This window comes from Luteibacter aegosomatissinici, from assembly GCF_023078495.1.
GTDB classification, from domain to species: Bacteria; Pseudomonadota; Gammaproteobacteria; order Xanthomonadales; family Rhodanobacteraceae; genus Luteibacter; species Luteibacter aegosomatissinici.
Genome location: NZ_CP095742.1, coordinates 4,007,017 through 4,064,687, shown reverse-complemented (window position 1 = coordinate 4,064,687; position 57,671 = coordinate 4,007,017). Strand labels below are relative to the sequence as shown.

48 protein-coding genes (2 of these 48 only partly in view) are annotated in these 57,671 nt (G+C 64.8%); 30 read left to right on the top strand and 18 right to left on the bottom strand.

The window, feature by feature from the left end; genetic code table 11:
- Both L2Y97_RS18330 and ku read left to right on the top strand, forming a co-directional pair.
- Positions 1–683 carry the 3' portion of a CocE/NonD family hydrolase gene (locus L2Y97_RS18330; protein WP_247429491.1) on the top strand. It extends 1,222 nt beyond the left edge of the window, so the window shows 683 of its 1,905 coding nt (coding positions 1,223–1,905); the start codon falls outside the window, past its left edge; it ends in the stop codon at positions 681–683.
- Positions 684–884: 201 nt separating this feature from the next.
- A complete protein-coding gene (gene ku, locus L2Y97_RS18325; protein WP_247429490.1) occupies positions 885–1,838 on the top strand; it encodes a non-homologous end joining protein Ku in 954 nt (317 codons plus the stop codon).
- 100 nt (positions 1,839–1,938) lie between these two features.
- On the opposite strand, the gene L2Y97_RS18320 is transcribed toward ku, so the two are convergent.
- The 4 genes from L2Y97_RS18320 to L2Y97_RS18305 all read right to left on the bottom strand — a co-directional run bounded on the left by L2Y97_RS18320 (position 1,939) and on the right by L2Y97_RS18305 (position 6,613).
- Complete coding sequence (locus L2Y97_RS18320) at positions 1,939–3,159, bottom strand: AGE family epimerase/isomerase (RefSeq protein ID WP_247429488.1); 1,221 nt, start codon at positions 3,157–3,159, stop codon at positions 1,939–1,941.
- Complete coding sequence (locus L2Y97_RS18315) at positions 3,156–4,145, bottom strand: carbohydrate kinase family protein (protein WP_247429486.1); 990 nt, start codon at positions 4,143–4,145, stop codon at positions 3,156–3,158. The genes L2Y97_RS18320 and L2Y97_RS18315 overlap by 4 nt, the downstream gene beginning before the upstream one ends.
- Before the next feature lie 72 nt (positions 4,146–4,217).
- Positions 4,218–5,543, bottom strand: a complete 1,326-nt coding sequence (gene fucP / locus L2Y97_RS18310) for an L-fucose:H+ symporter permease (protein WP_425492782.1) — start codon at positions 5,541–5,543, stop codon at positions 4,218–4,220.
- Positions 5,544–5,563: 20 nt separating this feature from the next.
- Positions 5,564–6,613 (bottom strand): LacI family DNA-binding transcriptional regulator, encoded by a 1,050-nt coding sequence (locus L2Y97_RS18305; protein ID WP_247429484.1) that lies wholly within the window; start codon positions 6,611–6,613, stop codon positions 5,564–5,566.
- A gap of 166 nt (positions 6,614–6,779) precedes the next feature.
- Here L2Y97_RS18305 and L2Y97_RS18300 point away from each other — a divergent pair, with 166 nt between their 5' ends.
- The 4 genes from L2Y97_RS18300 to L2Y97_RS18285 all read left to right on the top strand — a co-directional run bounded on the left by L2Y97_RS18300 (position 6,780) and on the right by L2Y97_RS18285 (position 13,081).
- Positions 6,780–9,125, top strand: a complete 2,346-nt coding sequence (locus L2Y97_RS18300; protein WP_283248291.1) for a GH92 family glycosyl hydrolase — start codon at positions 6,780–6,782, stop codon at positions 9,123–9,125.
- A gap of 134 nt (positions 9,126–9,259) precedes the next feature.
- Positions 9,260–11,059: a sensor histidine kinase gene (locus L2Y97_RS18295; RefSeq protein ID WP_247429482.1), complete on the top strand. Its 1,800-nt coding sequence runs from the start codon at positions 9,260–9,262 to the stop codon at positions 11,057–11,059.
- A complete protein-coding gene (locus L2Y97_RS18290; protein WP_247429480.1) occupies positions 11,056–11,502 on the top strand; it encodes a response regulator in 447 nt (148 codons plus the stop codon). The genes L2Y97_RS18295 and L2Y97_RS18290 overlap by 4 nt, the downstream gene beginning before the upstream one ends.
- 16 nt (positions 11,503–11,518) lie before the next feature.
- Positions 11,519–13,081, top strand: a complete 1,563-nt coding sequence (locus tag L2Y97_RS18285; protein WP_247429478.1) for a response regulator — start codon at positions 11,519–11,521, stop codon at positions 13,079–13,081.
- Positions 13,082–13,150: 69 nt separating this feature from the next.
- Here the strand turns inward: L2Y97_RS18285 and L2Y97_RS18280 are convergent, their stop codons facing one another.
- Positions 13,151–13,618, bottom strand: a complete 468-nt coding sequence (locus L2Y97_RS18280; protein WP_247429476.1) for a hypothetical protein — start codon at positions 13,616–13,618, stop codon at positions 13,151–13,153.
- Between the two features lie 197 nt (positions 13,619–13,815).
- Here L2Y97_RS18280 and L2Y97_RS18275 point away from each other — a divergent pair, with 197 nt between their 5' ends.
- On the top strand, positions 13,816–14,124 hold the full coding sequence (locus L2Y97_RS18275; protein WP_247429474.1) for a hypothetical protein: 309 nt from the start codon (positions 13,816–13,818) through the stop codon (positions 14,122–14,124).
- 15 nt (positions 14,125–14,139) lie between these two features.
- On the opposite strand, the gene L2Y97_RS18270 is transcribed toward L2Y97_RS18275, so the two are convergent.
- Complete coding sequence (locus L2Y97_RS18270; RefSeq protein ID WP_247429473.1) at positions 14,140–14,469, bottom strand: hypothetical protein; 330 nt, start codon at positions 14,467–14,469, stop codon at positions 14,140–14,142.
- Between the two features lie 385 nt (positions 14,470–14,854).
- Here L2Y97_RS18270 and L2Y97_RS18265 point away from each other — a divergent pair, with 385 nt between their 5' ends.
- On the top strand, positions 14,855–15,328 hold the full coding sequence (locus L2Y97_RS18265) for a hypothetical protein (protein ID WP_247429471.1): 474 nt from the start codon (positions 14,855–14,857) through the stop codon (positions 15,326–15,328).
- A gap of 159 nt (positions 15,329–15,487) precedes the next feature.
- Complete coding sequence (locus tag L2Y97_RS18260) at positions 15,488–15,862, top strand: hypothetical protein (protein WP_247429469.1); 375 nt, start codon at positions 15,488–15,490, stop codon at positions 15,860–15,862.
- A gap of 67 nt (positions 15,863–15,929) precedes the next feature.
- Here the strand turns inward: L2Y97_RS18260 and L2Y97_RS18255 are convergent, their stop codons facing one another.
- Together L2Y97_RS18255 and L2Y97_RS18250 are read right to left on the bottom strand one after the other, a co-directional pair.
- Positions 15,930–17,342 (bottom strand): sigma-54-dependent transcriptional regulator, encoded by a 1,413-nt coding sequence (locus tag L2Y97_RS18255; RefSeq protein ID WP_247429467.1) that lies wholly within the window; start codon positions 17,340–17,342, stop codon positions 15,930–15,932.
- Between the two features lie 67 nt (positions 17,343–17,409).
- Positions 17,410–19,032, bottom strand: coding sequence for a sensor histidine kinase (locus tag L2Y97_RS18250; RefSeq protein ID WP_247436885.1), 1,623 nt, complete (start codon positions 19,030–19,032; stop codon positions 17,410–17,412).
- A gap of 275 nt (positions 19,033–19,307) precedes the next feature.
- On the opposite strand from L2Y97_RS18250, the gene sucC reads away from it, so the two are divergent.
- Both sucC and sucD read left to right on the top strand, forming a co-directional pair.
- Entirely contained in the window at positions 19,308–20,468 is a 1,161-nt protein-coding gene (sucC, locus tag L2Y97_RS18245; RefSeq protein ID WP_247429465.1) for an ADP-forming succinate--CoA ligase subunit beta, read from the top strand.
- Positions 20,469–20,481: 13 nt separating this feature from the next.
- On the top strand, positions 20,482–21,354 hold the full coding sequence (sucD, locus tag L2Y97_RS18240) for a succinate--CoA ligase subunit alpha (protein WP_045830691.1): 873 nt from the start codon (positions 20,482–20,484) through the stop codon (positions 21,352–21,354).
- A 722-nt stretch (positions 21,355–22,076) separates the two neighbouring features.
- On the opposite strand, the gene L2Y97_RS18235 is transcribed toward sucD, so the two are convergent.
- The 6 genes from L2Y97_RS18235 to L2Y97_RS18210 are packed head-to-tail and all read right to left on the bottom strand — an operon-like array spanning position 22,077 to position 28,475.
- Positions 22,077–23,183: an NAD(P)/FAD-dependent oxidoreductase gene (locus tag L2Y97_RS18235; RefSeq protein ID WP_247429464.1), complete on the bottom strand. Its 1,107-nt coding sequence runs from the start codon at positions 23,181–23,183 to the stop codon at positions 22,077–22,079.
- A complete protein-coding gene (locus L2Y97_RS18230) occupies positions 23,180–23,932 on the bottom strand; it encodes a L,D-transpeptidase family protein (protein WP_247429462.1) in 753 nt (250 codons plus the stop codon). Before L2Y97_RS18230 ends, L2Y97_RS18235 begins: the two co-directional genes overlap by 4 nt.
- 16 nt (positions 23,933–23,948) lie before the next feature.
- On the bottom strand, positions 23,949–24,782 hold the full coding sequence (locus L2Y97_RS18225) for a MurR/RpiR family transcriptional regulator (protein WP_247429460.1): 834 nt from the start codon (positions 24,780–24,782) through the stop codon (positions 23,949–23,951).
- Between the two features lie 15 nt (positions 24,783–24,797).
- On the bottom strand, positions 24,798–25,889 hold the full coding sequence (locus L2Y97_RS18220; protein WP_247429458.1) for a dipeptide epimerase: 1,092 nt from the start codon (positions 25,887–25,889) through the stop codon (positions 24,798–24,800).
- Between the two features lie 20 nt (positions 25,890–25,909).
- Complete coding sequence (locus tag L2Y97_RS18215) at positions 25,910–27,313, bottom strand: SH3 domain-containing protein (protein WP_247429456.1); 1,404 nt, start codon at positions 27,311–27,313, stop codon at positions 25,910–25,912.
- Between the two features lie 13 nt (positions 27,314–27,326).
- On the bottom strand, positions 27,327–28,475 hold the full coding sequence (locus L2Y97_RS18210; RefSeq protein ID WP_247429454.1) for a DUF819 family protein: 1,149 nt from the start codon (positions 28,473–28,475) through the stop codon (positions 27,327–27,329).
- Positions 28,476–28,788: 313 nt separating this feature from the next.
- Here L2Y97_RS18210 and L2Y97_RS18205 point away from each other — a divergent pair, with 313 nt between their 5' ends.
- From L2Y97_RS18205 to L2Y97_RS18165, 8 genes are all read left to right on the top strand, one after another.
- Entirely contained in the window at positions 28,789–30,201 is a 1,413-nt protein-coding gene (locus tag L2Y97_RS18205; protein ID WP_247429452.1) for a transglutaminase-like domain-containing protein, read from the top strand.
- Between the two features lie 42 nt (positions 30,202–30,243).
- Positions 30,244–33,237: a TonB-dependent receptor gene (locus tag L2Y97_RS18200; protein WP_247429450.1), complete on the top strand. Its 2,994-nt coding sequence runs from the start codon at positions 30,244–30,246 to the stop codon at positions 33,235–33,237.
- 5 nt (positions 33,238–33,242) lie between these two features.
- Entirely contained in the window at positions 33,243–35,804 is a 2,562-nt protein-coding gene (locus tag L2Y97_RS22455; protein WP_343218378.1) for a membrane dipeptidase, read from the top strand.
- A complete protein-coding gene (locus L2Y97_RS18185) occupies positions 35,758–36,462 on the top strand; it encodes a M15 family metallopeptidase (protein ID WP_247429448.1) in 705 nt (234 codons plus the stop codon). Before L2Y97_RS22455 ends, L2Y97_RS18185 begins: the two co-directional genes overlap by 47 nt.
- Positions 36,463–36,464: 2 nt before the next feature.
- Positions 36,465–37,499 (top strand): serine hydrolase domain-containing protein, encoded by a 1,035-nt coding sequence (locus L2Y97_RS18180; protein ID WP_247429446.1) that lies wholly within the window; start codon positions 36,465–36,467, stop codon positions 37,497–37,499.
- A 127-nt stretch (positions 37,500–37,626) separates the two neighbouring features.
- Positions 37,627–39,243 (top strand): NAD+ synthase, encoded by a 1,617-nt coding sequence (locus L2Y97_RS18175; RefSeq protein WP_247429445.1) that lies wholly within the window; start codon positions 37,627–37,629, stop codon positions 39,241–39,243.
- A 473-nt stretch (positions 39,244–39,716) separates the two neighbouring features.
- A complete protein-coding gene (locus L2Y97_RS18170) occupies positions 39,717–39,974 on the top strand; it encodes a DUF6968 family protein (protein ID WP_247429443.1) in 258 nt (85 codons plus the stop codon).
- Positions 39,958–40,407 carry a DUF4279 domain-containing protein gene (locus L2Y97_RS18165; RefSeq protein ID WP_247429441.1) on the top strand — a complete coding sequence of 150 codons (450 nt, stop codon included), beginning with the start codon at positions 39,958–39,960 and terminating at the stop codon, positions 40,405–40,407. Before L2Y97_RS18170 ends, L2Y97_RS18165 begins: the two co-directional genes overlap by 17 nt.
- A 350-nt stretch (positions 40,408–40,757) precedes the next feature.
- Here the strand turns inward: L2Y97_RS18165 and L2Y97_RS18160 are convergent, their stop codons facing one another.
- Entirely contained in the window at positions 40,758–41,588 is an 831-nt protein-coding gene (locus L2Y97_RS18160; RefSeq protein WP_247429439.1) for an outer membrane protein assembly factor BamD, read from the bottom strand.
- A 69-nt stretch (positions 41,589–41,657) separates the two neighbouring features.
- On the opposite strand from L2Y97_RS18160, the gene rluD reads away from it, so the two are divergent.
- Positions 41,658–42,635, top strand: a complete 978-nt coding sequence (rluD, locus tag L2Y97_RS18155) for a 23S rRNA pseudouridine(1911/1915/1917) synthase RluD (protein ID WP_247429437.1) — start codon at positions 41,658–41,660, stop codon at positions 42,633–42,635.
- A gap of 3 nt (positions 42,636–42,638) precedes the next feature.
- Complete coding sequence (gene pgeF, locus L2Y97_RS18150; RefSeq protein ID WP_247429434.1) at positions 42,639–43,376, top strand: peptidoglycan editing factor PgeF; 738 nt, start codon at positions 42,639–42,641, stop codon at positions 43,374–43,376.
- A 103-nt stretch (positions 43,377–43,479) separates the two neighbouring features.
- On the opposite strand, the gene otsA is transcribed toward pgeF, so the two are convergent.
- Positions 43,480–44,895, bottom strand: coding sequence for an alpha,alpha-trehalose-phosphate synthase (UDP-forming) (gene otsA, locus L2Y97_RS18145; protein ID WP_247429432.1), 1,416 nt, complete (start codon positions 44,893–44,895; stop codon positions 43,480–43,482).
- Positions 44,892–45,677, bottom strand: coding sequence for a trehalose-phosphatase (gene otsB / locus L2Y97_RS18140; RefSeq protein WP_247429430.1), 786 nt, complete (start codon positions 45,675–45,677; stop codon positions 44,892–44,894). The genes otsA and otsB overlap by 4 nt, the downstream gene beginning before the upstream one ends.
- Before the next feature lie 174 nt (positions 45,678–45,851).
- Between otsB and clpB the strand changes: the two genes are divergently transcribed.
- Entirely contained in the window at positions 45,852–48,434 is a 2,583-nt protein-coding gene (gene clpB / locus L2Y97_RS18135; protein ID WP_247429428.1) for an ATP-dependent chaperone ClpB, read from the top strand.
- A 124-nt stretch (positions 48,435–48,558) separates the two neighbouring features.
- Here clpB and L2Y97_RS18130 read toward each other — a convergent pair whose 3' ends face one another.
- The gene (locus tag L2Y97_RS18130) at positions 48,559–51,048 is read right to left on the bottom strand and encodes a TonB-dependent receptor plug domain-containing protein (RefSeq protein WP_425492781.1); all 2,490 of its coding nucleotides are present in this window, start codon (positions 51,046–51,048) and stop codon (positions 48,559–48,561) included.
- A 330-nt stretch (positions 51,049–51,378) separates the two neighbouring features.
- Between L2Y97_RS18130 and L2Y97_RS18125 the strand changes: the two genes are divergently transcribed.
- The 8 genes from L2Y97_RS18125 to L2Y97_RS18090 all read left to right on the top strand — a co-directional run.
- Positions 51,379–51,684, top strand: a complete 306-nt coding sequence (locus L2Y97_RS18125; protein ID WP_247429426.1) for an FmdB family zinc ribbon protein — start codon at positions 51,379–51,381, stop codon at positions 51,682–51,684.
- A gap of 98 nt (positions 51,685–51,782) precedes the next feature.
- A complete protein-coding gene (locus tag L2Y97_RS18120; protein ID WP_247429424.1) occupies positions 51,783–52,322 on the top strand; it encodes a DUF3011 domain-containing protein in 540 nt (179 codons plus the stop codon).
- 85 nt (positions 52,323–52,407) lie between these two features.
- Complete coding sequence (aspS, locus tag L2Y97_RS18115) at positions 52,408–54,180, top strand: aspartate--tRNA ligase (protein WP_247429422.1); 1,773 nt, start codon at positions 52,408–52,410, stop codon at positions 54,178–54,180.
- Positions 54,181–54,197: 17 nt separating this feature from the next.
- A complete protein-coding gene (locus tag L2Y97_RS18110; protein WP_247429420.1) occupies positions 54,198–54,833 on the top strand; it encodes an esterase/lipase family protein in 636 nt (211 codons plus the stop codon).
- A gap of 178 nt (positions 54,834–55,011) precedes the next feature.
- Positions 55,012–55,758, top strand: coding sequence for a YebC/PmpR family DNA-binding transcriptional regulator (locus tag L2Y97_RS18105; RefSeq protein WP_247429418.1), 747 nt, complete (start codon positions 55,012–55,014; stop codon positions 55,756–55,758).
- A 45-nt stretch (positions 55,759–55,803) separates the two neighbouring features.
- Entirely contained in the window at positions 55,804–56,325 is a 522-nt protein-coding gene (ruvC, locus tag L2Y97_RS18100) for a crossover junction endodeoxyribonuclease RuvC (protein ID WP_247429417.1), read from the top strand.
- Positions 56,322–56,918, top strand: a complete 597-nt coding sequence (gene ruvA, locus L2Y97_RS18095; RefSeq protein ID WP_247429415.1) for a Holliday junction branch migration protein RuvA — start codon at positions 56,322–56,324, stop codon at positions 56,916–56,918. The genes ruvC and ruvA overlap by 4 nt, the downstream gene beginning before the upstream one ends.
- A gap of 8 nt (positions 56,919–56,926) precedes the next feature.
- Positions 56,927–57,671, top strand: partial view of a potassium transporter Kup gene (locus L2Y97_RS18090; protein WP_247429412.1) — the 5' end (the start) only. The gene runs 1,148 nt beyond the window's last position; the window shows 745 of its 1,893 coding nt (coding positions 1–745); it begins with the start codon at positions 56,927–56,929; its stop codon lies beyond the right edge, outside the window.

Genomic DNA, 57,671 nt, shown 5'->3' with positions numbered 1-57,671 from the left:
CCAAGGGCACGAAGCCGCTGTACCTGGAGGCGAACGGCGCGCTGTCGTTCACCGCCCCGGCCGCCGATGCGGCGAAGTTCGATGAGTACGTCTCCGATCCCGCCAAGCCGGTACCGTATGTGCCGCGCCCGGTGCACTTCGCCGATCGCCAGTCGTGGACCACCTGGCTGGTGCACGACCAGCGCTTCGTCGATGGCCGCCCGGACGTGCTTACCTACGTCACCGAACCGTTGACCGTACCGCTGCGCGTGGCGGGTGCCCCGCAGGTGAACCTGTACGCCTCCACCAGCGGCACGGACAGCGACTGGGTGGTGAAGCTGATCGACGTGTACCCGGATACGGACGCATCGAACCCGACCATGGGTGGCTATGAGTTGTCGGTCTCGATGGACATCTTCCGCGGCCGCTACCGCGAAAGCTTCAGCGAGCCGAAGGCGCTCACCCCGAACACGCCGCTGCAGTACAAGTTCGGCCTGCCGACGGTGAACCACACGTTCCTGCCGGGCCACCGGGTCATGGTGCAGGTGCAGTCCAGCTGGTTCCCGCTGTACGACCGCAACCCGCAAACCTTCGTGCCGAACATCTTCTTCGCCAAGCCCACCGATTACGTGAAGGCCACCCAGCAGGTATGGCATACGCCCGGCCAGGCCAGCGCGATCGAGCTGCCGGTGGTCAGCCCGTAAGCAGGCCTCCTTTCGAAGGCCGTAGGAGCCCACCCTGTGGGCGACATCTTTTCGCCAAAACGCGACAGGCCCTCTGGCTCCCTCGCGAAAAGATATCGCCCACAGGGTGGGCTCCTACACGGTGATGGAATGCCTGGCGCCACATTTCCTCCACACGCCCGGCGCGATGCTCAAGGGCCCCTCTGCTAGAGGATCGCCCCCATGGCCCGCCCCATCTGGACCGGCACCTTGTCCTTCGGCCTGCTCAACGTCCCCATCCGCCTGATGACGGGCGAGCGCCGCACTGATATCCACTTCCGCATGCTCGACCAGCGTGACAACACGCCGGTGCGCTACGAGCGGGTGAACGCCGAGACCGGTGAAGAAGTGCCGTGGAAGGACATCGTCAAGGCCTTCGAGTACCAGAAGGGCAACTACGTGGTGCTGGAGGAGGAAGACATCCGCAGCGCCGCCAGCGATGTCCACGAGACGGTGGAGATCGATAGCTTCGTGGATGCCGGTTCGATCGCGCCGGCCTATTTCGAGAAGCCGTACGTACTGGCCCCGGCCAAGAAAGCGGAGAAGGGCTACGTGCTGCTGCGCGAGACCCTGAAGAAGACCGGCAAGGTCGGCATCGGCCGGGTGGTGATCCGCACCCGTGAATACCTCGCGGCGGTGATCCCCGATGGCGATGCGCTGCTGTTGAACATCCTGCGTTACCAGGCCGAGCTGGTGGATCCCGAGGAATATGGACTGCCGACAAAAGAGGCCGCGTCGTACCGGATCACAGCGAAAGAAATCGAGATGGCCTCCGACCTGGTGAAGTCCATGGCCGGCAAGTGGAAACCCGATGACTACCGCGATGATTTCCGCGACAAGCTGCGCAAGGCGATCGAAAAGCGCCTGAAGAGCAAGGGCGTGACCACGGCCGTGGATGACGATGATGAGCACGTGCCCGAACACGCCACGACCAACGTGGTCGATTTCATGGAACTGCTGAAGAAGAGCATCGGCGCGAAGAAGCGCACGCCGGCGGCGAAGAGCTCGACGAAAGCCGCGCCCGCGAAGAAAGCCGCTGCGAAAAAGGCCCCCGCAAAGAAAACGGCGGCCAAAAAGGCCGCCGCTAAAAACACCCCCGCGCGCAAAGCGCCCACAAAAAAGAGGCGCTCCGCGTAGGAGCCCACCCTGTGGGCGACATCTTTCGCTACATCGCCGCAGGTTCTATGGCGCTATCGTGAAAGATGTCGCGCACAGGGTGCGCTCTTACCAGGGCGCGTTATGCGCCCTGCATGCGACGCAGCGAGGCCATCACTTCGTAGCAAGCGCCCATCGTGTGATAGTCGGTCTTGCCGGCCGGGCTCTTCTCGTCGTCGTACTTCTTGTTGTCGCGAGTGAGGATGCGGTACCACGCGCCGTATGTGTGATCGACGAAGTGCTCCCAGCTATACGCCCAGATCTTCTCGTACCACTCGTCGTACTTCGTATCGCCGGTGGTTTCGAACAGCAGCTGCGCGGCGGCCAGGGATTCGGCCTGCACCCAGAAGTACTTGTCGTCATCGCACACATCGCCTTCGGGCGAGAAGCCGTAGGCGATGCCGCCGTATTCCTTGTCCCAGGCCTTGTCCAGCGCCTCGTCGAACAGGTGGCGGGCGGTGGGCACCAGCCACGCCTTATGGCGCGCCGTCCCCTTGGTGTAACGCTCCAGCATCATGAGCAGCTTGGCCCATTCGGTCTGGTGGCCGGGCTGGAAACCCCACGGGCGGAACAGGTGCTTGGGATTGTCCAGGTTGTATTCCCAGTCAATCGTCCAGTTCTCGTGGTAGTGCTCCCAGATCAGCTTCTGCGGGGTAAGGCCCGCCTGGCGCTGGGTCATGTGCTCGGCCAGCAGCAGGGCGCGATCGAGGTAACGATCTTCCTTCGTGGCTTCCCACGCGGCGATCATGGCCTCGCACATGTGCATGTTGGCGTTCTGGCCGCGGTAACCGGTGAAGTTCCAGTCCTTGTCCGCCTCGTCGCGGTACAGGCCCGGGCCGGCTTCCCAGTAGCGCTTCTCGAGCAGGTCCCAGATCTCGCCCTGCCAGGCGCGGGCTTCATCGAAGCCCACCTTCACGCCGCACGAGTAGGCCAGCAGCATGAAGGCCAGGCCGTAGCAGTGGTTCATCTGGTCGTCGCGCTGGCCATCCTTGATGGTCCACGCGTAACCGCCCGTTGCCGGGTTCAGGTGGACCTCGCGCAGGTACTTCAGGCCGTGCATGGTGAGTGCCTTGTCTTCGGGCTTGCCGAATTCAAGGAAGGCCATGGCGTGGTTGAACACGAAGCGCGTGCTCGAGACGAGGTGGCGGTCCACCCGGTCGTACACCGAACCATCGTCCTTGTAGTACTGGAAGAAGCCGCCGGCCGTGTCGACTTCGTTCGGCGCGTAGAACTTCATCGTGGTGGCGACGTGCTCGCGCAGCACATCCACGTTGTGGAAATCGGGGAGGGGGACGTTCGTCATGCGTGCTTCTCCATAAAGGCCGCAACTTCGGCCTGGTCGGGAATGGCGGTGAACGAGCCTTTGCGGGTGGCCGTGATGGCACCGCAGGCCGCGGCGAAGCGGACAAGGCTGGTAAGGCGGGCCTCGTCGGCCACCAGGGCATCCAGGTCGGCGTGCGTGGTGCCTTCGGCGGCCAGGCGCGCGAGCATGCCACCCACGAACGCGTCGCCCGCGGCGGTCGTATCCACGGCATCGACCGTGTAGCCGTTGATGGTGCCGTTGCCCGTGCGGGTGAACCAGCGCATCGGCGCAGGGCCATCGGTGATCAGCAGCAGGCGGGCCTTGCCCTCCCACAGGCGCTTCATCACGGCCTCGTCGGAGCCGGCGCCAGCGTGGATCACCGCGAACTCTTCGGCGCTCAGCTTGATCACGTCGGCTTCGGAAAGCGTCTGCCACAGGCGCGACAGCTGCTCATCCTGTTCCTTGCCCTTGGGCCACAGGGCCGGGCGCAGGTTCATGTCGAAGCTGACCAGCGCACCGGCGGCGCGGGCGCGGCGCATGCCTTCCACCGTGGTTTCCGCGATGGCGCCCTCGGTGAGCGAATTGGAACAGACGTGGAAAATGGCGACATCGTCGAACGCTTCCTTGCGGAAGTGCTCGGGACGGAACAGCAAGTCCGCCGCCGGAGGGCGGTAGAAGCTGAAGCTGCGATCACCCTTGTCATCGTGCGCCACGAACGCCAGCGCGGTACGCGCTTCGTCGGTGCGGGCGATGTCCTCGGTGCCGACACCGAGATCGGTGAGGCTCTTGAGCAGGAAATCACCAAACATGTCGCGGGCGAGCATGCCGGCAAAGCGGGCGCGAGCGCCGAGCAGTGCGGCAGCGACCGCGACATTGGCGGGAGCGCCGCCGGCAAACGGAACGAAGGCGGGAGGCTGACCGGCGCCGCCCTGGGGCTGTGCGTGGAAATCGATCAGCGCCTCGCCGAAGCAGAGGATTGAAGACATGCGTACGGCCTGTCCTTGGTGCGGTTGAAAACGCGACGGCCGGCGGGCGCCGGCCGTCGCCATGGAAGGTCCTTAACGGGCGGCGACAGGCGTGCCGCGAACCTTGGAGCCGGAAAGGCCGAAGAACACGATGTAGGCGTAGCAGATCAGCGGGATGAAGAACGCATGCTGCAGGCCGATCTGGTCGGCGATCACGCCCTGGATCCAGGGGATCAGCGCGCCGCCGACGATGGCCATGATCAGCAGGGCCGAGGCCTTGCCGGTCAGCGGGCCCATGCGCTCGATGCCCAGCGAGAAGATCGTCGGGAACATGATCGAGTTGAACAGGCCGATGGCCACGATGCTGTACGTGGCGATGAAGCCCGTGGTCACCATGGTGGTGATCACCAGCAGCACGTTGATCACGGCGAACACCGCCAGCAGCTTGCGCGGCGAGAACTTGGCCAGCAGGGCCGAGCCGATGAAGCGGCCAACCATCGCGCCGCCCCAGTAGAACGCCACGTGGTTGGCGGCGACCGGGCCGGTCATGTTGCCGATCTCCGGCAGCTGCAGGTAGTTGATCATGAAGCTGCCGATCGACACTTCGCCGCCGACGTAGAAGAAGATGCCGAGCACGCCGAAGAACACGTGCGGGGTCTTCAGGGCATCCATCAGCGAGTGCTGGCCTTCATCGGCCTTCTCGGTGGTTTCTTCCAGCTTCGGCAGGTTGAACAGGTACACGCCGATGGCGAGCAGCACCAGCACCACGGCCAGGCCGATGTACGGGCCCTGCACAGAGGCGGCTTCGTGCGCGCGGTAGGTGACCTGCTCGGCGGCCGAAAGCTTGGCCACGTCGGCGCTGGACTTCACTTCGTTCGACAGGATCAGCACGCCGCCGAAGAACGGGGCGAGGAAGGTACCGAACGAATTGAGCGCCTGGGCGAGGGTAAGACGGCTGGAGGCGGTCTTCTCGGGGCCCAGCAGGGCGACGTACGGGTTGGCGGCGACCTGCAGCACGGTGATACCCGTGGCCAGGATGAACAGCGCGCCGAGGAAGAACTCATACACGCGCAGGCCAGCGGCCGGCCAGAACAGCGCAGCGCCGATACCGGTGATGATCAGGCCGGCGACGATGCCCTTCTTGTAGCCCAGGGCGTTCACCAGCTTGCCGGCGGGCAGCGACATGATGAAGTACGCGCCGAAGAAGGTGAACTGGATGAGCAGCGCCTGCGCATAGTTCAGCTCGAACACCGCCTTGAGGTGCGGGATCAGGATGTCGTTAAGGCAGGTGATGAAGCCCCACATGAAAAAGATCGTGGTCATCACGCCCAGGGCGAGCGGGAAATACGTGTAACGGGTGTCGCCCGGGGTCGACGCGGCGGACGACGAATTGGGCAATGGCGTGGAACCGGTGGCCATGGGGCGCTCCATTGGTTTGGTTAGGGGGAGGACGGGGCGCAGCTGCTTTCGCGTACGACGAGCCGCACGGGCGCGATCGTATAGGCTGTGTCCGTCTCGGGATTGCGAAGTCTTTCCAGAATGAGTTCGGCACTGCGCCGGCCCAGGCCGCGCGGATCCACCGCGACGGTGGTGAGGGGCGGGACGCACACCGAGGCTTCGGCGACGTCATCGAAGCCGGTGAGGGCGAAATCTTCGCCCGGCCGCCGGCCCCGTTTGGTCAGGCCAAGCATAAGCCCAAGCGCCACGGCATCGTTGTAGCAAACCGCCGCCGTCGGCGCGGGGTCGCGCGCGAACAGCGCACCGGTCTGCCGTGCGGCCTCAAGGCGGGTGGGGGCGCTTTCGATGAGCCATGCCGGGTCGACCTTCAGGCCGGCTTCCTTCATGGCGTTGGCGTAGCCGCGGCGGCGCTGTTCCACCGAGCTGGAATCGCGGTGGCCGCCGAAGAAGGCGATGCGCTGGTGGCCCAGCTCGATCAGGTGCTGCGTGGCGAGGCGCGCACCGTGCTCGTTATCCATCTCCAGGGTGTCCCAGCGATGGGTGCCTTCGTCATCGGGCAGCTCGCGGTTGAACACCAGCAGCGGGGTATGCATGCCCACCGCGCTGAGCACCCGTTCGCCATCGCTGCCTTCGGCCGGGGAAAGGATGATGCCGGCGGGGCCGTGCTCGATCATGGAGTTGAGCACCGCCTGCTGGCGCTCGGGCGATTCGCCGGTGTTGCCCAGCAGGGTGACGTACCCGGCGCTGGCCAGGGTTTCGTCGGCCCCGGCGGCGAATTCGGCGAAGAAGGGGTTGCCCAGGTCGTTGATGACCAGGCCGATGCTCGAGGAGGTACGCCGGCGCAGGTTGGCGGCCGCCCGGTTATAGACGTAGCCTTGGCGCTTGAGTTCGGCCTCCACCCGGGCCCGGGTGGCCGAGTTCACCAGGGGGCTGCCGCGCAGCACCAGTGAAACGGTGGCCCGCGAGACATCGCAACCCTGGGCGATGTCGGCCAGCGTTACCTTGCGGCGCTGCGGGGTTGTCCTCGCCATCGTGACTCCTTCAAACGATCTAAACCGCGCGATCATCGCGCGATAAGCCAAGGGATACATCACGCACTGCAACATGCGTGGCTGCGCTATCTTTGCTACGTTCGACGTGTTTGTCACGATCCAAATGATCGGGACGTGCTTTCAGTCCATCCCCGGGGAGATTCCGATGTCGAGTTCCACGCGCCTGCGCCGCGGCCTGCTGGCCGCCGCCCTGTCTCTTGCCCTGCCTGCCCTGGCCATGGCGGCCACGGCTGACAAGGGCTCCAGCGCCTGGTCGGCGGTGGATCCGATGATCGGTACGGGCGGCGATGGCCATACCTTCCCCGGCGCCACGGTGCCGTTCGGCATGGTGCAGCTCTCCCCCGATACGGCCATGCCGGACTTCAAGCACGCCTATAAGTGGGCTGCCGGCTACCAGTACGGCGACTCGAGCATCCTGGGTTTCTCGCATACGCACTTCTCCGGCAGCGGCCACTCCGACCTGGGCGATGTACTGGTCATGCCCATCGCCGGCGATGTGAAGCTGGACCCTGGCTCCCCCGACCAGCCCGGCAGCGGCTATCGCTCGCGGTTCTCCCATGCGAGCGAAAAGGCCGAGGCAGGTTACTACGCGGTTACCCTCAGCGACTACGACGTTCGCGCCGAACTGACGGCAAATGCGCGCGTGGGCTTCCACCGCTACACCTTCCCCAAGGGCAAGCCGGCCCACGTGCTGCTCGACCTGCGCCCCAGCATTTACGACTACGAAGGCAAGGTGTTGTGGTCCAGCCTGCGCGTGCGCCCCGATGGCACGGTGACCGGCGGCCGCGAAACCCGCGGCTGGGCGCCGGGCCGCCAGCTGTTCTTCGCCATGCGCTTCAACCAGCCCATGACCTCGCGCGAGCTGAAGAACCGCGAGGAAAAGATCGTCTATCGCGGCTTTGGCGGCCCGGGTAACCGCAACGATGACGTGGATGGCATCAGCGGCCGCGCGCTCGAGGGCGTGTTCGACTTCGGCAACCTCGATAAGCCGCTGATTGCCAAGGTGGCCATCTCGACGGTGAGCGAAGACAACGCCATCGCCAACCTGGACAAGGATGGCGCCGGCTTCGACTTTGACGCCCGCCGCGCCGATGCCCGCCAGCTGTGGGAAAAGACCCTCTCGGTGGTCGACCTGCAGGCCCCGGCCGAAACCCGCAAGACCTTCTACACCGCGCTGTACCACGCCATGCTCTCGCCCACGCTCAGCATGGACGTGAACGGCCAGTACCGTGGCCCGGATAACCAGGTGCACGACGCCAAGGGCTTCGACTTCTATTCCACCTGGTCGCTGTGGGACGTGTACCGCGCCCAGCAGCCGCTCATGACCCTGCTGGAGCCGAACAAGAGCAACGATTTCGTCAGCTCGCTGATCGCGGCCCGCGAGGCCAGCCCGTTCGGCATCCTGCCGGTGTGGGCGTATGGCGGCATGGAGACGTGGTGCATGATCGGCTACCACGCCGTGCCGGTCATCGCCGATGCCTACGTCAAGGGCATCCGCGGCTACGACGGCGGCAAGGCCCTGGAAGCCATGGTGGCCAGTGCCACCTACGGCCCGTACGGCGGCCTGGATGACTACATGAAGATCGGCTATGTGCCGATCGATCACCAGCCGGAAGCGGCCTCGAAGACCGTGGAATACGCGTTCGACGACTGGTCGCTGGCCCAGGCGGCCAAAGCCATGGGCAAGGACGATGTGGCCGCGACCTTCATGAAGCGCGCCGGCAACTGGAAGAACAGCTTCGATGCGAAGACCGGCTTCCTGCGTGCCCGCAAGGCCGATGGCAGCTACCGCGAGCCGTTCGATCCGTCCTCGGCCGCTTATGGCAGCGATTACACCGAAGGCAACGCGTGGCAGTACTCGTGGTACGTGCCGCAGGACGTGGCCGCGCTGATCCAGACCCTGGGCGGCAACGACGCCTTCGTGAAGAAGCTGGACTCGGTGTTCGATGCCAAGGTGGATCCCAAGTCGTTCGCGCACGTGGAAGACATCACCGGCCTGATCGGCTGGTACGCCCACGGCAATGAGCCGAGCCACCACGTGGCCTACCTGTACGATTACGCCGGCCAGCCCTGGAAGACCCAGGAGCGCCTGACCCAGATCATGAAGACCCAGTACACGCCGACCCCCACGGGCCTGGTGGGTAACGACGACCTCGGCCAGATGTCCGCCTGGTACGTGTTCAGCTCGCTCGGCTTCTACCCGGTGGCCCCGGGCAGTAGCCAGTACGTGATCGGCCGCCCGTTCGTGGAGAAGGCCACGCTGAACCTGCAGAACGGCAAGCGCTTCACCGTGTCGACCGACCACCTGGATGCCAAGCACCCGTATGTAGGCAAGGTCACGCTCAATGGCAAGGAGCTGGCCCGCACGTGGGTCACGCACGAGGAGCTGACCGCTGGTGGTGAGCTGCACTTCAGCATGCAGGCGGAGCCGTCGAAGTGGGGTACCGGGGCGGACGCTGCGCCGTACTCGATGAGCACGTCCGGTCACTAAGCGTCAAGCCATCCCCCCGTCACGGGGCCTTCACGGCCCCGTGGCGCCAATACCGCCTTTGACCTCAGGTATTGGCGCAGCGATTACAATGCCTTTTCACACCAGGCAGGAGTCGTCGTGGGGATGACGAAGGCATGATCAAACGCGTTGGAGTGCGCTGGCGCATCGTCGGCTTGTTAGCCGCGGTGCTGGTCAGCGTCGCTTTGCCTTACTTCATCACGCGCTCCAGTTCCGAGCAGGCACTGAGCTCGCGCGATTGGGTGACCCATACCGCCGATATCAAGGCCAGCATCTACCGGGCCGATGCGATCCTGCGTAGCAGCGAAGCCGCCGTGTATACGCTGGCCGCCGGCGGTACGCTGGACAAGGACCTGGAAGAACGCGCGCTCATGCCGGAGACCCGGCTGCCCGCCATCCTGGCGAGCCTGCGCGAAACCGTCGCCGATAACCCCGACCAGGTGGCCCGTATTGGCGGCCTGGAATCCGTCGCTAACGGCCGGTTGAAGCTGACCAAGGAAGCCCTTGAGCGGATCCGCGCGGGCGATCGCGCAGGGGCCTTCGCCATCATGGAAGACGCCCGGCAGATGTTCCCGTTCCGCGAGCGGGTGGTCGATATCCTGGCCGAAGAATCGAAGCTGCAGGAAGAGCGCCGCGCGAACGCGCGCGGCACCGCTACCGATAACCGCGTGGTGCTTGGCGTGGCCGCGCTGGCGCAGATCGCGCTGCTGGTTATCGTGGTCGTGGTCTCCGAACGGCAGATTTCGATCCGCCTGGCCGCCGAAACGCGCGAAGCGGAAGCGGTGAAGCGGTCGCAGCTCATCGTCCAGGCCGTACGCGAGCCCATCGTCATGCTCGATGGCGAGCTGCGCACGCTGTTGGTCAATGCGGCGTTCGCCGAGCTCTATGGCTACGACACCGATGACGAGCAGGCACACATGCCGCTGCGCTCGATCGGCAACGGCGCCTGGGATGACATGGCGCTGTTGCAACGGCTGAATGATGTGGTGGCACGCGATCGCGAGCTATGGGATTACGAACTCACCCAGCGCACTGTCGATGGCATCGACCGCTTCGTGGTGATCAATGCGCGGCGCATCGCGCTGCCCGATACCGATAGCCCAGCCGTCCTCATCACGGTGAGCGATATCACGGCGCGCGCCCTGGTCGAGCAGAAAGTGACCGAACTGAACCGCCAGCTCGAGGGCAAGGTGGAGCAGGTCTCGGATGTGAATCGCGAGCTGGAGGCTTTCAGCTATTCGGTCTCGCACGACTTGCGCGCCCCGCTGCGGCACATCTCAGGCTTTGCCGGCAAGCTCGAGGCGCATCTGGGTGACCAGGCGGACGACCGCGTGCGTCACTACATCGATGTGATCAGCAGCTCGTCGAAGCGCATGGCCCAGCTCATCGATGACCTGCTGGTGTTCTCACGCCTGGGCCGCGGCGCGCTGCGCCTGCAGCCGGTGGATATGCAATCGCTGGTGGATGAGGCACGTGCGCTGGTGGAAACCGATGCCCGCGATCGCCGCATCGAGTGGACCATCGCACCGCTGCCCATCGTCATTGGCGATGAAAACATGCTGCGCACGGTGTGGCAGAACCTGTTGGGCAACGCGGTGAAGTACACGGCCAATCGTGAGGTCGGCCGGGTTTCCATCGACGTCGAGCGAACCAGTACCGGTGACTACGAGTTTGCCGTGCGCGACAACGGCGCCGGTTTCGACATGCAATACGCAAGCAAACTGTTCGGCGTGTTCCAGCGCCTGCACCGCGCTTCGGAATTCCCCGGCAACGGCATTGGCCTTGCCAACGTGCGGCGCATCATCGCCCGCCATGGCGGCCGCACGTGGGCCGAGGGCGAGACCGACCGCGGTGCCACCTTCCACTTTTCACTGCCAGCGTCCGATATGCCGGGCGCACGCCTGGGTGACTCATGAACGATACCGATCTTCGCACCATCCTCCTTGTCGAGGATTCCCCGTTCGATGCCGAAATGGCGACCGAGGCGCTGATCAAGGCGAACCTCGCCAACCCCGTCGTGCACGTGGAGGACGGCGTGGATTGCATGGATTGGCTGAACCGCCGCGGCCGCTATGCCGATCGGCAGGAACAGGATCCGGCCGTGATCCTTCTCGACATCAAGATGCCGCGTAAGGATGGCCTGGAAGTGTTGAAGGAACTGCGCAGCGACGAGCGCTGGAAGCGCACGCCGGTGGTGATCCTTTCCTCCTCACGCGAGGAAAGCGACCTGGCCCGCAGCTGGGACCTGGGCGTGAACGCCTACGTGCTCAAGCCGGTGGACGCGCAGCAATTCTTCACGGCCGTGCAGACGCTCGGCCACTTCTGGGCAGTGCTCAATCAACGCCCAGGCGGCGAGTAAGGGGCGGTACGCACGCATGAACGCGCAGAGCGAGAAGGTCCGGATCCTGCAGGTCGAGGATAGTGAACTCGATGCGGAGCTGGTGTTGTCGGAGCTGGACGACGACGGCCTCGAGTACGAGGTGCGGCTGGTCGACGACGAGCCCGCGTATGTCGCGGCGCTGGACGAGTTCCGCCCCGATATCGTCCTCTCTGACCTGAGCATGCCGCACTTCAGTGGCGAGCGTGCGCTGCAGATCCTGCGTGCCCGGTCCATCGATCTGCCCTTTATTTTCATCTCGGCGACGCTGGGTGAAGAAGCAGCGATCGAAGCGCTGCGCAGTGGTGCGACCGATTACATCCTGAAACAGAACACCGCGCGCCTGGCATCGGCCGTGCGCCGTGCGCTGCGCGAAGCCGAAGAGTTGAAGGCGCGTGCGCGCGCAGAGCAGGAACTGATCCGTGCGCAGCGCTTCGAGAGCCTGGCGTTGCTGGCGGGTGGGTTGTCGCACGACCTGCGCAACCTGCTGCAGCCGTTGCTGCTGGCCGGCGATACGCTGGAAGACTACGCGGACGACCCGCGCCTGGCCCGCCTTGGCGCCCTGGTGCGCGATTGCGGTCGCCGCGGCCTGGAGATGGTCTCGTCGATGCTTTCGTTCGCGCGTGGCGCGCGCCGTGCCGAGCAAGTGAAGCTGGGGGCGCTGACTGATGCGTTGAAGCTTTTGCTACAGGGCAGCGTGCCGCGCACGATCCAGATGCAGGTGGATGTTTACGACCCTGATGTGGCGTTCGAGGGTAACCACACCGAACTGCAACAGTGCCTGTTGAACCTGACCCTCAACGCGATCCAGGCCATGCCCGAAGGTGGCAGCCTGCGCATCGAGACGTCGCAGGTCACCCTGGCCGATGATTTCTTCAGTGAGGATGAAAGCCGCACGCCCGGCCGTTACCTCAAGCTTTCGGTGATCGATTCCGGCGCGGGCATGTCGCCGGAAGTGCTGCAACGACTGTTCGAGCCGTTCTTCACCACCAAGGAATCCGGCACGGGCCTGGGCCTGCTTTCGTGCAAGCGCATCGTCGCGAGCCACGGTGGCTTGATGCGCGTGCGGAGCAAGCTGGGGGAGGGCACCGAGTTCCACCTGTACCTGCCCTTGGGCGTGGAAGAGAGTGACCTGGGCGAGATGCCGGTACTCGAGCCCTACCTGCAGGGCGAGGCCGAGCGCGTGCTGGTAGTGGTCGAAGAGGCGGTACAGCTATCGCTGTTGACCGACACCCTGGACACTTACGGCTACCAGGCCGGCGCGAGCCAAAGCGGCACGGCCGCGCTGCAGTGGATCGAAGCCCACGGCGTGCCCGACCTCGTGGTGATGGACGCGGACATGAACCTGTTCACCGGCGTGCGCACGCTCGCCGCACTGCTCGAACACGGTTACAAGGGCGCGGTGCTGCTCCTCGCTCGCCCCAGTTCACCGCCCAACCTCGATGAGCTGCCCGACATCAAGCACCTCTACCTCATCGACAAGCCCATCCAGTCACGGGCGTTGCTGAAGAAGGTGCGCGAGGCGCTGGAAGCCAGCCAGGCAAGCATCAACGCCTCGTAACCTGCATCGCGCGCAAGCGCGCGATCGGTCCCGCGTCAGTCCATCCAATGGCGAACCCTGAATTCACCTTTAGGGCACGGTCCTTATCTCAGTGGGCGCATAAGCAAAATAAAAATCGCCCTCAAACGTCAGGCTCGCACACCAGCTCGGATTGGGGAACGGGCAGAGATACGTGTGCTGCGGAAAAGCGGCGATCATGGGCATGGCCTCAAGCACGTCCTCGATGTTCCCACGTATCGCGACGTTGACGAAGTTATCGCCTATCGCAACGATCTCGCCGCCGAGTCCATCGCGCTGGACGATGCCACGGACAAAGGCGGCAAACGCCTGTTGAACGTCAGGCCCGCGATCGCCGCCGCCCTTCATGTGGCCAGGGATGTCCCAGAAAGCGATACGGTTGATCGGGACGGGGAAAGCCGCGCCAAGCGCTTCGAACACGGGATCGGCTTTTCCCATAACCGCCAGCCGGCCTGATTCCAGGTAATCCTGCAGCGATGCGAGGACTTCGTCCTCAATGCTTTGAAATGGCACGACCATCCCTCATTGCGCTTGGTACGGGGCCTACGCGAAGTCGATCCAGCCCTCCATCGCCAACGATGCGCACCACGCCACCCTGGGGTAAGGGTAGATGTAAGTTTGCTGTGGGAACTCGAGGATTTGGAAGCCGACAGTATTGCAGCGATCGACGGTGTGCGCTATGTAGCTACGAATGACGGCAACGATTGAGGTGAAGGGTGCTCTTGCTCCTGGCTTTCCTTGTCGTCGTAGCGTCAAATGGCGCCTATCTCGCGAGCACCGCGGCATTCGTCAGAAGGCTTGGCAGGAATGCCGGAACGATCAATGGAAAGCGCGTCGAAGGGACTATCTTTTCACGCTCTGACCGATCACTTCTGCTGAAGGTCTATCTGACGGGGGGAGCGGTCATCCCTGACACGGACGAGACTCGCAGTGCGATCCTGCGGGCGCGTTGCCTGATGATCGTTTCGCTGATCGCCTTCGCGGCGTTTATCTATTTGCTCCAGGCGACGCCACTGGCAAGGTAGGTTTGGTAGCGTTATTCAGAGTGAACCGCGATAGCCGCAGACGTGGTCAACGACTACAAGGACTCCCCAGGCCATGCCGATGAGGAGGAGGCAGGCTCCTTCCTGGCCCATATGCGTGGTGACACTGCGCCGCCTGTTGCGTATGAAGCGCACGAACCAAATGATGTTGGTCACTAGTGCTACGGCAGTTAGCGGTAACGCAACAAGCACCCAAAGCATGACGTCAAACCCGGCCGGCGTCATGCTCTCAGCCCCTTCGGGTGCCCAGGTGTTGGATGACAGCCAGGCAACCAGCCCAAAGCAAGCGGTGTTGATAGCGATAGAGAACTTTCCGGCTCGCGTCATGCTTCCTCTCCTTGGTTAGGCATTTGTGGGCCGGGCGATGCTTGCGATGCCCTGCGCCGACAACCATCACGAGGGCCTTTGCAGGTCACTGGCATTCGACGCGGGGTGATCCCCAGCATATCGTAACTTTTGCCATGGCGCGTTCGGTCTTGTATTTATGGGCCATTGACACGGAATCCGTCAGCACCTTAAGTTCTCGCAGCCGGCATTCGCCGGTACATGCGATCGATATCTTTGCCAGGGGGAAGGGGGCGGCGATTGAGATATTGGATGCTGGCGGGCATTGCGATCCGGCTGATCGACGTTCTGCATTCCGCGCCAGAAGCGGCGGGGCGACTTCAAGGTCACTGACACCTTCGAATGGGTCGCCACCGAGGACGTATGAATGAATTGTCAGTGCGGCCAGGGCAAAAGCTGGCGTGAGATTGCATGGCTATTTGGTAGGGCAGTAGCGTACGCACTCACGACGTTTCCGGTTCTGATCAAATTCGACGGTCTGCGCGAGAACGGCAAGATCTATACGGTTGGCATTGATGCCTTTCCCGATTATGAGGCGACGCGGCGATTTGACGGGGCGGACTTGTCGCTGATATTGCGCGAGGTGTTCCCCACTGATCCTGCTTCGGCCCCTGGCCAAGACGAGCCAAGCATAGTTCGCCTCGCAGACCTTTTAGCGATGATCGACCGTGTGGCCAGATCCGGGTGCTACATCGCGATCCGGATTGATGCGGCGGCAAGCGGCGGTCCTTTTGAGATTGTGATGGGCGACGGGATCTTTCAGAAGCAAGGCGTTCGTTATCAGGGAGCCGACCTTGTCGCTTTACTCGAAGCCTCGGTATCTCACTACAACGCGCTCTGATTCCTTTGGCCGGGTGCAGCGTTGGCGAGTGCCGCCTGCGCCAGGTGGGCTTAAATCCGACCGATTTTTCAGAATCCTTCCATATCTTTCCGCCGAACCCGCTGATTAACCTTTCCGTTCCTGCAGGCGCAGGTTCAACGGGCAAAGGGTGGGCGTGGGATGACGTGGAATCCGGAATCGATACGGGTGGCGATGGCGTGGAAGACGCGCGGCGCCATCTTCGTGGGTGCATGGCTTGGCCACTGCCTGGGTGCCGTGGCGATCCTTGGGGTGCAGACCAGCTGCTATGACCTGCCTTGCGTCGACGCGTGGTTCTTCGATGCGTTGCGAGCGGTGTGGATGTTCCCGTTGTTCTACACATCCCTAGGGAGTTTTCCTGCGCAGGATGTTGAGATGGTCAGGAGCTGGGGCCTGCATTGGCAGCTGTGGGCAAATGCGGCAGCGGCTTGTGCGCTCTACTGGGGCGCGTGGGTGGCTGGCAGGCGTGCGCACGGGTGGTGGGTGGCGCGGCGGGTGTTGAAGAAGATGGCGTAGGTTGTCGCGAAAGATGTCGCGCACAGGGTGCGCTCCTACATTGGAGTCGCACCCGTGATGATTGGCATCAGTCGATGCCGAGCTTCTTCAGCTTGTAGCGCAGCGCGCGGAAGGTGATGCCGAGCTTCTTGGCGGTGGCGGTCTTGTTGTAGCGGGACTCTTCCAGGGCCTTGATGATCGTGTCGCGCTCGATGTTGGTGATGTAGTCCTCGAGCGAACCATCCGCCGCAGGGTTGCGCGGTGCGGGCGAGCCCGCCGGCACGCCGGCAACGGGCACCGGTGCGCCGATGGCGGCAGGTGCCACATCGCCCGGCATGGCCGTACGCTGCGGCAGCATCAGGTCATCGGCCTCGATCGTGTCGCCTTCGCACATGGCCATGGCGCGTTCGAGGATGTTCTCCAGCTCGCGTACGTTGCCCGGGAATTGGTAGGCCTCCAGGGCGGCCAGCGCATCAGGCTTGAGCTTGCCCGGTGCGCCGCCGGATTCCACGGCGAGCTGGCGCAGGATGAAATCGGCCAGGCGCGGCACGTCACCGCGGCGTTCCCGCAGCGGCGGCACGCGCAGCTCGATCACGTTGATGCGGTAGAACAGATCCTGGCGGAACTGGCCCTGCTCGACCAGCGCGGCGAGGTTCTTGTGCGTGGCGGACAGGATGCGCACGTCCACGGGAATTTCGTCGCGGCCGCCGATGGGGCGCACGGCCTTTTCCTGGATGGCGCGCAGCAGCTTCACCTGCATGTGCAGGGGCAGCTCGGCGACTTCATCGAGGAACAGCGTGCCGCCATGAGCGGCCTGGAACAGGCCTTCCTTGTCGGCATGGGCACCGGTGAAGCTGCCCTTGCGGTGGCCGAAGAACTCGCTTTCCATCAGTTCCGAGGGAATGGCACCGCAGTTCACCGGCACGAAGGTGCCCGTGGCGCGTGGGCCCAGTTCGTGGATGAGCCGGGCCACCAGTTCCTTGCCCACGCCGGATTCGCCGGCGATATAGACCGGGGCCTGGTTGCGGGCCAGTTTGGCGATCTTGCCGCGCACCTCGACCATGACCGGCGAATCGCCGATCAGGCGGTCGGCGCCCGGGGCGGCCTTGGCCCCGGCTTCGCTGCGGCGTTCCTCGGAAAGGCGCAGGGCCGTCTTCACCAGGCGGCGCAGCAGGTGGATATCCACCGGCTTGGAGACGAAATCGAACGCGCCCGCTTTCAGGGCGTTCACGGCCGCATCCACGTTGCCATAGGCGGTGATCATGGCCACCGGCATGTCGGGGTACGTGGCCGAGATCAGCTCAATGATCTCCTGGCCACTGCCATCGGGCAGCCGCATGTCGGTGAAACACAGGTCGTAACGGCGGTTGGCCAGGGCGTTCCGCGCCTCGCTGACGCTCCCCACGGCGTCGACGTCGAGTTCCATTCGACCGAGAGTGATGGTCAACAACTCGCGGATGTCCCGCTCGTCGTCGATGACCAGGACAGTCTGCTTGCTCATCGGGTCCGAAAGTTTCGGTGAATGTTCCAAATGTAACCGGCCGGGGCCCGCAGGCAAAGCGCAATGATCATGCGCGGGCCGCGATCGGCGCTACGGCGGGGTTTCGGGCGGGCGGGGTCAGGCTGATCCGGAAGCAACTGCCGCCGCCGGCCACGCGCACGTATTCCAGTGCGGCCTGGTTGGCTTCGGTCATCTGCCGGGCCAGGTACAGGCCCAACCCGGTGCCGTACTCGTGGGTGGTGAAGAACGGCTCGAAGATCTGTGCGGCCACCTTGGGCGGGATGCCGGGGCCGCGGTCGATCACCTCGAGGATGGGGATGCCGGCCTCGGAATGGCGTGCGACGACCATGACCCGGGCGGGCTCGCTGGGCATGCGCCCATAGCGAAGGGCGTTCTGCACCAGGTTCCACACCACCTGCTGCAGGTGCTGCGGATCGGCCACGGCGGCCACGGGCTCCGACCCGGAGACGGCGCGCAGCACATCGGCGCCCAGGTCGTTGCCCTGGCGGTACTCGGTGACGAAATCATGCACCCAGCGGCTCAGGTCCAGCGTCTCCGGGCGCGAGCGCTCGCGGCGGGACAGCTGCAGGATGTTCTCGATGATCTCGTTGAGGCGCGAGCAGTGGTTATTGATGATCTCGACCATGCGCAGGTCGGTATCGGCCAGGTCGGTGGATTCGGCCAGTAGCTGGGCGGAATAGTGGATAGCTGCGAGCGGGTTGCGGATCTCATGGGCGATGGAGGCCGAGAGCCGGCCCAGCGAGCTCAGCGTGAGTTCTTCCGCGCGGCGCGATACCAGCGAGGTGTCGTCCAGGAAGATCAGCACGTGGGAGTCGTCGTTGGGCGCCAGGCGGGAAAAGCGCGGGACGACCTCGGGCGTGCCATCGGCCAGCATGGTGGCGCTCTCATCCAGCTTGCCCGAGGCACGCCAGTGGTACAGGCGCCGCGACAGCTCCGGGGCCAGCGAGCCCAGGTCGCGCTGCTCGGCCGAGGGGTTGCCCATCAGCATCCACGCCGATTCGTTCAACTGGTGGATGCGGTTGCCCTCGTCCACCAGCAGCACGCCGGTTTTCATGCGGCGGATGATCAGCTCGTTCACCTGGGAGAGGTTGGCCAGGTCGATGCCGCGCTGTTCGGCCAGGGCCTCCGAGGCGCGGATATTCCGGCCCAGCACGTAGCAGAGCGAGGCGCAGGCGAAATAAGCCACGCCGAACAGGCCGTATTCCACCACCTCCCTGTCCGAAGCACCGGGCTGGTCCACGTCGAACAGGGAGTGGCCCAGCATGCACAGGGTGGCCAGCGCCGCGAAGAACATGGAGAGCCGCAGGGGCAGCAGGAGGGCGCCCGTGGCGATGTTCACCGCCAGCATCATGGCCACGCCCATGCGCACGTCGTGCATCAGGATCAGGGCCAGCAGCGCGGCGGCAATGTCCAGGGTCAGCCCGACGGAGACGACCAGGACCGGCCGGTGGAGCAGGGGCCGGGTGCGGGCGACCATGACCAGGGCGGCCAGCATGTAGGCCAGGGCCATGACCCGGGCCAGCAGGGGGTCGGGCAGGGTGGGCCACGCCATGTGCTCCGGACGGAACGCCACGGCGGCATAGACCGCCGCCTGGCCCAGCCGGAAGTAGTTGAAAAAGAACAGTTCGTGGCGAGCCGTGGCCTGGTTTGCCCGGGCGGTGGTGGTCATCGTCGGCACGGGCGTGGACACGGTTTTGGCTCTCCGCCAGGCGGCCCCGGGGGCCTGGGATGACAGCCAGTATAGGGCGCCCCTGATACACGGCAACACGCGGCAGCGGCAGGGGCTGCCGTGGCGGCCCCTTTCCTTTGGGGGCGCCATCCGCGAAAATACTTGGCCGTATTGCGCCGGTTTTGCGTAGTTCGCGTGTTATCCCCCATCCCCGTAGGGGCCGCCAGCGGCCTTTGCGTGTTCACTCGCTTTTCTCCGTTCGCTCGAGGTATCGAATGAATTTCCACGAGTACCAGGCCAAAGAACTGTTCGCGAAGTACGGCATCGCCGTGCCCCCGGGCAAGGTTGCCAACTCTCCCGATGCCGCTGTCGACGCCGCCAAGCACCTTGGTGGTTCGCAGTGGATGGTCAAGGCCCAGATCCATGCCGGTGGTCGCGGCAAGGCCGGTGGCGTCAAGTTCTGCCGCAGCCTGGACGATGTCCGCGCCGCCGCCAAGGGCATGCTCGGCACCAACATGGAAACGTACCAGTCGGCTGGCCGCGCGCTGCCGGTGAACCTGGTGCTGGTGACCGACGCGACCGACATCGCGAAGGAACTCTACCTGTCGATCCTCACCGATCGTGACACCAAGGCCATCTCGTTCATCGCCTCCAAGCACGGCGGCGTCGATATCGAGCAGGTCGCCCACGACACGCCGGAAGACATCCACACCCTCGTGGTGGATTACGTCGAAGGCCTCCAGCCGTACCAGGCGCGTGAACTCGCGTTCAAGATGGACCTGGAAGGCAAGCAGGTGAACCAGCTCGTCAAGATCATGCTTGGCCTGTACAAGCTGTTCAACGAGAAGGACCTGGCCCTGGTCGAGCTGAACCCGCTCGCCATCCTCGCCGACGGCAACCTCGCCGCGCTCGATGGCAAGGTCAACTCCGACGACAACGCCGAGTTCCGTCACCCGGACCTGGCCGCCATGCGCGACCTGACCCAGGAAGACGCGGCTGAGGCAGCTGCCGTGCAGCACAACCTCAACTACGTCACGATGGACGGCACCATCGGTTGCATGGTGAACGGCGCAGGCCTGGCCATGGCCACCATGGACGTGATCAAGCTGGCAGGCGGCGAGCCGGCCAACTTCCTCGACGTGGGCGGCGGTGCGACCAAGGAGCGCGTCACCGAGGCGTTCAAGCTCATCCTCTCGTCGGACAAGGTGAAGGCCATCCTGGTCAACATCTTCGGCGGCATCGTGCGTTGCGACCTCATCGCCGAAGGCATCATCGCCGCGGTGAAGGAAGTGGGCCTGAAGATCCCCGTGATCGTCCGCCTGCAGGGCACCAACGTCGACCAGGGCCGTGAGCTCCTGGCCAACTCGGGCCTGGCGATCACGCCGGCCGACGATCTCAACGATGCGGCCCAGAAGGCCGTGGCCGCAGCGGCCTGAGGAGCGAAGTAACATGAGCGTCCTGATCAACAAGAACACCAAGGTCCTCGTCCAGGGCTTTACCGGCCAGCAGGGCACGTTCCACGCCCAGCAGGCTCTCGATTACGGTACCCAGGTCGTGGGTGGCGTGACCCCGGGCAAGGGTGGTTCCGAGCACATTGGCCTGCCGGTGTTCAACACCGTGCGCCAGGCTGTCGACCAGACCAAGGCCGATGCCTCGGTCATCTTCGTGCCGCCTCCGTTCGCTGCCGATTCGATCCTCGAAGCCATCGATAGCGGCATCAAGGTCATCGTGGCCATCACCGAAGGCATCCCCGTCCTCGACATGATGCGCGTGAAGAACGTGCTGAAGTCGAACCCGGATGTCGTGCTCGTCGGTCCGAACTGCCCGGGTGTCATCACCCCGGGTGAGTGCAAGATCGGCATCATGCCGGGCCACATCCACAAGCCGGGCAAGGTCGGTATCGTTTCGCGTTCGGGCACCCTGACGTACGAAGCGGTCTTCCAGACCACGAACGAAGGCCTCGGCCAGTCCACCTGCATCGGTATCGGTGGCGACCCGATCAACGGCCTGAACTTCATCGACTGCCTGAAGCTGTTCCAGGACGATCCGCAGACCGAAGGCATCATCATGGTCGGCGAAATCGGCGGCAGCGCGGAAGAAGACGCGGCTGAGTTCATCAGCCAGTACGTCAAGAAGCCGGTCGTGTCGTTCATCGCGGGCGCCTCGGCTCCCCCGGGCAAGCGCATGGGCCACGCCGGTGCGATCATCTCGGGCGGCAAGGGCACGGCGGAAGCCAAGTTCGCGGCTCTCGAGAAGGCAGGCGTCACCACGGTGAAGTCGCCGGCCGACCTCGGCAAGACCCTCGCCGGTCTGATGAAGTAATACCCCGTTCGCTTCGGCGAAACGATGAAAGGGCCCCGCTTCGGCGGGGCCTTTTTTTTGGCTTCGATCGCGTACCGGCGCATGCGCCGTTCGTTTTCCGCTGAGTAGCGGTAGCAGTTCGAACGAAATGCCGAAGCGATGCATCCACAGCTTGTGTGGATACCGGCTGCATAACCGTGTGGATAAGTCGCGTTGCGCGGTACAGAACAACCACTTGCATCATCGTGGTCAGTACATGACCACCGCGCGGGTAGCCGCACGCGAAGACCACCTGTAGGAGCGAGCTTGCCCGTGATGCCGCGATATCCACAGCGAATGTGGATACGCCCTGCATAAGCATGTGCATAACTCGCATTCGGCATTAGCCGACAACGACTTGCATTGCACTGCTTATTTCATGACCAGCATGCGGTGGGCAAGCCGGCCGATATCCACAGGGTGTGTGGGTATCGCCTGCATAACCGTGTGGATAAGTCGCGTCTCATGAACTGAGACAGCGACTTGCGTCATCGTGGTCAGTTCGTGACCACATCGCGGATGGCTATCGCGCGCAGGCTCGCTCCTACAAAAGACCACTGCCAGGTGAGACGAACCTGCAGGAGCGAGCGTGCGCGCGATCGCTGATATCCACAGCCCATGTGGGTATCAACTGCATAACAGTGTGGATAACCCGCGTCTCATAAGTTGCGACAAGCACTTGCGTTGCGCTGGTCAAAACATGCTCATCGTGGTGCAAGCATCCCCGCGCTGATGCCCGCGTCGGCGAGATGCGCTGGCATGGCGTGGCCGAGGATGATCGACGCGCAGGCCTCGGCCATGGCCGCGCTGGTCTGGATGCCATAGCCACCTTGCGCCGCCAGCCAGAAGAAGCCGGGTGCATCCGCCGCGAAGCCGCCGACCAGGTCGCCATCGGGCACGAAGCTGCGCAGGCCGGCCCATGTGCGGGTCGGGCGGCGGATGCTCATGGTGGTGGCTTCTTCGATCTGGTGGATGCCCAGCGCGATGTCGTATTCCTCCGGCTGCACATCATGCGGGTGGGTGGGATCCGCGTTGGCGGCGGAGCCGAGCAGCAGGCCGGCATCGGGTTTGAAGTAGTACGACTCGTCGAGATCGACGACGAAGGGCCAATCTTGCGTGGCGATACCCTCGGGCGGTTCGAACAGGAAGGCTGAGCGGCGACGTGGTTCAAGTCCGATGGGGGCGACGCCAGCAAGGCTGGCGATCACATCCGCCCACGCCCCCGCGGCGTTGACGACGATCGGCGCCTGGAGGCTGCCGTTGATGCACCAGCCGCCGGCTTCCCGGGTGAGGCTGCGCACGTCGGTATCCAGTTGCACGGTGGCGCCGCGTGTTTTCGCCCCGCGCAGGAACGCCTGGTGCAATTCGTTCACGTCGATATCCGCCGCCTCGGGCTCCCAGATGGCCGCGTGGGCTGCCTTGCGTCGAAGCACGGGCACGGCATCGTGGACCGCATCGCCATCGAACCACGCCAGGCTGGGCGTGCTGGCACGCATGAGCTCGAAGTCCGCACGCAGCTGCGCTTCCTGCTCTGCGCGCGCGACGACCATCGAGCCACGGGTGTGCAGGATCGGGTGGTGTGAGAAGCCCGCAGGCGGGTTGTCGAGGAAGGGACGCGTGGCGCGCGATAGCGCACGCACCTGCGCCGAGCCGTAGGTCTCGCTGAAGTGCGCCGCCGAACGGCCGGTGGTGTGCATGCCGGCGAACACCTCGCGCTCGAGCACGAGCACCCGCGCGTGCGGGGCGAGGAACCAGGCGACCGATGCGCCCGCGATCCCCGCGCCGATCACGATGACATCGTACGAGCTCATAGGGCGGGCAGGTTCCATGCATCACGCAGTCGGGCGTATTCGGCCTTGGGCAGCAGCACGACGACGGGCTTCTTCGACGGATCCAGCCACGCCAGCAGCCGCTCCATCGTGGTGTCGGCCATGGCGGTACAGCCGGCCGTGCCCGAGGTCGGGGTCTTCCACAGGTGCGCGAAGATGCAGCTACCGGCCCCCTTCTTTCCATCGGGGTTGTGCTCGATGACGAAGCCGATGCGGTAGGCGTGGTCGCCCTGGAAATGGATATCGCGGCGCATCGCCTCGGTAGCGCCCGCCACCGCCTTCTCGCCGACTTTCTTTTCGTCGACGAGCTGGTTGTAGTAAGGCGAACCGTCCACGTCCACGCAGTAGTCAGAGGCCGTCAGGCCCTTGTAGGGCAGGGCGGTCGGGTTGGATTCGGCGTAGCCGAAGGCGGTGCCGACGCGGAAGATGCCGGCGGGGCTGCGGCCATCGCCCTCGCGCTTCTGCGGCCCGTTGGATTGCGGTGGCGAAAGCCCAACGCCCCACGCGCTACCGGTCTTGCCGATCACGACGGGTGCGGGCTCGCTCACCTGCTTCCATGTGCCACCCTCACGCGTATAGGTGCGCAGCGTGCCCTGGATATCGTTCCAGCCGCCGGTGGTGACCACGATCATCTGCCGCGACACGGACCACGACGCCGGTGCCTCGAAGGCGCTGGCGGATACGGTAAGCGAGAGGGCGAGCAGGCCGGCGAGCCGGGGCAGGAAGGCCATGGGTGGCTCCGTGGGGCTAGGGTTCCAGCAATTGCTGGGTACGGTCGAGGTTTTCCACCAGGCGCAGGTGGCGGTCGTCGTCGCCTTCGCACAGGTGGATAAAGACGGTGTCTACCAGGTGTTGCACCGTGGATTGGTAGATGAGTGCCTGCACGTACGAGGCATCGTCGTGGGCGGCCACGACCAGCGGGAGATCCGCCATGGCGCGCAGCGGGTTCGCGGTATGGCGGGTAAGCGTGATGACCTTTCCACGCCGCTCGCGAACGAACCGGGCCAGCTTGGCCAGTGCCGGGTGGCGCCCATGTTCGGAGAACACCACCAGCACGTCGCCAGGCATGGTCATGCCCACCTGCGCCGCCATGCGGCCGACATCGGCATGGCGGATGGCGGTGATCCCCAGCAGCGAAAGGCGCATGGCGAACGCGCGTACCTGCAGATCATCCTCGCCTAGGCCGATCAGGAACACCTTGCCCGCCCCGGCGATCGCCGTGACCACCGCGGCCATCGTTTCCGGTGTGTTGATCGCCTGGGTGGCTTCCTCGGCCTGCGTCTTGCGGGCCCATAGCTCGGCGCCGACGGCATCGCCGGTGCGCTCCGCGATGGGTGCGTCATCGTCATCACTGCGGCCGATGGATTCGCCGACCGAGTATTTCAGGTCCGGATAGCCGCGGAAGCCCAGCTTCTGGGTGAACTTCACCACGCTGGACTGGCTGATGCCCAGCGCGTTCGCAAGCTGTTGCGACGAGTAATCGCGCAATAGCTGCGCGTTCTCGAGGATGAAATCGGCGATGCGCCGCTCCACCGCGCTCATGCGGTCGCGTTCGGAGCGGATTTTCACCAGGGGCGACATGCCAGCGGATTCCCTTTAGAGCGCTTCCAGGCCGCGGATTTCGCGGATGCCAAGGCCGGGGGCGTCCGTGATCGAAATTTCCGATTCGTTGAACGTGACCCCGCCATCGACCGGATCGTAGGCGCACAGCGACGGGCCGTCGAGATCCACCTTGGTGATCACATCGGATTTCGCCACGGCCACATGGACGGCGGCGGCAACGCTGATGCTCGATTCGAGCATGCAACCGATCATGCACTCGATGCCGTAGAGGCCGGCGATGTCCGCGATCTTGATGGCATTGGAAATGCCGCCGGTCTTCATCAGCTTGATGTTGATGATGTCTGCGGCGCGCATGCGGATCAGCTCCATGACCTCCATGGGGCCGAACACGCTTTCATCGGCCATGACCGGCGTGTGCACGCGCTCGGTCACGTAGCGCATGCCTTCGAGGTCGCGCGCCTTTACCGGCTGCTCGACCAGTTCCAGGCGCACGCCGGCATCTTCCAGGGCATGCAGCGCATACACCGCTTCCTTCGCCGTCCAGCCCTGGTTCGCATCCAGGCGCAGCAGGGCACGGTTTTCCACGGCCGCATGGATGGCGCGCACGCGCTCGATATCCACGCCGATATCCTTGCCGACCTTGATCTTCAGCGATTCGAAACCGCGCTCCACGGCGGACACCGAATCGGCCACCATCTTGTCGATGTAGTCGACGCTGATGGTGATATCGGTGGTGATGACCGGGTCGCCGCCACCGAGCAGCTTGTACAGCGGCGCGTTGTAGAGCTGGCCCCACAGGTCGTGCACCGCGATCTCCACGGCCGCCTTCGCGCTGCTGTTGCGTTCCATCGAGGTCTGGATCAGCCGGGTGATGCGGTTGAGGTCGGCGATCTCCTCGCCGATCAGGCGCGGGGCAATGTAATGGCGGATGGCATCGATGATGGAGCCGTGCGTATCGCCGGTGATCACCGCGGTGGCGGGTGCTTCGCCGTAACCGATGCGGCCATCGTCGGTATGCACCATCACCACGATGTCTTCCACGGCCTCCACCGTGCGCAGCGCGGTCTTGAAGGCTGTTTTCAGCGGCACGCGCAGCATGCCGAAGCGGATATCCGTGATCTTCATAAAATCCTGTCGTTCGGCGTTTAGCGGATGCGCACGATACTGGTCATGCGATCGACAAAGGTCTGCGTGTCGTTGAACATCATGGGGAGCAGCGGCGTCACGGACACGGCATTGAGCTTCACCCGGCGCATGCTGCCATCGGCCTGGCGGTAGCTCATGCCACCCACATCGTGGATCACGTACGGCTGGCCCTCGATGGTGCCGATCACCATCATCACGTGGCCGGGAATGTAGACGAGGTCGCCAGGTTGCAGCGCCATCGCCGCCTTCACGCGGGCGTCGTGGCTATCCTTGTCCGTGTAGAGGGTATGGTCGAGGCCAGGGCTCTTCGCCTGGTCACCCGTGTTCCGCGGCATCTGCAGGCCCATGCTGCGGTACACATCGGAAACGAAGCCGCTGCAATCCCTGCCGTTGTACGCATGGCCCCATCCGTAGCGCTCGCCAAGGAACTTGAACGCCTGGCGGATGATGTTGGCCCGGGTAAGCGGCAGGTAACCGGCGGCGGAATCCTGGTTGCGCTGGAGCAGGGCGGGGTGGAACGACAGCGATCCGTCGTTGCCACGCAGTGGCAGGCTGAGCGTCCACGCGGTATACGCGGTCTGGCCGTTCACGGGTTGATCGGGCGGCAGGGTCGTATCCAGCGGTACGCGCGTACCCATGTCCAGCTGCAGCTCGGATAGCGCCGGAACCTCGGGCGTATATACCGTCTGTGGCTTTGCGCCCGTGATCACGCGGTAAGGCGTGGCATCGACATGGGCGAAGATCGCCTGCGCATCGCCGTGCGCGATATCTGCCGCATGCATCCACGCCGCATAGCGCGGGCTCGCCACGAACGCCCATTGACCATCGCGGCTCATCTGCACCACCACCAGCGGATCGCCGGGAAACAGTGTGCTTTCCTGGAAGCGGTCGATATCGGTATCGCCCGCGTGGCTGAACACGCGCAGGTCGCTTGGGAAGCCGCGCAGGGCGCTGCGACGCACGGCCATGCCGTAACGTGGGGTGACGTTGGCGGGAATCGCATCGATCGCCGCATTGGCGATGATCGCGTCGATCGTGGCGGAAGGTACGTCCTTGCCCTCCATGTCATACAAGGCCTTCGAGGGCTTGCTGGTGAGCTTCGTGATCCAGCCCTTCACCTGGTCACGCGGCAGTGTCGCCCCCAGGTGGCGGATATCGTGCATGGACGGATCCAGCCGCATGACCTTGTCGTTGAGGGCGGCGATCGCCTGCGCATCCAGGACGACCTTGTCCGCATCCGGCAGGCGCGACACCCAGAACGAAGGATCCAGCTGGGCATCCGTGACACCCAGCACACCCGATGGGGGCGGGGTGGCCGGTACATCGGCGGCGCGTGCCAGCGGGCTGCCGGCCACCGCCAGGGCGAGCGCCGCCGCGAGCAGGGTATGGCGAAGGGTAGTCATGCCAAGGTCCATGTCAGGTAGCCAGCGCGGAAAGAACGGAAGCGACGACCAGGCCGAAGCCCGTACCGAGGATATAACCCAGCAGCGCAAGCAGGATGCCCACCGGTACCAGCGAGCGCGAATACGTAGCGGCCAGCACCGGGGTGGCCGCCACGCCGCCGATATGGGCCAGCGAGGAGATGCCGCACAGGTACAGGTCGAAGTGGAATATGCGGGCGAAGCCGCACAGGAAGATGGCGTGCAAGGCAATGACCGTGACGCCACACAGCAGGTATAGCGGGGCAGCGGCAATGCCGGCGAAGCTGCTCTGCGAGGCGAGCACGGCCACGACGGAAATGAGCATGGCGCTGGAAACCGCCTGTGCGCCGGGTAGCCGTGCCAGCGGCGTGTGCGCGGCGAACAGGCCAGCGAATGTCGCGATGAGGATGGTCCAGGTGGTGGCGGAGACCATGCTGCCGACCGGCAGCCTGTTCCCCAGCGAGGTGGCGATGGCCGCGACGGCCAGCGCCAGGCCGAGCCACAGCAGCACGCTATCGACGGTGGCGGGAGCGCGCACCGCCGTATCGGCGACGGCCATGTCGGCGCTGGAACGCGCCTTCGTCCAGCGGTTAAAGGCCGGCGCCAGCCGGGCAACGGCGAACAGCACCACCACCCACATGGAGTAGCACAACGCGTCGGTCAGCAGGGTGGTGGCCAGTGACGTATCGGACATGCCGATGGCCTGCTTCACCGCGATCATGTTGGCGGTGCCGCCGACCCAGCTGCCTGACAGCGAAGCCAGCGGCATCCAGCCATTGCCCGGCATCCAGTGACGGTAAAGCAGGAAGGCCAGCACGAACGCAGCGAACAGGCTGATGGAGGTGCAGGCGAACACACCCAGCACGCGCGGTCCCAGCGCCAGGATGGCACGCAGGTCGCAGTTGATCATGAGCAGGAAGAGCAGGGCCGGCACCATGCGCTTCACCAGCATCTCCTGCGCCTCGTGGATCTCGGGCGACGCCGTCCACAGCCCCGCCACGGAGAGCGCGGTGACGGTGAGGTAGGTGAGCACGATGGGCGGAAGGATCTCGAACACCTTCCAGCCGAAACGCCTTTCGATGGCCGGCCAGAAGCCGGCGGCAAGGAGCATCACGGCCAGGTAAGGCCAAACCGACTGGATCACGCGTCCCCTCCCAGGGTGGTGCCGCACGGCGTCTCGGAATTATCTATTCCTGACGAACTAGTCGGCAGCATAAATTATTGACCGGCGTTTGCAAGCATGTTACACAGCCCTGACGCACGACCCACCCACCACGGTGCAACGGGGATACCGAACGGTGCAAGCGGCTCTTCGCAAATCCATTGCCTGCCACGCCCTGGCCGCCTGCCTCGTGCTGGCGCCAGGGGCATCGCGCGCAAGCGCGCTCCTGCAAGCGCCGTGCGAGACCAATGCCGCCTCGGCCCCCTGTAGGAGCGCGCTTGCGCGCGATGGGAGCTTGCCCCCGTCCCCAACACGCGGCACGCCGGCTGCACGCGCCAGCCAACAGATCGACACCGGCCACTTCAAGGACGCCGAAGCGACGATCACCACGGCCCTGGCCCAACCCGGTCTCGAACCGGCACAACAGCAAACCCTGCTCTTCCAGCGCGAACGCATGCGCCGCATCCTGCTCGATTTCAAACTCGACACCGCCGCCGCCAAGGCACGCCTGCAAAAGCAGATCCCCGACCTTACCGACGCCGAATTCGCGAGGTGGGACGCGGCGGGTTTGCTGGAAAAGCAGGTGATCGATGGCCGGACGCTCTACTTCAACCGCGCACCGGCCAACCTGTTCCGCCTGAGTGCCGAGGCTCGCGCGCGGCGCAAGGAACAAACGCCGTTCAACGACGGCCCCAACGAAGTATTGAACGATCACCACCGCGCCATTCGCGCTGCGGCCGCACGAACGGGCAGCAGCAGCGTGCTGCCCATGCGCGAGGAAGTGACGCAGACCCTTACCGTTCGCGCCGATGCCGTACCCGCTGGCGAAACGCTGCGTGCGTGGCTGCCGTTCCCGCGCGAGATCAGTGGGCAGCAGGAAAACGTGCAGCTCGTCGCGCACGTCCCCGAGGCCTTCGCGACGAAACCCAGCGACACGCTCCAGCGCACGGTGTACCTCGAGCAGACAGCCGTGGCCGGCAAGCCCACTGTGTTTTCAGTGACCTGGCAGGCCACGCTGTATGGCCGCGATTTCAATATCGATCCATCGAAGGTGGTTCGTACGTCGATCACACCGGAGCTGAAGCCGTTCGTCGAAGAACGCGCGCCGCATATCCTCTTCACGGAAGCGATGCGGGCGTATTCGAAGAAAGTGGTCGGTAACGAGACGAACCCCTATCGCATCGCACAGAAGCTTTTCGCGGCCGTCGATACGATTCCATGGGCTGGCGCACGCGAATACTCCACGATCCCGAACATCAGCGATTACACGCTGCACGCGGGCCATGGCGATTGCGGTGAGCAGACGCTGTTGCTCATGACGCTGCTGCGCTTGAATGGCATTCCCGCGCGCTGGCAATCGGGCTGGATGTTCTCCGATGGCACGTACAACAACATCCACGACTGGGGCCAGGTGTATCTCGCGCCGTATGGCTGGGTGCCGGTCGACGTGACCTTTGGCCGATTGAACGGCGACAAGCAGCTCGAGTACTTCTATCTCGGTGGGCTCGACGCGTACCGCGTCGCCTTCAACGATGACTTCTCGCAAGCCTTCGTTCCGGCGAAGACGTTCCCCCGTTCCGAAACGGTGGATTCGCAGCGCGGCGAGGTGGAGTGGAAGGGCGGCAACCTGTACTTCGATCAGTGGGACTACGACTTCAGCTGGCATCGCGTCGAACCGTCGCGAGGGGACGCTACGGCGCACCGATAGCCAGCCCGACAACCCGAAACATCATCTTATGGGAGTGGGGAGATGGGGGATACCAAGACGAACCGGCGCGTGTTGCGCCACGGCGCCTTGTGCCTTGCGATAGGCCTTGGCCTGCTCGCAACGCCCGGCGCACACGCCGCGAACACCGATGGTTCGATCATCGGCCGCACGAAACCGGGCGCCAGCGTCACGGTGCGCGATCCCTCGACGGGGCTCACCCGAACCGTCACGGCCGATCGTGACGGCAGCTACCGCTTCCCGTTCCTGCCCGTAGGCCATTACCGGCTGGACAGCTCGCTTGACGGCGCACCCGTGGGACAGACCGCCGAAGTGAACGTGAGCCTGGGTAATGCCACCACGGTGAACCTCGTGGAGCGGCAGCAGTCCACCACCAACCTCGAAGGCGTGCAGGTCAGTGCCCCCGTGGTGATTTCCGCGGTGGACGTGAGCTCCACCGAAACCGCGACGAACCTGAGTCGCGAAGAAATCCGCCGCCTGCCGGTGGACCAGAACGTGCAGGCCGTGGCCCTGCTGGCGCCCGGCGTGAACAAGGGCAACGCCGGTTTCGGTGGCATTTCGTTCGGTGGCTCATCGGTGGCGGAGAACTCGTTCTACGTGAACGGCCTGAACGTCACCGATTTCTATAACCGCAACGGCTTCTCCGAAGCGCCGTTCGCGTTCTACCAGGAGTTCCAGGTCAAGACTGGCGGTTACTCGGTGGAGTTCGGCCGCACGACCGGCGGCGTGGTGAATGCCGTGACCCGGTCGGGTACGAACGAGTTCAAGGCCGGTGGGGAAATGACCTTCGAGCCCAGCGACCTGCAGGCCACCACAAAGAACCGCTACTGGGATGGCGAGCGCTACATCACCTCGTCCGAGGACCACTACACCCGCACCAAGATGAACGTGTATGCGTCGGGCCCCATCGTGAAGGACAAGCTGTTCTTCTTCGCCATGTACGAGGCGCGTGGCTACACCCCGCAGAACACCGATAACGCCGGCACGGTGCTCACCCAGAACGATACCGATTCGGGGTTCTGGGGCGGCAAGGTCGACTGGCATATCAACGACAAGAACCTGCTCGAGTTCATGGCCTTCTCGGACAAGGACAAGAACGTGGGTTCGGTTTATACCTACGACTACGACAGCCACACCAAGGGCATCAAGCAGGACGAGATCTACAGCGATACCGGCGGCAAGAACTGGAACACCACGTTCACCAGCTACCTGGTCGATAACCTCTCGATGAAGCTGATGTACGGCAAGAACAACCGCGAGGATTACACGCGCGGCCTGTCGGATGCCGAATGCAACCCCGTCGCGCGTGCCAGCGCGGTGCCGGCACCCGGTGTGCCGCTGGGCTGTAGCACGAGCACCGCGGTGGAGAAGCGCAACGACACGCGTAAGCAGGGCCGCGCCGATTTCGAATGGACGCTGGGTGACCACGTGGTCCGCTTCGGTTACGACCACGAAGTGGATACCTCGGACTACTCGCGCCATTACCCGGGGCCGGGGGCGTACTACTACAACATCTACACGACCACCCCCGGTGCCACCATTGAAAACGGCGGCGTCGTTCCGGATGGTTACACCGCCTATGTGCGTGCGCGCCGCTACGAGATCGAAGGCACCTTCGAGACGGACAATAACGCCTACTACATCGAGGATAACTGGAACATCACGCCCGATTTCCTGCTCAATGCCGGCCTGCGCCGGGACGCCTTCGACAACAAGACCGGCGAGGGCAAGAGCTACATCAAGATGGACAACATGCTCGCGCCGCGCCTGGGCTTCTCCTGGGATATCAAGGGCGACGGTACGACCAAGATCTTCGGCAATCTGGGGCGCTACTACCTGCCCGTGGCCAACGTGATCAACATCAAGCAGGCAGGCGGCCTGCTCGACCAGCGTACGTACTACGGCTTCGACGGCTACCAGATCCTGGATCGCAATGGCGGCCAGTACGCCGTGCCCATTCTGGGGCCGCAGATCGGTCCGGTGGATGATTCACAGGGCAATGGCACCGTCGGCGACCTGCGCGCCGAGGTCGACAAGCACATGGATTCGGTCTATCAGGACGAAGCCATCCTGGGCTTCCAGCAGGCGTTGGACGACAAATGGTCGTGGGGCGTGAGCGGTACCTACCGCAAGCTGCACAACGCGATCGACGACATGGAGATCAGCGCCACGCCGCAGTGCGGCGGCGATGGCTACATCGGCTACGTGATGGGTAACCCCGGCCGCAAGACCACCGTGTATGGGGACACCAACTGCGATGGCGTGCCCGATGGCTACATCACCATCGATACCTCCAGGGAAGGCTGGGCCATGTATGACGCCCAGGGCAATTACCTGGGCCAGCGTGGCTGGAAGAAGCCACGCCGTACGTTCGGCTCGCTGGAGTTCCAGCTGGATCGCGCGTGGGACGAAAAGTGGATGTTCAACGCGTCGTACGTGCTTTCCTGGAGCCGGGGCAACGCCGAGGGTCCCGTGAACTCGGATACGAACTTCGACGATACCGGCCGCACCGAGAACTTCGACGATCCGTGGGTGAACCTCAATGGTGGCTACCTGCCGAACGATCATCGCCATCAGTTCAAGCTGCGCGGCACCTACGCGATCAACAAGCAGTGGCAGGTCGGCGCGGACCTGACGGCCCTCTCGGGCAGCCCGATCACCGGCTATGGCGTGGGTAACCCTTACGACGGCACCGTGTACCACAGCTACTTCATCTGCGTGGAAAACTGCGCCGATCCGGTCTCGGAAAACCGCGTGTACCAGCGTTCGCCGCGCGGTGCCGATCGCACGCCCTGGACCTTCAACCTCAACGCCAGCATCACCTACCTGCTGCCGATCGACGAGAAGAACAACCTCCGCGTGAAGTTCGCCGTGTACAACGTGCTCAACCAGCAGCGCACGCTGGGCGTGGACCAGGATCTGCAGACCAGCGTGGGCGGCCTGAACCCGACCTACCTGCAGCCCCAGCGCTTCCAGTCGCCGCGCTTCGGCCAGCTCACCGTCTCCATCGACTTCTGACGACGATGAAACGCCTGCTTCTTCTGGCTCTGGCCGCCTCGGCGGCCCACGCCCAGGACCACCCCCTCACGATCGACACCCACGTGGACATCCCCCTGTCCTACATGGCTGATCCTAAGTTCGACGCCGGCAGGGATGGCCCGCTCAAGGTCGACCTGCCGAAGATGCGCCGGGGCGGACTGGATGCCGCCTTCTTTGTCATCTACGTGGCGCAGGGGCCGCTTACCGACGCGGGATATGCGAAGGCGGTGGCCGAAGCGACGCGCAAGTACGACGCGATCGACCGGATGCTGAAACAGTATCCCGGGCAGATCCGTGCTGCGCGAACGCCGGCGGATGTGCGTGCGAACAAGGCGGCCGGCGTGCTATCGGCGATGATTGGTATCGAGAACAGCTATTCGCTGGGCCACGACCTTCGCCGGCTGGATACGGCCTATGCGCGTGGCGCCCGTTACGTGGGGCTCGCCCACGTGGGCAATAACGACCTTTGCGGAAGCTCGCTGCCGGACAAGACCCTCGGTGACAAACCGGACAGCAACCTGGGTATCAGCGCGTTCGGCCGCCAGGTGGTGGCCCGCGCCAATGCGCTGGGCATGATGGTGGATGTCTCGCACGCCTCGGATGCGTGCGTACGTGATGTGCTGGCGCTGTCGAAGGCGCCGATCATCGCCTCGCATTCCTCCGCACGCGCGCTCACCAATCACCCGCGCAACCTCTCGGATGACCTGCTGCGCGCCATCGCTGCGAAGGGCGGTGTCGTCCAGGCCGTGGCCTATAAGGAGTTCCTGAAGATCGATCCCGCGCGCGAGGCGGCGGAGAAGATCTTGCAGCAACGTGTGGCGAAGGAGGCGGGCGACAAGGCGTACGACAGCGAGAAACACGATTACCTGCCCGCCTACGTCGAGGGCATGGCGCAGATCCAGCACGAGCACCCGCTGGCGACACTGGATGATTTCCTCAACCACATCCAGCATATGGTCCAGGTCGCGGGGATAGACCACGTCGGTATCGCCTCGGACTTCGACGGCGGTGGGGAGATCACCGGGTGGATGGACGCCTCGGAGACGCGCAACGTGACGGCGGGCCTGAAGGCACGCGGCTTCTCCGACACCGACATCGCCAAGCTGTGGGGTGGCAACCTGCTACGCGTATGGGCGGATGACGAGAAGGCGGCGACGGCGAAACCTGCGGTCGCCTCGTACGACCAGCTGGTGGACGAGGCCATGGCCCGCTACAAGGTGACCGGCATGGCGGTCGGTGTCATCGACGAGGGTAGGGTGGTCTACAGGCGCACCGCAGGCGACGTGCTCGATGCTAAAGGGCACAAGGTCGACGCGAACACGCGCTTCAAGATCGCCTCGAACAGCAAGGCGATGACGACCGCGCTGCTGGCCAGGCTCGTCGCACAGGGCAAGCTGCGCTGGGATGACCCGGTCACGAAGTACCTGCCGGACTTCAGGATGCACGATCCCTGGGTGACCGCGCAGATGCAGGTACGCGACCTGCTGATCCACAACACGGGCCTGCGCGAGGGCGCCGGTGACCTGATGCTCTGGCCCGAGCCCAATGCCTTCACGCGGAAGGATATCCTGCACGGGCTGGCTTACCTGCAGCCCGCGCACAGCTTTCGCTCGACGTATGCCTACGACAACCTGATGTACGTGGTGGCGGGTGAGGTCGCGGCCGCCGCTGGCGGCGCGCCCTACGACGTGCTCATGCACCGCGAGGTGTTCGAGCCGCTGGGGCTGCCTAGCTGCGAGGTGCTCGATATCACGTCGGCGGCGGCCGGTGGCATCCGATGCGATCTCGATGACATGCTGCGCTGGGCGGGTAACTGGCTCACGCCGGACGAGGCGCAGTACGCGTGGCTCGATGCGACGCAGCGCGCGCCCTTGTGGACCATCCAGAATCCCATGCCTGTCGGCGAGCGCCGCAGCGCCTGGAACGATACACACCTCTATGGATACGGTTACGGCTGGCGCCTGGCCGACGTGGATGGGCAGTGGAGTGTGTCGCATACCGGCACGCTATCCGGCTACTACTCCACCGTGAGCCTCCTGCCCGAGCGGCGTAGTGGCTTCGTCATCCTGATCAACGGCGGCAGCGAGGACGCGCGCGATACGCTCGCCGAAGCGCTCCTGAAGCGCTTTACCGCACCGTCGGAAGCGCACACGGTGGGCGAGTACGCGGACCGGATCGCGGCCGCCGCCTCGGCATCACCTGCCGCGGCGCGTGCGCCGGATACGTCCGCCCGCGTGGCCACGTCGGCGAAGGAAGCGAAGGCCTTTCTCGGCATCTGGAATGACCCATGGTTCGGTGACGTGATCGTCTGCCCCGGCAAGGGAGGCGTTCGCTTCGAGGCCACGCGCTCGCCGGCGATGAAAGGCACGCTGAAGCGCGTCGGCACCCGATACCTCGTACAGTGGGATGGTACCCGGATGGATGCCGAGCCCTGGCTCGATGTCGTCGCACCGGACCAGCTACGCCTTTCCAAGGTCGATCCCGATGCCGACTTCAGCAATGATTTTGAAGACCTCGCTTTTACTCGTGTCCGCGCTTGCCCTTGAGGTCGCGGCGGCGGAACCGCCACCCGCGCTGTCGCCTGCGCGCACGATGACCGAAGCGGGGATGGTGGACGTGCGCACGCTGTCCCCCAAGCTGGCCGAGGACATGAAGTACGCAGGCACGGACAACTTCACCGGCGCGGTTGTCGAGGGTTACCTCGCGCCGAAGTGCTTCCTGCGCACCCGGGCGGCCGAGGCTCTCGCGCGTGTCGAGGCCACGTTGCACAACCAGGATTTAGCTTTGCGCGTGTGGGACTGCTACCGCCCGGCGCGGGCTGTCACGGCTTTCGTTCGCTGGGCGGGCGACCTGTCGGATACCTCCACCAAGCCCACGCACTACCCGAACCTGGGCAAGGACAAACTGCTGGGCGAATACATCGCACCCGTATCCGGGCATAGCCGTGGCGCTACGGTGGACCTCACGCTGATGCACTGCGCGGCAGGCAAGTGCGAGCCACTCGCCATGGGGACGGACTTCGATTTCTTCGATCCGCTCGCGCATACGGCCGACCCGCGGATCACTGCCACGCAGAAGGCGAACCGCGAGCGCCTGTTGAAAGCCATGGCCGCCGAAGGCTTCGTCAACTACCCACAGGAGTGGTGGCATTTCACCCTCCCAGCCGCCGCTCCGCCCGTTATCTTCGACGTTCCCGTGGAGTAAGCATGCGCCGCATCGCCGTGATCCTGTCGTGCCTGGCCTTCACCGTCACGGCCTTTGCCAACGATGATTCGCGGCTGGACGCGCTGATGCAGCGCTACCAGGGCGATGTCCCCGGTGCTTCGCTGCTGGTGCTGAAGGATGGCAAGCCGCTCGTATCGAAGGGTTACGGCTTCTCCGATCTTGAGGCGCATGTCGCTGCCGCGCCGTCGACCGATTATCGCCTTGCGTCGGTGAGCAAGCAGTTCACCGCGGCGGCGATCCTCTTGCTGGCCCAGGACGGCAAGCTGAGCCTCGATGACCACGTACGCCAGTGGCTGCCCGCGCTGCCGGCCGTGACGGAGCCCATAACGATCAAGCAGCTGCTGAGTCACCAGGGCGGCCTGATCGATTACGAGGACATCATGCCGGCGGATACCTCGGTCCCGCTGCGAGACAAGGACGTGCTCGATCTGTTGTCGAAGACCGATCATCTCTACTTCCCGCCCGGCCGTTCGTACCGCTACAGCAATGGCGGCTACGCGATGCTCGCGCTCATCGTGGAGAAGGCCTCCGGCGTGTCGTTCCAGGCGTTCCTGAAGGCGCGCATCTTCGACCCGCTGGGCATGAAGCACACACTGGCCTTCGTGAAGGAAGGCCCCGCCGTGCCCCATCGTGCTTTCGGATACAGCGAGGAGGGTGGCCGCTGGGTCCGGACCGACCAGAGCATGACCAGCTCCGTACTGGGCGACGGCGGCATCTACTCGAACATCGAGGACCTGGCGCGCTGGGACGCCGCGCTCTACGACAGCCGCCTGCTCAGCGACGCCTCGCGCAAGGCCGCTTTCACCGGCTGGACGGCTACCGACGATCCGACCATCCGCTACGGCTACGGCTGGCGCCTAACCGGCGACACGCTGTGGCATTCCGGCGAGACCATCGGCTTCCGCAACGTGATCGTGCGCTACCCGAAGCAGCACCTCACGGTCGTGCTCCTGACCAACCGCAACGATCCCGAGCCCTACAAAATCGCCCTGGAAGTGGCCGCCCTCTATTTGTAGGGCGCCCATGCGCGCGATTCGCGCCGCGGCTACGCCCAGCCCCCGTCGCCACCCCCATGGCGCGCAAGCGCGCGCCGACAGGGAGGTGGATTATCATGTGCGATCCCCGCGATTCCACGGATCCCCCATGTCCACCTTTCGCTTCGCCCTGGCCCAGCACGATTTCCCCGTCGGCGCGACCGCCGACAACGCGCGCCGGGTACGGGCCCTTGCCGCTGAAGCGCGTGACCGCCTCGGCGCCAGTCTGGTCGCTTTCCCGGAGCTGACCCTCTCCGGCTACCCGCCGGAAGACCTGCTCCAGCGGCCGAGCTTCCTCCAGGCCTGCAGCCGCGAACTCGAGGCGCTGGCGCCGGACCTGAAGGGCATCGCCGCGATCGTGGGCTACCCGGACAGCCAGGGCGAGGTCTATAACGCCGCCTCGCTGATTCGCGATGGCAAGGTCGAGTGGACCTACCATAAGCAGGCGCTACCGAATTACACGGTGTTCGACGAGAAGCGCTACTTCCGTGCCGGCGAGCAGACCCACGTCTTCAGCATCGAAGGCGTCCGCGTCGGCATGCTGGTGTGCGAGGACATCTGGGAAGCGGAACCGGCGGCGCATGCCGCGGATGCCGGTGCGGAGCTGATCCTGGTGATCAATGCCTCGCCCTATGACCAGCGCCAGGCCGCCACGCGCGAAGCGCTGCTGCAGCAGCGCGCAACGGAGAACGGTGTCGCCATCGCCTATGTGAATCTCGTCGGTGGCCAGGATGACCTGCTGTTCGACGGCCACTCGCTGCTGGTCCAGCCGGATGGCAGCATCGCCGCCCGTGCGCCGTTCTTCGAAGACCTTTTGCTGGGCGTGGAATACGACAGCGCCACGAAGCAGCTGAAGGCGTTGGACTGGCCCGCACCGGATACCCGTAGCGCCGAGGCCGTGATGTACGACGGCATCGTCCGTGGCATCCGCGATTACGTCGGCAAGAACCACTTCGATGGCGTGCTGCTGGGTCTTTCCGGCGGTATCGACTCGGCGCTCACACTGGTGATGGCGGTGGACGCGCTGGGCAAGGACAAGGTCACCGCGGTGATGATGCCGACGAAGTACACGTCGGATCTTTCGCTGCGTGAGGCCAAGGCGCAGGCCGAGCATCTCGGCGTCGAATACCACGTGCTGCCGATCGAAGGGATCTACGAGGCGTTTACCGGCACGCTCGCCCCTGTGTTTGAAGGCCGCAAGCCGGATATCACCGAGGAGAACCTGCAGTCGCGCTCACGCGGCGTGCTGCTGATGGCCATGTCGAACAAGACCGGCCGCCTGCTGCTTTCCACCGGCAACAAGAGCGAGATGGCGGTGGGCTATGCCACGTTGTACGGCGATATGTGTGGCGCCTACGCGCCGCTGAAGGATGTCTACAAGACGGTGGTGTACAACCTGTCGCGCTACCGCGCGGCGATCGATGGCGGTATTCCCGAAGCGGTGATCGAGCGCCCGCCCTCGGCGGAGCTGCGCCACGACCAGACCGACCAGGATTCGCTGCCTCCGTACGATGAACTCGATGCGATCCTCCAGCATTTCATTGAGGGTGAGGCCTCCGCGGAAGACATCATCGCGGCCGGCTACGACGACGCCACGGTCCGCCGGGTGATCCGCCTCGTCTACATCAACGAGTTCAAACGCCGCCAGGCGGCGCCGGGGCCGCGCGTCACAACAAAGGCCTTTGGTCGCGAACGCCGCTACCCGATCACCTCCGGCTGGCGCTAAATCGGTTCATTCGCTGGCGCGAATGCATGTGTTGAGCGGCTCGCGCCGCCTTAGGCTGGGGGCCCGTTGGGGTCGGGGACGGTGAGGCCCTTGCGGCCGCCAGACGCGGACCTTCGGACCGGGCCGTAGCTCCGTTGTCGCGACAATCGTTGTGCAGAGCGGCCCTCCGCTAATGTCGGCCGCAAGGGCCTCACCGCCCGCGAGTCGGTACGCCTCGCAGCGTGTAGCACACGCCTCAAGCCGCAATGACCGGCCCCGCTCCCAGGGCTGATGTGCTCGAAGAGCGACGCCGGTGCGCGGCAGCGCACGCGTAGCTGGTTCATCGGGTCAGGCATTGCCTACAGACGGCCGCGACATTCAGCTCTACCATCCGGCGGTGTTCGTATCTGTCCACGAGAATGCGGGAGGGGGTGCCTGTGGGTAGCGAAGAGCCTATTGAGCTCGGTCGGATCATTGCGTCAAGGACCTTGGAGTTGGACGGTCGCGAGATCAGCCTTTTGATCGGCATACCCCGGCCCTTCTCTGATGGCGTCAATTATTACTGTCCCTTCCAGTTGAAGGGCTACGGCGATGAGCGAGTTCGTTACGCCAGCGGTGTCGACGCCATTCAAGCCTTGATCCTGTGTATCGACATCGCATCCGTCTATCTGGAGACCCGCCCCGAAACGCAAGCCGGTCGGTTGACGTGGCTTGGAAAAATCGGCGTTGGTTCTGATGCTTCGCTTCGTTGAGATTGGGTGGCAGATGGGGTGTATCGGACATTCACGTGTTTCATTGCGCATCTTTGGCGACGCGCTCCGCCCTGTCGAAATCACTCTGCTGCTTGGATGCGAGGCCACGCAAGCTGCGTACAAAGGCGAGGAAATCCACGGCCGCTCAACGGGCCAGGTGCGAATCGCCCGAACGGGCTCATGGCACTTGCAGGCAGAACGTCGTGAACCCGAAGACCTGAATGGGCAAATTGAGGAAATCCTCGGCAAACTCACTGCTGACCTTGATGTCTGGGCAGACATCGGGCAGCGGTATCGGGTAGATCTGTTCTGCGGACTGTTCATGGCGACCAGCAACGATGGGATGTCGCTCACGCCCGCTTCTTTGCTGGCGCTGGGGCAGCGTGGCATTGAGCTGGCGCTGGACATCTATGACGCGGGCGACAATCGCTAGATCAACTCAACGGCCGACAACTGGACCACTGAGCCGCACATCCCGAGCTCTTCCACCACGAACCTCATCGCTGGGGGCGCGGGTGGGCAGGCCCTTGGGGCCGACATTAGTGGAGGGCCGCCGAGCGCGACGACTCTGGCGACACGGGAGCTACGGCCCGGTCCGAAGGTCCGCGTCTGGCGGCCCCAAGGGCCTGCCCACCCGCAGCTTCCTCAACCACTCAAGCCTGAGGCGGCGAACGCCGCTCAACACATGCATTTGCGCCAGCGAATGAACCGACCACGTGGCGCGATGCTGCCTCACCTCAGCACGCCAAACACAAAAAAAGCCGGCTTGCGCCGGCTTTTTTCTTAATGGTGCCCCGAGAACGGGATGGCCTTGCGCCAGATCGACGGGTGGTGCGGCCAGTTCGGGTCCGTGAGGTAGGGGTGGTCCGGGTAGTTCAGGGCCAGCACCTGGCGGGTCTGGTCGGCCAGCGGCTTGCGGTCCAGCGCCAGGTAGCTGCGCGTGAGGATCGCCAGCGCATCGGCCGTCTGCGGCGACTGCTGGTAATGCTCGACCACGTACTGGGCGCGATCGGCCGAGGCGATGTACGACTTGGTGCGCAGGTAGTACTCGGCGACGTGAATTTCGAACTGTGCCAGCTGGTTACGCAGGTAAATCATGCGCTGGCGGGCATCCGTGGCGTAAGCGCTGTTCGGGTAACGACGGGTCAGCTGGCTGAAATCGTCGAACGCCGTCAGGTTGAAACCCTGGTCGCGGCGGGTGGCGCCGGTATCGTCGCCACGCTGCAGATAGCGCTCCAGGAACCCGGAGGTGCGATCAAAATTGATCAGACCGCGCAGGTAATAGGCATAATCTGCATGCTTGTGGGTCGGGAACGTCTTGATGAAGCGGTTAATCGTCGAGTACGCGTCATCCGGCTTGTTGTCTTTGTACTGCGCGTAAGCCAGTTCGATCTGCGACTGTTCGTTGATATCGCCAGAAGGGAAGCGCGCGATGAGGCGCTGGTAGGCCTTCTCGGCCGCCGCATAGTCGGCATGCTCCAGCGAATCGTGTGCGTTCGCGTAGAGCCGGTCGATCGGCATGGTGTCGATCGTCTCCTTTTTGCTGCGGAACATCGAGCAGGCGCTCATCGACAAGGCGAGGACGAGCAGAATGGTGATCTTGGTTGCACGCATTGAGAGAGTTCGGATGCTTGAGCGAATGGGCATGATAGCTGAAACCGGCCTCCAGCCGGGCGGGGCGGTATGACGACGGTAAGACACGAGGCCACGGTGCCGCTGACGGCCGCAGGACGGCGTTTCGACCAGTCTTTGGCCGAGATGTTCCCCGATTACTCCCGATCCCGCCTGACGGCCTGGATCAAGGAGGGCAAAGTGTTGCTGGACGGGGCCCCTGCGGCGCCGCGGCAGCTGCTGCGCGGGGGGGAAATGGTGGTGCTGGAGGCCGAGCTGGCCTCCGAGGTGGGTAACGCCCAGCCCGAAGACATCGCCCTTGACGTTGTCTATGAGGACGACGACCTGCTGGTGGTCGACAAACCCGTGGGCCTGGTCGTGCACCCCGGTGCCGGCAACCCGGCTGGGACGATGCTCAATGCCTTGCTGCACCGGCTCCCGGCCCTGGCCGAGGTGCCGCGCGCCGGCATCGTCCACCGCCTGGACAAGGACACCTCGGGCCTGATGGTGGTCGCCAAGACCATCGCGGCCCAGACGGCCCTGGTGAAGATGCTCTCCGAGCACGATGTGCACCGCCAGTACGAGGCCATTGTCCTGGGCACCATGGTGGCCGGCGGCACGGTGGATGAGCCCTTGGGCCGCCACCAGCACGATCGCCTGAAGCAGGGCATCCGGGACGAGGAGCAGGGTGGCAAGCGGGCCGTGACCCATTACCGGGTCCGCGAGCGCTTCCGCGCCCATACCGTCCTGCAGTGCAACCTGGAGACGGGCCGCACCCACCAGATCCGCGTGCACATGGCCCATATCGGCCACCCGCTGGTTGGTGACCAGCTTTACGGCAACGGCCTGCGCCTGCCGCGCGGTGCCAGCGATGAGCTGATTGGCGCCCTGCGCGGCTTCAAGCGCCAGGCCCTGCACGCGGAGCAATTGGCCTTCATCCACCCGGTCACCGGCGAGGAGCTCTCGTTTACCTCGCCGCGGCCGGTCGACCAGGACGCCCTGATCGAACAGCTGCGCGCCGATACCGTCATTCACCCGATCGAGGACTGATCGATGGCCGACGCGTGGATCCGGCCGGATTGGGTCGCCCCCGAGGGCGTGGAGGCCGCGGTCTCCACCCGCCAGGGGCCGGGCGTCTCGGCCGGTCCCTATGGCCGGCTGAACCTCGGGCTGCGCTCAGGGGACGACACGGCGGCGGTGCTGGCCAACCGGGCCTCCGTGGTCACGGCCCTGGGGCTGCCGGCCGAGCCGCTATGGTTACGCCAGGTACACGGTACCGATGTGGCGGAAGGCCCGCTGCTGGCATCGGGCGACGAACCCGCCGCCGATGCCGCGGTCGCCCGGGGCCCCGGCCAGGTGCTGGCCATCCTTACGGCGGATTGCCTGCCGGTGCTGTTTGCCTCGGCGGATGGCCTCACGATCGGTGCGGCCCATGCGGGCTGGCGCGGCCTGGCCGCTGGCGTGCTCGAGAACACCGTGCAGGCCATGGCGGCCGAGGGCATCCAGGCCTGGTTGGGGCCGGCGATCGGCGGTGGGTCCTATGAAGTGGGCGAGGAGGTCCGCGACGCCTTCGTGTCCCAGGACGCGGGCGCCGCCGAGGCGTTCCAGCCGACCCGGCCGGGGCATTGGCTGTGCGACCTGTACGCACTGGCCCGAAGGCGCCTTGTAGCCGTGGGCGTCACCGATATCAGCGGGGGCGGGTTCGATACGCTCACCGATGACAGGCTGTATTCCTACCGCCGCGACGGGGCACAAAGCGGGCGCTTCGCCAGCCTGATCTGGACGACGTAGGAGCCCACCCTGTGGGCGACATCTTTTCGCGAGTGCGCCCCGCCTCTGGTCCCGAGCGATGTGGCGCAAGATGTCGCCCACAGGGTGGGCTCCTACCGCGTCGCTAGGGCGCCGTCATCGGCGTCGGCACGTAAATCTCCGGCTTCACCTTCGGCGGCTCCATCAGCGCATGCAGGAAGGCATTCCGCCAGGTGGTGATGTCGTTGCGCTCCAGCACATCCATCATCGATTGCCAGCGCATCCGCCGTTCCTTCAGCGGCATTTCCAGGGCCCGCTTCAGCGCCTCGGATACCTCATCCAGGTCGGACGGGTTCACCAGCAGGGCGGCATCCAGCTCCTGCGCCGCGCCCGCGAACCGGGACAGCACCAGCACGCCAGGATCCTGGGGATCCTGGCAGGCCACATACTCCTTCGCCACCAGGTTCATGCCATCGCGCAGGGGCGTAACCAGGCCCACCTTGGCCACGCGGAAATAGCCGGCGAGCACCTTGTGGCCGAACGACTTGTTGACGTAGCGGATGGGGACCCAGTCCGGTTCGGCGTACTGGCCATTGATATGGCCGGCGCTGCGCTCGAGCTCCCGGCGCAGCGAACGGTATTCAGGCACGTCCGACCGCGACGGCGGGGCGATCTGCAGCAGCGACACCCGGCCGCGCATGTCCTTGTGATCGCGTAGCAGGCGGGCGAAGCCTTCGAAGCGTTCCGGCAGGCCCTTGGAATAATCGAGCCGGTCCACGCCGATAATCAGGGCGCGGTCATCGATAGAGGCCTTGAGCTTGGATACCGCGCCACTGTCCTCGGCGCGGTGCGCCAGTTCCACGGCCTCGGCCGTATCGATGCTGATGGGAAACACGCCCGCCCGAAAGATCCGGCCATTGGCCGCGCGGATGCGGCCGCCGGTACGCATGGCGGCGCCCAGCTCATGGAGGAAATAATCCTCGAGGGCGCGCAGGTCGCGCTGGGTATGCAGGCCCACCAGGTCGTACGACGCCAGCGGTTCCAGCAGCTCGCGGTGGCGGGGCAGGGTGATCAGCAGCCCGGCGGCAGGCAGCGGGGTGTGCAGGAAGAAGCCGATGCGGTTCTCCACCCCCAACTCGCGCAGCATGGCTGCCAGCGGGATCAGGTGGTAATCGTGCACCCACACGATGTCGTCTTTCTTGAGCAGCTTGGCCACGCGCCGGGCAAAGATACGGTTGACCCGCAGGTAGCCCTCGAGGTGGTCGCGCCGGTAATCGACCAGGTCGGCGCGGTAATGGAACAGGGGCCACAGGGCGCGGTTGGCGAAGCCGCTGTAATAGTCGTCGTGGTCCGCCTTGGACATATCGATGGTGGCGTAGGCGATATTGCCCTCTTCCACCTCGTGCAGTTCCTTGCCTGTTTCAGCGGCGATATTGCCGCTCCAGCCGAACCACAATCCCCCCATTTCCTGCAGCGCCGCGTTCATCGCTGACGCCAGGCCCCCCGTCTGCGTCTGTTTGGGCAGGGCCACGCGGTTTGAAATGACGACCAGTCGGCTCATGTTCGACTTGCGGCTCCCCGTGTCAAAGTGGCGTTCACGTTATCCAGCCAAGCATGGACATCTGTCGTGCTAGACAATGTGAACGCGGCGTGTGACGGCGTTCTTGCACCAACGCGTACTGACGTGCCGCCCAGTGCGTTGACCACCACGAAGGCATGCTCGTCGGTCAGGTCATCGCCCAGGTAAACCGGCTTCCGGCCGCGAAACGGCACTTCATCAAGAAATTTCGCAACGGCCACGCCCTTGTCCATGCCGCGCGGTTTGAACTCGCACACGTGGTTGCCCGGCTGCAGCTCGAACCCGGGGAAGCTGGCGGCGAGCGCGGGGGCGATGCGCTCTACCCGCGAACCCTGTTCCGGGTGCTCGCGCCAGTGCAGGGCCACGGACCAGCTCTTGTCCTCGACGCGCACGCCGGGGAGGGCGCTGGCGGCGGTGTGCACAGCCTCGCGCAGGTGGGCCAGTTCGGCGGCATCGACAGGGACGGTGGTGACGCTGCCGTCCGCCCCGCGCTGTTCCAACCCATGCTGCCCGGCGGCGGCCCAGCCCGGTCGCCCGAAGATGCGGTCCAGGCCTTCGATAGGGCGCCCGCTCACCAACGCCAGGGCGCCGCCGAGCGCGTCGTGCAGCGAATCCAGCGTGGCGAGCAGGCCATCCGGGAGCGCCACGCGTTCGGGATCGTCGGCGAACGGCAGCAGGGTGCCATCGGCATCCAGGAAGAGGGCGGTGTTGGCATTCACCCGTTCGGGCGGCGGCGGGGGCAGCGGGGTGCGGCTATCGGTCACGGAGGCTCCAGCAAGGCGGCATTTCCCCAGCATGCCCTCATGGCCGTGAAAAAAGCGGAGGCGAACACCGCGCGTGCACCGTTGAAGGCGCAAGATCTCACCCGCATCTGTGACACCAGAGGCGGCTGCGGGGAGGGCCCGGGGCGCGCCATAACCTTTGGGAGACACCAAACGATGCGAATGGACAAACTCACGTCGCGTTTCCAGCAGGCGCTGGCCGACGCACAGTCGCTGGCCGTGGGCCGCGACAACAATATCCTCGAACCGGCCCACGTCATGCTGGCGCTGCTCGACCAGCAGGGCGGGTCCACCGCCCCCTTGCTGACGCAGGCCCAGGTCAACGTGCCGGCACTGCGCCAGCGCGTGGCCGAACTGGTCGATCGCCTGCCGCGCGTGAGCGGACAGGAGGGCAACATCAGCGTCGGTAACGACCTGAACCGTGTGCTCAACCTTACCGACAAGCTGGCCCAGCAGCGCGGCGACCAGTTCATCGCCAGCGAGCTGTTCGTGCTGGCGGCGCTGGAAGATCGCGGCGAACTCGGCGGCGCGCTGAAGGGCGTGGGCGCCACGAAGGAACGCCTGGAAGCTGCCATCGACAAACTGCGTGGTGGCGAGAAGGTGCAATCGGAAAACGCCGAAGAGCAGCGCCAGGCCCTGGAGAAGTACACGATCGACCTGACCGAGCGCGCGGAGAGTGGCAAGCTTGATCCGGTGATCGGCCGCGATGAAGAGATCCGCCGCACCATCCAGGTCCTGCAGCGTCGCACCAAGAACAACCCGGTGCTGATCGGCGAGCCCGGCGTCGGCAAGACCGCCATCGTGGAAGGCCTGGCCCAGCGCATCGTCAATGGCGAGGTGCCCGAAGGCCTGCGCGACAAGCGCGTGCTTTCGCTCGACATGGGCGCCCTGATCGCCGGCGCGAAGTTCCGCGGCGAGTTCGAGGAGCGCCTGAAGGGCGTGCTCAACGATCTCTCCAAGCAGGAAGGCCGGGTCATCCTTTTCATCGATGAGCTGCACACGATGGTCGGTGCCGGCAAGGCCGACGGCGCCATGGATGCCGGCAACATGCTGAAGCCCGCGCTCGCGCGTGGCGAGCTGCATTGCATCGGCGCCACCACGCTCGATGAGTACCGCAAGTACGTTGAAAAGGACGCCGCGCTGGAGCGCCGCTTCCAGAAGGTGTTCGTCGGTGAACCCAGCGTGGAAGACACCATCGCGATCCTGCGTGGCTTGAAGGAGCGCTACGCCGTGCACCACGGCGTGGAGATCACCGATCCGGCCATCGTGGCGGCCGCGACGCTGTCGTCGCGTTACATCCCCGATCGCCAGCTGCCGGATAAGGCCATCGACCTGATGGACGAGGCGGCCTCGCGCATCCGCATGGAAATCGATTCCAAGCCGGAAGAGCTCGATCGCCTGGAACGGCGGCTTATCCAGCTGAAGATCCAGCGCGAGATGCTGAAAAAGGAGCAGGACGACGAATCGAAGCAGCGCCTTGCCACCCTCGAGTCGGATATCGAGAAGCTCGACCGCGAGTTCTCCGACCTCAATGAGGTGTGGAAATCGGAGAAGGCAACGCTGCAGGGTGCGACCAAGATCAAGGAGCAGATCGAAGCGGCCCGCGTCGAACTGGAAGCGGCGCAGCGCCGCCAGGATTTCGCGAAGATGAGCGAGATCCAGTACGGCCGCTTGCCCGCCCTGGACCAGCAGTTGGCCGATGCTCAGAAAGCCGAACGGCAGGATTTCACCCTGCTGCAGGATCGCGTGACCGCGGAAGAAATCGCCGAGGTCGTGGCCCGCTGGACGGGTATCCCCGTCGCGAAAATGCTGGAGGGCGAGCGCGAGAAGCTGCTGCATATGGAAGAGGCGCTGCATGGCCGCGTCGTGGGGCAGGATGAAGCCGTGCGTGCGGTTTCCGATGCCATCCGCCGTGCCCGCGCGGGCCTCTCCGATCCGAATCGCCCGTACGGCTCGTTCCTGTTCCTTGGCCCCACGGGCGTCGGCAAGACCGAGCTGTGCAAGGCGCTGGCCGATTTCCTGTTCGATACGCAGGACGCCATGGTGCGCATCGACATGAGCGAGTTCATGGAAAAGCATTCCGTGAGCCGGCTGGTCGGCGCGCCCCCGGGGTACGTGGGCTACGAAGAAGGTGGTTATCTCACCGAGGCTATCCGTCGCCGCCCGTACAGCGTGATCCTGCTCGATGAGGTGGAGAAGGCGCATCCGGATGTGTTCAACATCCTGCTGCAGGTGCTGGATGATGGCCGCCTGACCGATGGCCAGGGCCGCACGGTCGATTTCCGCAACACCGTGATCGTCATGACCTCGAACCTCGGCTCGAACCTGATCCAGGAGCAGGCCGGCGATAGCGAGGCCGACTACATGCAGATGAAGGCCTCGGTGCTCGGCGTGGTGCAGGCGCACTTCCGTCCTGAGTTCATCAACCGTCTCGACGATCTCGTGGTGTTCCGCCCGCTCGACAAGAAGCAGATCCGCTCCATCGCGCGTATCCAGCTCAACTACCTGGCCAAGCGCCTCGGCGAGCGCCAGCTTGGGCTGGACCTTACCGATGCGGCGCTGGATCTGCTGGGTAGCGCGGGCTTCGATCCGGTGTATGGCGCGCGCCCGCTCAAGCGTGCGATCCAGGTGCAACTGGAAAACCCGCTGGCGCAGGCGATCCTGCGCGGCGAGTTCTCGCCGGGCCAGACCATCCGCGTGGATTCGGATGGCAATCACCTGCGCTTCGCCGCGGTATAGACGCGCAGCCGACCACACCGTAGGAGCCCATCCTGTGGGCGACATATTTTCGCGACCACGCCACCGGCCCTGCTGCGTGGTCGCGAAGAGCATCGCCCACAGGGTGGGCTCCTACGGACCGCGGTCAGAACCGGAACCCCACCTTCGCGTAGTAGTACCGCCCATTGAACCCAAACGGCGACAACGCGGAGTACTGCAAGCCGCTGAAGTAATCCTCGCCCGCATCCGTCGGGCTGACACGTGTCGGATACTGGTTCGTGACGTTGTCCACGCCCAGCGTGACGTTCCACTGCTCCAGCGTGTAGCCCACCGAGGTGTTCAGCAGCCAGCGTGCGGAGAACTTCTGATCGGTCGACGGATCCGGCGTCACGCGTGTCACCGAGCCATAGCGGGTCAGGTCAGCGTGTGCATTGAAGCCATCCAGTGACCAGTCGCCGCCGAAGACGAACTTGGTGCGCGGCGTCGCCTTGGTCAGCAAGCCCTGGCTGGCGCGGCCGAACAGTTCGATCGGGCCCGAGGCGTTGTCCTGCAGGATGGTGGGCGTGGCCGCCACATCCAGGATCTTCACCTTGTTGTAATTGCTGCTGGCCATCAGGTTGAACTGGCCGGCATTCGTGGTCGGGATGCGGTAGTTGAACACCAGGTCGGCGCCGCGCGTGCGCGTCGTCGCCGCATTGGCGAAGTACTGCACCGCGGTGACCTGCTGGCCGGGCACCACGCTGTTGAAGTACGCGGCGAGCACCGGGTCGGTCAGGCTGATCGTGTCGGAGTAGAGAATCTGCTGCCAGATGCGGATCTGGTACACATCCAGCGTGGCGCTGAAGTTCGCGATGGGCTCCCACACCGCACCAAGGCTGTAGTTCGCCGATTTCTCGGGTTTGAGCGCTTTGGCGCCCAAGGCGATGGCCGCGGGATCGGACGTGCGGTACGTGCCGGTCTGGGCGAGCTGCCCCGTGTTCGGGTCGATGATCGTCACGACGGACTGGTAGTTCTGCTGCGCCAACGATGGTGCGCGGAAGCCGTTGGAGATCGTGCCGCGAAGCGCGAAGGCCGGGGTGAACTGATAGCGCGCCGACAGCTTGCCAGAGCGGGTAGAGCCCGAATCGCTGTAGTGCTCGTAACGCCCGGCGACACCGGCGGAGAACTTGTCGGTGACATCGGTTTCCAGATCGACGTAGGCCGCTTCGCTATGGCGCGTGAAGCTGCCCGCCGCGGACGGCGACAGCCCCGGGAACACCTGCGCGCCACCTGCATACGGCGTATCCGTGCCAGGGATCAGCGTGTCCTGGTTGAAGTAATACGAATCCGGATCGCCGGCATCGATCTGGTACTTCTCCTTGCGGTACTCGGCGCCAAACGCCAGCGTTAACGGGTTCGGCAGCCAGCCGACACTGAAATCCTTGCCGATATCGATGTTGGCGAGCGCCTGTGAGTTCTTGAAGGTGCCCGCGTTGAAATACGTTGGCGAGGCGCCGGTGCTGTAGAACAGGTTCGTGTTGATGCTGTTGTTCACATCGAACACCAGCGAGTTGATGCCGTAGTTACCCGAGGCATCCCAACGCCAGCCGCTGTCCGTCACGCCCTTGACGCCGAGGATCGCGGTGGAGTCGTTGGTGTGGTTGATGATCTGTGGCAGGAATCCGTCGGGATAGATTTCGGGCACGTTGCGCGCGTTGGTTGCACCGCGGTAATAGCCGTTCGAGGTGACATCACGGCGGCTCAGGCTGAGCACGCCATACAGGTCCACGTTGTGTGCCAGTGAATACTGGAAATTGGTCAGTGCCTGGTACGTTTTCACGGCCGGATCGCCGTAGCGCTGGTGCGCGACGTTGCCGTCGGCGGCTTCTTCGGGCGTGAACAGGCTGACCGGCGAGGCGCGGTTGGTGTTCATCGAATTCTGGTAGTTCCAGGCAACGCGCAGCCAACCCTTCGCATCGTTGCCCTTGCCGCCGAGGTCGATGCCCATCGATCCGTCGATGCCGTTGGTGTCGCCATCGCCCTTGTCCATCGTGCCGCCGTTGACGGTGATGCTGTTACCGCCCTTCGTGGCACCGTGCTTGAGCACGATGTTGATGACGCCGGCGATCGCATCCGAGCCGTATTGCGCAGCCGCACCGTCACGCAGCACCTCGATGTGATCAATGGCCGAGATGGGAATGGAGTTCAGATCGGCGGGTGCGGAACCGCGGCCGACCGAGGGGTTGTAATTCACCAGCGCGGAGGTGTGGTAACGCTTGCCGTCCACGAGCACCAGGGTGGCATCCGGCGAAAGGCCGCGCAGGCTGGCCGGGCGGATCGCATCGTTACCGTCGTTGATGGCCGGGCGCGGGAAATCCAGCGAGGGCAACAGCCGGCCCAGTGCGGTGGCCAGTTCGGTACTACCCGTGGAAGTCAGGTCCTTCGGCGTGAGCACATCGATAGGGGAGAGCGAACTGGCCTCGGTGCGCGTGGTGGAGCGGGTACCGGTCACCACGACCTGGTCCAGTTGGCGGGCCTGGCTGGCGTCCGGCGGTGGCGTCGCATCCTGCGCGTAACCCGGGGTTACGATCATGAGGCCAAGGGCGGGCAGCCACAGGCTGCCGGGCTTGCGTCGGAGGGTCGTGCCTTTCGTCATCGATGGGTTCCCCAGGGCGAGCTTTTTGGCACACGGGGCGCGGCACGCCCCGCGACACGGCCGGCGGCCGTGTTGGGAACGACGCTAGGCAGGCCTATTGCGGCGCGTCAATGCGACTGTTTCCTTTGCGCCAAGGCGGGGAAGTGGAGAGCGCTAAAGTCCTTCAATCATCGGGTTGGCACGGAACTGGCTAAGTTTCGCCAGTTTGGTGCAATGCCGAATTGGTATGGCCCTCGCGTACGCGCGAGGGGCGGCTTGGCTGCTCCGCCGGCATTGAAAAGAGCCCATGTCCCCCGATAATGCGCGGTTGGAGCACGACGAACCCTTTCTATGCCTATCTACGAATTCCAGTGCCAGGCCTGCGGCCACCGCTTCGATCGCCTGCAGAAGATGTCCGATCCGGATCCGGAAACGTGCCCGAACTGTGGCGAGCCCCGCGTGGGCCGCATGCTGAGCGCGCCGCAGTTCCGCCTGGCCGGTGGCGGCTGGTACGAGACCGACTTCAAGAAGGATGGCGACAAAAAGCGGAATCTTGCGGAGGGCTCGTCGGGCGCTCCCGCCACGCCGGCTGCGCCTGCGGCCGCCGCGCCCGCACCGGCCCCTGCGCCGGCGCCCGTGGCCAAATCCGGCGACTGAAAACGGCGGCAACGATTTCCTGCGATCCGTTCAATCAGCGTTGCGGATCCTTCCGATAGTTTTTGCGCCACCACTATCGAAAGGACGTACCGGTTGCCATGAAACGCCTGCTTGGAATGGTTGCAATGCTCGCCCTTGGCGCGGGCCTGTTCATGGCTCCGCCCGCCGCCCACGCCCAGCGTGGCGGCGATACCGTCAACTGCTACAGCGATAACGGCAAGCGCTCGTTCTGCCGCGTGCCGTGGCGCGACGCGCGCCTTATCCGCCAGGATTCCAAGACCGCCTGCATCCGTGGGCGCACCTGGGATATGGATCGTGGCGGCCTGTGGGTGGATGACGGTTGCCGCGGTATTTTCCAGGAAGCCGGCGGCTGGGGTGGCGGTGGCCGCCCGGGCTGGGATGATGGCCGGCCGGGATACGGCGGCGGCCGCCCGGGCTACGGTGGTGGCGGCCAGATCGTCAGCTGCGATAGCAACGACAATAAGCGCGTGTTCTGCCGCTGGCCCATCGGGCGCGGCGCGCGCCTGGTGGAGCAGACCTCGAAATCGGATTGCCGCGAGGGCTACACCTACGGGTTTACCCGGGATGGGATCTGGGCGGATCGTGGTTGCCGCGGGCGGTTTGATATCGGGCGGTAACGCCTGGCACCGGCCTTAAAGGACCCCGGGTCGTGGTACGATCCGGGGTCTTTTCTTTTGCATTGCACCGCGGAGCCCCAAGCGCATGCGCACCCATTTTTGCGGCCTCATCGACGAGTCCCTGGTCGGCCAGGAAGTCACCCTTTGCGGCTGGGTCAACACCCTGCGCCTGCAGAGCCACGTGGCCTTCGTGGACCTGCGCGACCACGAGGGCATCGCCCAGGTCGTGATCGAGCGTGAGAACGCCGATGCCTTCGCCGTCGCCGGCGAGCTGGGTTACGAGTACGTGGTGAAGGTGACCGGCCAGGTCCGCAAGCGCCTGTCGGTGAACGACAAGCTGAAGACCGGCACGGTCGAGCTGCTGGCCGAGAAGGTGGTGATCCTCAACGCGGCGCGCGACCTGCCGTTCGCGCTGCACGAGAACCCCAACGAGGACATGCGGATGACCTACCGCTACCTCGACCTGCGCCGCCCCGAGATGCAGAAGATGATGCGCACGCGTACCGCCCTGGTTCGCGAGCTGCGCCGTTACCTGGATGGTGCGGGCTTCCAGGACATCGAAACCCCGATCCTGACCAAGGCCACGCCGGAAGGTGCGCGCGATTACCTGGTGCCCAGCCGCGTGCACCCGGGGCAGTTCTACGCCCTGCCGCAGTCACCGCAGCTGTTCAAGCAGATCCTTATGATGGCCGGCTTCGATCGCTACTATCAGATCGCCCGCTGCTTCCGCGATGAGGACCTGCGCGCCGATCGCCAGCCGGAATTCACCCAGCTCGACCTTGAGTTCGCGTTCGTGGAAGAACGCGACGTGCAGGATTTCGTCGAGAACCTCATCCGCCATGTGTTCCGCGAAGTGCGCAATGTGGAGCTGGATGCCAGCTTCCCGCGCATGACCTACGAAGAGGCCATGCGTCGGTACGGCTCGGACAAGCCCGACCTGCGCATCGCTTTGGAACTGGTCGATATCGCCGAGGCCGTGAAGCACGTTGAATTCAAGGTGTTCGCCGATCCGGCCAACGATCCGGCCGGCCGCGTGGCTGCCCTGCGCGTGCCGGGCGCTGCCGATCTGTCCCGCAAGGATATCGACGGCCTGACCGAGTACGCCTCGCGCTACGGCGCCAAGGGCCTGGCCTGGCTGAAGGTGGATGACCTGGCCAAGGGCCGCGAAGGTATCAACTCGCCGGTGGCCAAGTTCCTCGACGATGCCGCGCTCACCAAGGTGCTGGAGCTCACGGGCGCCGCCAACGGCGATATCGTGTTCTTCGGTGCGGGTGGCTGGAAGGTCGTGACCGATTTCATGGGCGCCCTGCGCCTCAAGCTGGGTCGCGACCGTGGCCTGGTGGAAAACAGCTGGAAGCCGCTGTGGGTTACCGATTTCCCGATGTTCGAGTACGACGAGGAGGAGAAGCGCTTCGTGGCGCTGCACCACCCGTTCACCGCGCCGAACATCGATGACATCGCCGACCTGCGTGCCAACGCCGCGGTGGCGCTGAGCCGTGGCTACGACATGGTCCTCAACGGCAGCGAGATCGGTGGCGGCTCCATTCGTATCCACCGCCCGGAGATGCAGAGCGCGGTGTTCGAACTGCTCGGCATTGGCGCGGAAGAGGCCGAGGCCAAGTTCGGCTTCCTCCTCAAGGCGCTGCGCATGGGCGCGCCGCCCCACGGCGGCCTGGCCTTTGGCATCGATCGCATCGCCGCCATCATGGCTGGCACCGAATCGATCCGTGACGTCATTGCGTTCCCCAAGACCACCAGCGCGCAGGACCTGATGACCGACGCACCGTCGCCGGTGTCGGCGCCGCAGCTGAAGGAGCTGCACGTGCGCGTGGATGCCGCGGAGCCGCTGAAGGCCTGATCGCCGTCACACAGCCGATGAATGCCGTATCGCCCGATGTCATCCTGCTCCATGGCCTGTGGATGCGGGGTTTCGCCATGGCGATGCTGCACCGTCGGCTGCGCGAGGAAGGCTTCAACGTCCACCAGTTCGAGTACATGAGCGTGGCCGCGCCGCCGGAACAGGCGATCACGCGGTTGCGCAAGCGGATCCGGGCGCTGGCGCCCGGTCCGGTCCACGTGGTGGGCCATAGCCTGGGCGGCATCCTGGCCTTGCTGGCCTGCCGCGACATGGATGAGCCGGGCGGCCGCATCGTCTGCCTTGGCTCGCCGCTCAACGGCAGTGGTGCCGCGCGCGGCCTGACCCACCACTGGGGTGGGGATGTCTTGCTGGGCCGATCCCGCGAACTGCTGTCGCATGGCCTGGATCACTGGGACGGGCCGCGCGAGGTCGGCATGATCGCCGGCCGCCAGCAGGTCGGGCTGGGTTCCCTGGTGGGCGACGTGGGGATGGAGCACGACGGCTCCGTCGGCGTCGAGGAGACCCGGCTGCCAGGCCTCACCGCCCATTGCATCCTGGAAACCAGCCACACCGGCATGCTGGTATCGGCCGACGTCGCCCGCCAGGCCGCGTTTTTCCTCAAGGAAGGCCGCTTCGACGCCCCACTGGTCTGATCCGTCCGGGGGGGATCGCCGCTACCCCTGTAGGAGCGCGCTTGCGCGCGATAGCCAAGTGGCTGCGGCCCCCCATCGCGCGCAAGCGCGCTCCTACATTGCCTTACGTACATCCCCGTTTTTCCCCAGTTCCGCTAGAATCCCGCCCCTGTCCGTCCGGTATCTCCAGGAAACGCACATGGGTAGAGGCCCGTCCATCGAAGGTCGCAAGAACGCCGAAGACGCCAAGCGCGCCAAGGTGTTCACCAAGCTGATCCGCGAAATCACCATCGCCACCCGTGGCGGCGTGCCCGACCCCAACGGCAACCCGCGCCTGCGCGCGGCTGTCGACAAGGCCCTGGCCGCCAACATGACCAAGGACACCATCGAGCGCGCGATCAAGCGCGGCTCGGGTGCCGACGGCGGCGCGGACATGCACGAGATCCGCTACGAGGGCTACGGCCCGGCGGGCACGGCACTCATCATCGATTGCGTGACCGATAACCAGACCCGCACCGTGGCCGATGTGCGCGCGGCGCTGACCAAACTCGGCGGCAACATGGGCACCACCAATTCGGTGGCGTTCCAGTTCACCCGCGTGGGCCAGGTGGTCGTCCACACCGGCGGCGATGCCGACGTGGAAGCGAAGCTGGAAGAAGCGGCGATCGAGAACAACGCCGAAGACATCGTGATCGCCGATGGCGTGGGCACCGTGTTGCTTGCCGCCGACCCGATCGCCGTGGAAGCCATGCGTAAGGCGCTGGCCGCCGCCGGCTTCGACGTGGATGGTTCCGACGTGGTGATGCGCCCGAACGGCCCGTTGGTCACGCCTACCGGCGAGGCCCTCGAGCAGTTCCAGAAGTTGCTGGCCCGCCTGGATAGCCTCGACGACGTCGATGAGGTCTATCACAACGCGGTGCTGCCACAGGAAGCGGACGACGAGTAAGGCCGGCAAGGCCTTGCACGCACCGCAACCCGGCGCCCCACTGTCATGACACGCATCCTTGGCATCGACCCGGGCAGCCAGCGCACGGGCGTCGGGATTATCGACGTGGCCGAGCACGGTGCCCTGACCCACGTATGGCACGGGGCGCTGGTGATCGGCGGGGAGGCCACCTTCCCGCTGCGCCTGAAACGCATCTTTGACGAACTCTGCGCCATCATCGGCACGCACGGTCCGGCGGAAGCCGCGATCGAGCGTGTCTTCATGGCGCGTAACGCCGATTCGGCCCTGAAACTGGGCCAGGCGCGTGGCGCGGCCGTGTGTGCCGTGGTCAGCCAGGGAATCGTCGTGCACGAATATGCAGCGACCGAGGTCAAGCAGGCGGTGGTCGGCACCGGCCGCGCCGACAAGACCCAGGTCCAGCACATGATCGGGATGATCCTCGGCCTGAAGGGTCCGCTGCAGGCGGACGCGGCCGATGCGCTCGCGATTGCCGTCGCGCATGCGCATACCCGGTCCAGTATTGAACGCGTGGGTATTCCGCGCACGGCTTGGAGACGTCGCCGATGATCGGCCGCCTGCGTGGCACTCTTATCAGCAAGCAGCCGCCGTCGCTTCTCATTGAAGTGTCGGGTGTGGGCTACGAGGTCGATGCGCCCATGTCGACCATTTACGATCTTCCCGCCACGGGCCAGGAAGTGATCCTGCTCACCCACCATGCGGTGAAGGAAGATGGCGTCGCCCTGTACGGCTTCCTGCGCGAGGCCGAGCGGGCCATGTTCCGCAATCTGCTCAAGGTGAGCGGCATCGGCGCGAAGATCGCACTGGCCGTGCTCTCCGGCGTTTCCACCGACGAGCTTTCGCGGCTGGTGCACGCCGGCGATGTGGTCGCCCTCACCAAGATCCCCGGCATCGGGAAGAAAACCGCCGAGCGCATGGTGGTCGAACTGCGCGACCGTGTGGACGCGACGGGTGTGCGCCTGCCTGCGACCAGCAACGGTGTCGCTGCGCCGATCGATCCGGTGGGTGAGGCCACGGTGGCCCTGCAGCAGCTGGGTTACAAACCGCCCGAGGCCACCCGTCTCGTCAGCAAGGTGGCGGCCGACGGCGATACCGCCGAGGCGATCATCCGCAAGGCGCTGCGCGCCGCGCTGGGAAGCTGACCATGGGCATGAGCCACGCAGAAGAGTTACGCAACGCGCACGGCAAGAAGCTGGCGAAACTGGCGCTGGGCGCCATCGGCATCGTGTTCGGCGATATCGGCACGAGCCCGCTGTACACCATGAAGGAAACCCTGGGCACGCACGGCATGACGCCGCAGCCGCTCGCGGTACTGGGCGTGCTCTCGCTCATCTTCTGGTCGTTGCTGATGGTGATCTCGCTGAAGTACGTCACCTTCGTGATGCGCGCGGATAACAAGGGCGAGGGCGGCATCATGGCGCTCATGGCCCTGGCGCAGCGCAGCGTCGCCGGTTCGCCGCGCACGCGCTGGGTGCTGGCAGCCATCGGCATCTTCGGTGCATCGCTGTTCTATGGCGATGGCGTGATCACGCCGGCCATGTCGGTGCTTTCGGCGGTGGAAGGCCTGGAAGTGGCTGCGCCGACGCTCGATACCTACGTGTTGCCCATCTGCCTGGTCATCCTGTTTATCCTGTTCGCCATCCAGCGCCACGGTACGGACCTGGTGGGCAAGGCGTTTGCGCCGGTGATGTGCGTATGGTTCCTGGTCCTCGCCGCACTCGGCCTCAACCAGATCACCCAGCACCCGCAGGTGCTGTACGCCCTGAATCCGATGTACGCGGTGAAGTTCTTCACCGAGCACGGCAAACAGGCTTTCATCGCGCTGGGTGGCGTGGTGCTGGCGCTCACCGGCGGTGAGGCGCTGTACGCTGACATGGGCCACTTCGGCAAGAAGC

Excerpts from the sequence above, each read along its gene's own strand:
- L2Y97_RS18225 (WP_247429460.1), bottom strand. The coding sequence starts at position 24,782 with ATGTCGCCCCTGGTGAAAATCCGCTCCGAACGCGACCGCATGAGCGCG.
- ruvA (WP_247429415.1), top strand. The coding sequence starts at position 56,322 with ATGATCGGCCGCCTGCGTGGCACTCTTATCAGCAAGCAGCCGCCGTCG.
- L2Y97_RS18260 (WP_247429469.1), top strand. The coding sequence starts at position 15,488 with ATGACGTGGAATCCGGAATCGATACGGGTGGCGATGGCGTGGAAGACG.
- L2Y97_RS18255 (WP_247429467.1), bottom strand. The coding sequence starts at position 17,342 with ATGAGCAAGCAGACTGTCCTGGTCATCGACGACGAGCGGGACATCCGC.
- sucD (WP_045830691.1), top strand. The coding sequence starts at position 20,482 with ATGAGCGTCCTGATCAACAAGAACACCAAGGTCCTCGTCCAGGGCTTT.
- L2Y97_RS18120 (WP_247429424.1), top strand. The coding sequence starts at position 51,783 with ATGAAACGCCTGCTTGGAATGGTTGCAATGCTCGCCCTTGGCGCGGGC.
- pgeF (WP_247429434.1), top strand. The coding sequence starts at position 42,639 with ATGGCCGACGCGTGGATCCGGCCGGATTGGGTCGCCCCCGAGGGCGTG.
- L2Y97_RS18235 (WP_247429464.1), bottom strand. The coding sequence starts at position 23,183 with ATGAGCTCGTACGATGTCATCGTGATCGGCGCGGGGATCGCGGGCGCA.
- L2Y97_RS18110 (WP_247429420.1), top strand. The coding sequence starts at position 54,198 with ATGAATGCCGTATCGCCCGATGTCATCCTGCTCCATGGCCTGTGGATG.
- ruvC (WP_247429417.1), top strand. The coding sequence starts at position 55,804 with ATGACACGCATCCTTGGCATCGACCCGGGCAGCCAGCGCACGGGCGTC.
- L2Y97_RS18295 (WP_247429482.1), top strand. The coding sequence starts at position 9,260 with ATGATCAAACGCGTTGGAGTGCGCTGGCGCATCGTCGGCTTGTTAGCC.
- otsA (WP_247429432.1), bottom strand. The coding sequence starts at position 44,895 with ATGAGCCGACTGGTCGTCATTTCAAACCGCGTGGCCCTGCCCAAACAG.
- fucP (WP_425492782.1), bottom strand. The coding sequence starts at position 5,543 with ATGGCCACCGGTTCCACGCCATTGCCCAATTCGTCGTCCGCCGCGTCG.
- L2Y97_RS18180 (WP_247429446.1), top strand. The coding sequence starts at position 36,465 with ATGCGCCGCATCGCCGTGATCCTGTCGTGCCTGGCCTTCACCGTCACG.
- L2Y97_RS18105 (WP_247429418.1), top strand. The coding sequence starts at position 55,012 with ATGGGTAGAGGCCCGTCCATCGAAGGTCGCAAGAACGCCGAAGACGCC.
- L2Y97_RS18130 (WP_425492781.1), bottom strand. The coding sequence starts at position 51,048 with ATGACGAAAGGCACGACCCTCCGACGCAAGCCCGGCAGCCTGTGGCTG.
- L2Y97_RS18270 (WP_247429473.1), bottom strand. The coding sequence starts at position 14,469 with ATGACGCGAGCCGGAAAGTTCTCTATCGCTATCAACACCGCTTGCTTT.
- ku (WP_247429490.1), top strand. The coding sequence starts at position 885 with ATGGCCCGCCCCATCTGGACCGGCACCTTGTCCTTCGGCCTGCTCAAC.
- L2Y97_RS18165 (WP_247429441.1), top strand. The coding sequence starts at position 39,958 with ATGCTTCGCTTCGTTGAGATTGGGTGGCAGATGGGGTGTATCGGACAT.
- L2Y97_RS18215 (WP_247429456.1), bottom strand. The coding sequence starts at position 27,313 with ATGACTACCCTTCGCCATACCCTGCTCGCGGCGGCGCTCGCCCTGGCG.
- L2Y97_RS18280 (WP_247429476.1), bottom strand. The coding sequence starts at position 13,618 with ATGGTCGTGCCATTTCAAAGCATTGAGGACGAAGTCCTCGCATCGCTG.
- rluD (WP_247429437.1), top strand. The coding sequence starts at position 41,658 with ATGACGACGGTAAGACACGAGGCCACGGTGCCGCTGACGGCCGCAGGA.
- L2Y97_RS18315 (WP_247429486.1), bottom strand. The coding sequence starts at position 4,145 with ATGTCTTCAATCCTCTGCTTCGGCGAGGCGCTGATCGATTTCCACGCA.
- L2Y97_RS18200 (WP_247429450.1), top strand. The coding sequence starts at position 30,244 with ATGGGGGATACCAAGACGAACCGGCGCGTGTTGCGCCACGGCGCCTTG.
- L2Y97_RS18230 (WP_247429462.1), bottom strand. The coding sequence starts at position 23,932 with ATGGCCTTCCTGCCCCGGCTCGCCGGCCTGCTCGCCCTCTCGCTTACC.
- L2Y97_RS18320 (WP_247429488.1), bottom strand. The coding sequence starts at position 3,159 with ATGACGAACGTCCCCCTCCCCGATTTCCACAACGTGGATGTGCTGCGC.
- L2Y97_RS18125 (WP_247429426.1), top strand. The coding sequence starts at position 51,379 with ATGCCTATCTACGAATTCCAGTGCCAGGCCTGCGGCCACCGCTTCGAT.
- L2Y97_RS18175 (WP_247429445.1), top strand. The coding sequence starts at position 37,627 with ATGTCCACCTTTCGCTTCGCCCTGGCCCAGCACGATTTCCCCGTCGGC.
- L2Y97_RS18250 (WP_247436885.1), bottom strand. The coding sequence starts at position 19,032 with ATGACCACCACCGCCCGGGCAAACCAGGCCACGGCTCGCCACGAACTG.
- L2Y97_RS18220 (WP_247429458.1), bottom strand. The coding sequence starts at position 25,889 with ATGAAGATCACGGATATCCGCTTCGGCATGCTGCGCGTGCCGCTGAAA.
- L2Y97_RS18300 (WP_283248291.1), top strand. The coding sequence starts at position 6,780 with ATGTCGAGTTCCACGCGCCTGCGCCGCGGCCTGCTGGCCGCCGCCCTG.
- L2Y97_RS22455 (WP_343218378.1), top strand. The coding sequence starts at position 33,243 with ATGAAACGCCTGCTTCTTCTGGCTCTGGCCGCCTCGGCGGCCCACGCC.
- L2Y97_RS18265 (WP_247429471.1), top strand. The coding sequence starts at position 14,855 with ATGAATTGTCAGTGCGGCCAGGGCAAAAGCTGGCGTGAGATTGCATGG.
- L2Y97_RS18285 (WP_247429478.1), top strand. The coding sequence starts at position 11,519 with ATGAACGCGCAGAGCGAGAAGGTCCGGATCCTGCAGGTCGAGGATAGT.
- L2Y97_RS18290 (WP_247429480.1), top strand. The coding sequence starts at position 11,056 with ATGAACGATACCGATCTTCGCACCATCCTCCTTGTCGAGGATTCCCCG.
- L2Y97_RS18185 (WP_247429448.1), top strand. The coding sequence starts at position 35,758 with ATGATTTTGAAGACCTCGCTTTTACTCGTGTCCGCGCTTGCCCTTGAG.
- L2Y97_RS18160 (WP_247429439.1), bottom strand. The coding sequence starts at position 41,588 with ATGCGTGCAACCAAGATCACCATTCTGCTCGTCCTCGCCTTGTCGATG.
- L2Y97_RS18305 (WP_247429484.1), bottom strand. The coding sequence starts at position 6,613 with ATGGCGAGGACAACCCCGCAGCGCCGCAAGGTAACGCTGGCCGACATC.
- aspS (WP_247429422.1), top strand. The coding sequence starts at position 52,408 with ATGCGCACCCATTTTTGCGGCCTCATCGACGAGTCCCTGGTCGGCCAG.
- clpB (WP_247429428.1), top strand. The coding sequence starts at position 45,852 with ATGCGAATGGACAAACTCACGTCGCGTTTCCAGCAGGCGCTGGCCGAC.
- sucC (WP_247429465.1), top strand. The coding sequence starts at position 19,308 with ATGAATTTCCACGAGTACCAGGCCAAAGAACTGTTCGCGAAGTACGGC.